35 protein-coding genes, 2 tRNA genes and 1 riboswitch are annotated in these 45,286 nt (G+C 44.2%); of the genes, 12 read left to right on the forward strand and 25 right to left on the reverse strand.

Annotated elements, in window-relative coordinates; translation table 11 throughout:
• Positions 1-184 precede the first annotated feature (184 nt).
• From AB4589_RS12195 to AB4589_RS12210, 4 genes are all read right to left on the reverse strand, one after another.
• Positions 185-1,471, reverse strand: coding sequence for a tyrosine-type recombinase/integrase (locus AB4589_RS12195; protein WP_372044438.1), 1,287 nt, complete (start codon positions 1,469-1,471; stop codon positions 185-187).
• Between the two features lie 88 nt (positions 1,472-1,559).
• Positions 1,560-1,650, reverse strand: a tRNA-Ser gene (locus AB4589_RS12200).
• Between the two features lie 138 nt (positions 1,651-1,788).
• Positions 1,789-3,597: a DUF3413 domain-containing protein gene (locus tag AB4589_RS12205; protein WP_372100637.1), complete on the reverse strand. Its 1,809-nt coding sequence runs from the start codon at positions 3,595-3,597 to the stop codon at positions 1,789-1,791.
• Positions 3,598-3,625: 28 nt separating this feature from the next.
• Positions 3,626-3,853 (reverse strand): YejL family protein, encoded by a 228-nt coding sequence (locus AB4589_RS12210; RefSeq protein WP_004734063.1) that lies wholly within the window; start codon positions 3,851-3,853, stop codon positions 3,626-3,628.
• A gap of 84 nt (positions 3,854-3,937) precedes the next feature.
• Between AB4589_RS12210 and yejK the strand changes: the two genes are divergently transcribed.
• The 3 genes from yejK to AB4589_RS12225 all read left to right on the forward strand — a co-directional run bounded on the left by yejK (position 3,938) and on the right by AB4589_RS12225 (position 7,838).
• Positions 3,938-4,942, forward strand: coding sequence for a nucleoid-associated protein YejK (gene yejK / locus AB4589_RS12215; RefSeq protein WP_372100639.1), 1,005 nt, complete (start codon positions 3,938-3,940; stop codon positions 4,940-4,942).
• A 96-nt stretch (positions 4,943-5,038) separates the two neighbouring features.
• A complete protein-coding gene (locus AB4589_RS12220; RefSeq protein ID WP_372100641.1) occupies positions 5,039-6,583 on the forward strand; it encodes an Hpt domain-containing protein in 1,545 nt (514 codons plus the stop codon).
• 76 nt (positions 6,584-6,659) lie between these two features.
• On the forward strand, positions 6,660-7,838 hold the full coding sequence (locus AB4589_RS12225; RefSeq protein WP_372100643.1) for a chemotaxis protein: 1,179 nt from the start codon (positions 6,660-6,662) through the stop codon (positions 7,836-7,838).
• A 112-nt stretch (positions 7,839-7,950) separates the two neighbouring features.
• Here the strand turns inward: AB4589_RS12225 and nhaC are convergent, their stop codons facing one another.
• Positions 7,951-9,387, reverse strand: a complete 1,437-nt coding sequence (gene nhaC, locus AB4589_RS12230) for a Na+/H+ antiporter NhaC (protein WP_012603519.1) — start codon at positions 9,385-9,387, stop codon at positions 7,951-7,953.
• A gap of 500 nt (positions 9,388-9,887) precedes the next feature.
• On the opposite strand from nhaC, the gene asd reads away from it, so the two are divergent.
• Entirely contained in the window at positions 9,888-11,006 is a 1,119-nt protein-coding gene (gene asd, locus AB4589_RS12235) for an aspartate-semialdehyde dehydrogenase (RefSeq protein ID WP_372100645.1), read from the forward strand.
• A 138-nt stretch (positions 11,007-11,144) separates the two neighbouring features.
• Here asd and AB4589_RS12240 read toward each other — a convergent pair whose 3' ends face one another.
• Both AB4589_RS12240 and AB4589_RS12245 read right to left on the reverse strand, forming a co-directional pair.
• The gene (locus AB4589_RS12240; protein WP_032498918.1) at positions 11,145-11,987 is read right to left on the reverse strand and encodes an ion transporter; all 843 of its coding nucleotides are present in this window, start codon (positions 11,985-11,987) and stop codon (positions 11,145-11,147) included.
• 149 nt (positions 11,988-12,136) lie between these two features.
• Positions 12,137-12,775: a YchE family NAAT transporter gene (locus AB4589_RS12245; protein ID WP_004734056.1), complete on the reverse strand. Its 639-nt coding sequence runs from the start codon at positions 12,773-12,775 to the stop codon at positions 12,137-12,139.
• Positions 12,776-13,415: 640 nt separating this feature from the next.
• Between AB4589_RS12245 and adhE the strand changes: the two genes are divergently transcribed.
• Positions 13,416-16,124: a bifunctional acetaldehyde-CoA/alcohol dehydrogenase gene (adhE, locus tag AB4589_RS12250; RefSeq protein ID WP_017099472.1), complete on the forward strand. Its 2,709-nt coding sequence runs from the start codon at positions 13,416-13,418 to the stop codon at positions 16,122-16,124.
• Between the two features lie 185 nt (positions 16,125-16,309).
• Here the strand turns inward: adhE and AB4589_RS12255 are convergent, their stop codons facing one another.
• The 3 genes from AB4589_RS12255 to sodB form a co-directional block, all read right to left on the reverse strand.
• Positions 16,310-16,993 (reverse strand): SDR family oxidoreductase, encoded by a 684-nt coding sequence (locus AB4589_RS12255; RefSeq protein ID WP_017099967.1) that lies wholly within the window; start codon positions 16,991-16,993, stop codon positions 16,310-16,312.
• Between the two features lie 278 nt (positions 16,994-17,271).
• Complete coding sequence (locus AB4589_RS12260; RefSeq protein ID WP_277814439.1) at positions 17,272-17,775, reverse strand: VC2046/SO_2500 family protein; 504 nt, start codon at positions 17,773-17,775, stop codon at positions 17,272-17,274.
• 247 nt (positions 17,776-18,022) lie between these two features.
• A complete protein-coding gene (gene sodB, locus AB4589_RS12265) occupies positions 18,023-18,607 on the reverse strand; it encodes a superoxide dismutase [Fe] (protein ID WP_004734050.1) in 585 nt (194 codons plus the stop codon).
• Positions 18,608-18,876: 269 nt separating this feature from the next.
• Between sodB and AB4589_RS12270 the strand changes: the two genes are divergently transcribed.
• The gene (locus AB4589_RS12270; RefSeq protein ID WP_009848715.1) at positions 18,877-19,215 is read left to right on the forward strand and encodes a Grx4 family monothiol glutaredoxin; all 339 of its coding nucleotides are present in this window, start codon (positions 18,877-18,879) and stop codon (positions 19,213-19,215) included.
• Positions 19,216-19,314: 99 nt separating this feature from the next.
• Positions 19,315-19,944, forward strand: a complete 630-nt coding sequence (locus AB4589_RS12275) for a DsbA family protein (RefSeq protein ID WP_017099964.1) — start codon at positions 19,315-19,317, stop codon at positions 19,942-19,944.
• Positions 19,945-19,986: 42 nt separating this feature from the next.
• Here the strand turns inward: AB4589_RS12275 and AB4589_RS12280 are convergent, their stop codons facing one another.
• The 4 genes from AB4589_RS12280 to rnt all read right to left on the reverse strand — a co-directional run bounded on the left by AB4589_RS12280 (position 19,987) and on the right by rnt (position 28,075).
• Positions 19,987-24,375 (reverse strand): transporter substrate-binding domain-containing protein, encoded by a 4,389-nt coding sequence (locus tag AB4589_RS12280; RefSeq protein ID WP_372100649.1) that lies wholly within the window; start codon positions 24,373-24,375, stop codon positions 19,987-19,989.
• Between the two features lie 46 nt (positions 24,376-24,421).
• The gene (locus AB4589_RS12285) at positions 24,422-25,765 is read right to left on the reverse strand and encodes a response regulator (RefSeq protein WP_231847883.1); all 1,344 of its coding nucleotides are present in this window, start codon (positions 25,763-25,765) and stop codon (positions 24,422-24,424) included.
• A 274-nt stretch (positions 25,766-26,039) separates the two neighbouring features.
• Positions 26,040-27,365 carry a Na+/H+ antiporter family protein gene (locus AB4589_RS12290; protein ID WP_012603527.1) on the reverse strand — a complete coding sequence of 442 codons (1,326 nt, stop codon included), beginning with the start codon at positions 27,363-27,365 and terminating at the stop codon, positions 26,040-26,042.
• 65 nt (positions 27,366-27,430) lie between these two features.
• Positions 27,431-28,075, reverse strand: a complete 645-nt coding sequence (gene rnt / locus AB4589_RS12295; protein ID WP_029222960.1) for a ribonuclease T — start codon at positions 28,073-28,075, stop codon at positions 27,431-27,433.
• 188 nt (positions 28,076-28,263) lie between these two features.
• On the opposite strand from rnt, the gene motY reads away from it, so the two are divergent.
• A complete protein-coding gene (motY, locus tag AB4589_RS12300; protein ID WP_065677932.1) occupies positions 28,264-29,145 on the forward strand; it encodes a flagellar protein MotY in 882 nt (293 codons plus the stop codon).
• A 98-nt stretch (positions 29,146-29,243) separates the two neighbouring features.
• Here motY and AB4589_RS12305 read toward each other — a convergent pair whose 3' ends face one another.
• The 10 genes from AB4589_RS12305 to AB4589_RS12350 all read right to left on the reverse strand — a co-directional run bounded on the left by AB4589_RS12305 (position 29,244) and on the right by AB4589_RS12350 (position 38,209).
• On the reverse strand, positions 29,244-29,678 hold the full coding sequence (locus tag AB4589_RS12305) for a DUF2753 domain-containing protein (protein WP_012603530.1): 435 nt from the start codon (positions 29,676-29,678) through the stop codon (positions 29,244-29,246).
• 189 nt (positions 29,679-29,867) lie between these two features.
• Positions 29,868-30,284 carry a lactoylglutathione lyase gene (gloA, locus tag AB4589_RS12310; protein WP_004734046.1) on the reverse strand — a complete coding sequence of 139 codons (417 nt, stop codon included), beginning with the start codon at positions 30,282-30,284 and terminating at the stop codon, positions 29,868-29,870.
• Between the two features lie 171 nt (positions 30,285-30,455).
• On the reverse strand, positions 30,456-31,091 hold the full coding sequence (gene nth / locus AB4589_RS12315) for an endonuclease III (protein WP_010437137.1): 636 nt from the start codon (positions 31,089-31,091) through the stop codon (positions 30,456-30,458).
• Positions 31,092-31,254: 163 nt separating this feature from the next.
• Positions 31,255-31,947 (reverse strand): electron transport complex subunit E, encoded by a 693-nt coding sequence (locus tag AB4589_RS12320; protein ID WP_372100651.1) that lies wholly within the window; start codon positions 31,945-31,947, stop codon positions 31,255-31,257.
• Entirely contained in the window at positions 31,947-32,576 is a 630-nt protein-coding gene (gene rsxG, locus AB4589_RS12325) for an electron transport complex subunit RsxG (RefSeq protein ID WP_372100653.1), read from the reverse strand. The genes AB4589_RS12320 and rsxG overlap by 1 nt, the downstream gene beginning before the upstream one ends.
• A 14-nt stretch (positions 32,577-32,590) precedes the next feature.
• Positions 32,591-33,637 (reverse strand): electron transport complex subunit RsxD, encoded by a 1,047-nt coding sequence (gene rsxD / locus AB4589_RS12330; protein WP_372100655.1) that lies wholly within the window; start codon positions 33,635-33,637, stop codon positions 32,591-32,593.
• Complete coding sequence (gene rsxC, locus AB4589_RS12335; RefSeq protein WP_372100657.1) at positions 33,637-36,441, reverse strand: electron transport complex subunit RsxC; 2,805 nt, start codon at positions 36,439-36,441, stop codon at positions 33,637-33,639. The genes rsxD and rsxC overlap by 1 nt, the downstream gene beginning before the upstream one ends.
• A gap of 7 nt (positions 36,442-36,448) precedes the next feature.
• Positions 36,449-37,042 (reverse strand): electron transport complex subunit RsxB, encoded by a 594-nt coding sequence (gene rsxB / locus AB4589_RS12340; RefSeq protein WP_372100659.1) that lies wholly within the window; start codon positions 37,040-37,042, stop codon positions 36,449-36,451.
• A gap of 2 nt (positions 37,043-37,044) precedes the next feature.
• Positions 37,045-37,623, reverse strand: a complete 579-nt coding sequence (rsxA, locus tag AB4589_RS12345; RefSeq protein ID WP_004734039.1) for an electron transport complex subunit RsxA — start codon at positions 37,621-37,623, stop codon at positions 37,045-37,047.
• Positions 37,624-38,133: 510 nt separating this feature from the next.
• Positions 38,134-38,209 (reverse strand) — tRNA-Asn (locus AB4589_RS12350).
• A gap of 509 nt (positions 38,210-38,718) precedes the next feature.
• Between AB4589_RS12350 and uvrB the strand changes: the two genes are divergently transcribed.
• The 3 genes from uvrB (at position 38,719) to luxU (ending at position 42,809) form a co-directional block, all read left to right on the forward strand.
• The gene (gene uvrB, locus AB4589_RS12355) at positions 38,719-40,749 is read left to right on the forward strand and encodes an excinuclease ABC subunit UvrB (protein ID WP_372100661.1); all 2,031 of its coding nucleotides are present in this window, start codon (positions 38,719-38,721) and stop codon (positions 40,747-40,749) included.
• A 302-nt stretch (positions 40,750-41,051) separates the two neighbouring features.
• Entirely contained in the window at positions 41,052-42,440 is a 1,389-nt protein-coding gene (luxO, locus tag AB4589_RS12360; protein ID WP_004734031.1) for a quorum-sensing sigma-54 dependent transcriptional regulator LuxO, read from the forward strand.
• 24 nt (positions 42,441-42,464) lie between these two features.
• A complete protein-coding gene (gene luxU / locus AB4589_RS12365) occupies positions 42,465-42,809 on the forward strand; it encodes a quorum-sensing phosphorelay protein LuxU (protein ID WP_017063462.1) in 345 nt (114 codons plus the stop codon).
• 90 nt (positions 42,810-42,899) lie between these two features.
• Here the strand turns inward: luxU and AB4589_RS12370 are convergent, their stop codons facing one another.
• Positions 42,900-43,787 (reverse strand): YvcK family protein, encoded by an 888-nt coding sequence (locus AB4589_RS12370; protein WP_372100662.1) that lies wholly within the window; start codon positions 43,785-43,787, stop codon positions 42,900-42,902.
• A 194-nt stretch (positions 43,788-43,981) separates the two neighbouring features.
• Positions 43,982-44,134: riboswitch (molybdenum cofactor riboswitch) on the forward strand.
• Here AB4589_RS12370 and moaA point away from each other — a divergent pair.
• A complete protein-coding gene (gene moaA, locus AB4589_RS12375; protein ID WP_026012219.1) occupies positions 44,123-45,112 on the forward strand; it encodes a GTP 3',8-cyclase MoaA in 990 nt (329 codons plus the stop codon). It overlaps the preceding riboswitch by 12 nt.
• The last annotated feature ends 174 nt before the right edge of the window (positions 45,113-45,286 follow it).

Genomic DNA, 45,286 nt, shown 5'->3' on the forward strand with positions numbered 1-45,286 from the left:
TTACGGGAGGCACGTGCCGAGGAATCAATTATCGAATAGAAACTAATCTGCAATAGTGGACTACTATGAATAAAGCAACGACAGAATCCTTCGGTATTTAGACCGTCAACCTCCCTCGGTAATCACACAACTGGTAAGGATTTGTTACTAGTTGCCAGCGACTTGCGGGATTAATGTTTTAACTTTAGTCTCCTATTGGCTCATAGCTGATCCCATTAATAACTTCTGCTAACTGGCTCAGTGGCAACCGCTTTCCATACCGCCCGTAAGTCATACTATTATTTCCATGCCCAACGAGCTGAGCGGTGATGTGCTCAGGAACACCTTGTTGCTTCAATTCGTCTATGAAAGTGTGTCGGAACCCGTAAGCGGTAGGTCTCTGGCGGGGTTTCATACCTATCAACGTTTGGTATTTACCGATCTTTATGCAATATGATTTAGACCAATCATCAAACTGATTTCCTGGGCTATAGCTAAATAACTGTCTTCTACCCGCAGCCTTCACCTTAGCAACATAGTCTAGAATGCCCATATTGATCAGGTGATTGTGAATGGGAACCTCACGGATACTGTTAGCGTTTTTTACATATTTACCGTCCTCACTTTCTGTAATTGAGAAGTAGTAAATACCGTTTTCTTGCTTGATATCAGCAACTCGCAATTGGCAAGCTTCCGATGGACGCATACCAGATAGAGGTAGGATTTTCGAAATCCACTGAAACTCTTCATCTTTTTCTTTAAATAGGCGTGTGCCGAAAAACTTCTTCATATCCTTCAATAGCCAGCGTTCCCGTTGTTCATCTTGGCGCTTAGTTGCCTTCTTCTGGATTTTAACGTCCTCAAAAGCATTGAACCCTGTGTGGTTCATCAGTTTGCAGTATTTAAAGAACTGAAAACAAGCTGCAAGGTATTCTTTATCCGTTTTAGCGCTTCGACCTTTTTTCAACAAATGGTCTCGGTACAGTAAGGCATGAGCCGTTGTTATATTGGCAACTCTATCTACTGGCGCAAATTGAATGAAATCGTTAATACGTGATTCTAGCTGATGGATTGTAAGCGGTCGGATTGATTGGAGCTTTTTAGAGTCGATAAATTTTACCAGTGTACATTTCAAGGAAGCAAGTGATGTAGCTTGTCGTGTTAAGGGCACTGGTTGTATCTGTATCGAAGTATTGCGTACTGGTATTGGTTTAGTCACGAAAGTACTGTCATTATCGTCAAAGTCGCTTCTAAGCTCATTGATAAGCTTATTTGCAGCAATATTGAAGTCTGCAGGGTGAGTCTGAATTGTAATGCTGTCAATAAGCTGTTTGAGCTCGATGGCAACGTTTAAGTTACGTAGTGAGGCAATTCGACGATTTTTGGTTAACAGTGATACTTTTAGGTCAAAAGGGAACCCACGATCACGACAACTTTTAGGTAGGCAAATACGAGTGTAGTAGTTATGGCTAGCAGTTTTTAAAAGGTACATTGTCTCAGTCAATCCTTGCGGTTGAACTTAGTACCCTTCAGATATGAAAAAAGCCGTTGATAATCAACGGCTTTTTCCATTTTTAAAGTGGTGGAGGGATAGGGATTTGAACCCTAGAACCGCTATTAACGGTTGCCGGTTTTCAAGACCGGTGCTTTCGACCACTCAGCCATCCCTCCAGTGGCGTGAATAATATAAGGGGTGGAGGATCTTGTAAACCCTTAATTTTCATAATTTTGTTTTGTTGCTTGTTTTCTAATCATTCACGGCAATAAAAAAGGGAAGCCATTGGCTTCCCTTTTCTGTTTGCTGATTATTTAGTCATTTTTTGTGTAGAAACGCTGTAGCTCAGTCAGGCCTTGCATCAACACAGGTGAGCGAGGGCTTACGTTTTTCAGGCGCTTGTAATTCTGGTCGTACAATTTGTAGTTACCGAATTTATCTAACACCGTTGTTTGCTGATTAGTAACAAGCGCAAGTTCACGTGAGTCTCCTGCAAGAATCCACTTTCTGTTACGTTCATTAAACAGGCTGCGACCACTACTGAAATCTGTAGGGTTCGAAGATACACCCAATAGCTCTTGCATCAGTGTTACTGACACGTCTAGATGACTAGAACGGTGAGTGTATTCAGAAGCAGACTTACCAGGCCAGCTGATAAACAGTGGTACTTGTAACTGATAACGACTGTAGTTGGAGTTTGCACCCCAGCTGTTGGTTTTGGTTTCGTTAAACTCAGTACCGTGGTTAGAGGTAATGATAACCACTGTGTTGTCGGTGAGCTCTAAGCGTTCCAGTTCAGCGTAGATAGTTGCTAACTGATCGTCGGCCGCTGTCGCAGACTTTTGATAGTCTGCTGCAAAACGCTCTGCTGTCGTTAACGTTGAGTCCGACTCTGAACTTGAATCGTAGCTGGCGAAGTTATCAAGCGTAGTCAATTCAATAAAGTTAAACCAAGGACGTATAGCTTGCGGTGATTGAATCCAGTCAGACCAAGTTTTTATCGCGCTTTGGTCATCATAAGTTGCTTGCTCTGGCATCACATCACGGCCTCGGAAGATGATATCCGAGTACAGTGCATCGCTAAAGTTGTCGCCACTAAAAGCAGCAAACTTGTAATCGTGATTCTCTAAAACATCGAGCAATACTGCGCTTGACCCTTGAGCTTCAATGCTGCTTGCGTAGCTGCTCGGTAGGCCGTAGAACAAGCCGAAAATACCAAACATGTCGTTACTTGAACTGTAGTGGTTGGTGAAGTTGATCGACTGTTGTGCGTAGGCATAGCTGTTTGGCATCGCTGTCGCATTAAGTGCGTCAGAGCGAAGGTTGTTCACACTCACCATCAGGATATTAAGATCATCACTGCGGCGGTTGTATTGAATTTTTTCTAGCGGGTAGCTAACTAGGTTTACGTTCTCTTTGTTCGCTTCTAAACGCTCAAGGTACTCTTCACGGTCTAATAGGCCATGTTTTTCCATAAAGCTTTTCGCTGTCATTGGGTAAGACAGTGGGAAGTTCGCTTTCTGGCTAGTAATTGGGTTATAGAAATACGCATCAGCCCACATGTAGGTCAAGTGGCTGCTGATGAAACACAGGAAGAAGACGGCAGTAATCGGACGGCCAATGTGTTTATGAGACAGTTTACGCTGCTTACGCCAAACCCACTCAGACAGACCAAGCTGTAGTAAGAAGATAAATGGCATAACAATGAAGAGGTGCTGCAAATCAGACGTGAATGCAGATTCCTCTCCACTGAATAAAACCTCCCACACGACAGGCGTCAGGTGGAGGTTTATATTTTGATACGTTTGGGTATCAATCAACAGGACAGTTAAACCTATGGTCGCGAAGATAACGGCAACCAAACGTAATAACTTCCTCGACGGAAGAACAAAAGTGAGCGGGAACAGCACTAATAGATAGAGCGCGAACACTAAAAAGCCAAAATGACCAACCCACGATGCAGCCAAATAGAATTGACCTAGCAAGGTTTCTGGCCAAGCAGATTGAGTAATATAACGAGTACCAATCAACATCGCAGCAATGATGTTGAAAAATGCAAACCAGTGACCCCAACCAACCAGTCGAGATACACGATCGCTATATGAGTTTGCGCTGTCTACCATTTATAATTCTTTTATCCGTCAATCAAATTTAGTGAGACTTTTTATCTTCAAGAGAAGAAATTAAAGCCTCGGCAAATTTTTCAGCAATTCCTTTGCGTTGTGAAGCAGCAACATTCTGATTTAAGACATTGGTTGCGATATTTCCAGCGATCATCAGTGAAAGTTCTGGCGAAGCTTTGTGCTTAGTTAGTACAGCACCTACTTCAGCTAGGATTTTTTCAACTTGATCATCTGTGTATTTAGATATAATCGGCATAAGGACTCTAATAATGATAGTAAAAGCGGCTTATGATAACCTACTATGCACGACAACTGAAACCTGAACGGTAATATTTTCACTATGAGCCTTCACCTTTCCAACGTAATTTTACACCAGCTAAGCAAGAACGATCAGGAAGAGCTGATTGTTAACTATCGTGCTGAATCTCTAGAAAACGATACTGCATCTGAAAACCTAGTCGCGGAACTTCACCGAGTTTTTAATTCAAAAGCAGGTAAAGGATTTGGTTCTTTCAAATCCGACAGCGAATTCCAGCAGTCGTTGCATGAATTTCGATCTGGAGAACAAAGTTTTTATGATTTCTCTCAAAAAAGTGCGCTACGTCTAAAAGATGAGCTTTCAAAGTATCCTTTTGCTGATGAAGGCACTTTGGTACTGGCTGAATATCAATCACTTGCGACAGACTACCTTTTCATCGGACTACTGCCTTCTAACCAAAGTTTGAAAGTGACCGAAGGGCTAGATATTAGTGCGACGGATTACCTGGATATCTCGAAGATGGATATTGTTGCGCGCCTTGATCTTTCAACATACGACACAGACAAAGAGTCAAACCGTTACCTTACTTATATTAAAGGGCGCGTTGGTCGTAAAGTCGCTGACTTCTTCTTAGACTTCCTTCAAGCAGAAGTAGGCTTGGATGCTAAGCAGCAAAACCAAGTATTGATGCAAGCGGTAGAAGACTTTGTTTCTGACTCTAAGTTAGAGAAAGAGGAAGCGATCAGCTATAAAAAACAAGTTGCGGATTACTGTAACGAACAGCTTAAAGCGGGTGATGAAGTTCAAGTTCGTGAACTTTCTGGAGAATTGCCAGCAAGCACAGATGGTACAAGCTTCTTTGACTATACTAGTGAGCAAGGCTACGAGTTAGAAGACAGCTTCCCAGCAGACCGCGCAACTATGCGTAAACTAACAAAATTTGTTGGTGCTGGTGGCGGTTTGAATGTTAGTTTTGATAGTCTGCTTTTAGGTGAGCGTATCTTCTACGATCCAGAGACAGACACGCTAACCATTAAAGGGACGCCACCGAACTTACGTGATCAACTGACTCGCAATAAGTCATAGTCCGAAGTTATTAGGTAGCAAGCGACAGCAGGTTGTTGTCGCTTGTTTATGTTTAGCAACATAATGGTTTAGAGTTCGCATGAACAAGGAATATCGATGGAACAATCAGTAGCAAAGCCCAATCGCTTTAAAAGACCCGCAACTTTTTTGGTTGCACTCTTGGCTCTGTGGCTACTTCCTTCACTGGCTCTCCTTAATCTAAGCCGTTCTTACTCTCACTCGCTCGCTCAAATTGAAGAACTCGGTATTCGCGTTAATGAATTGAGGCAATCGCTTTATTTCTCTGAGCCGCTGCGAGTCTCTCGCATTAATGATTTAGCACTCGATGCTCAATTGGTTTATTCGATCCGACTGCAGATAGAATCTGATTTCCAACACGCCTTGTTTCGTCCTGATGTGAACCAACTGCTTTACGTTGCCGATCAATTTTTAGAAAAATTTGATGAATTCATTCCGATAGAAAGTCAGGTGCAAGATATCGTCGATAACATCAAAGTGTTACGCACAGATACTGAGCTTTCCCCTAAGTTAAAGCCGCTACTCAACGAATTTGGTGTCGTCGTTTTTGAAGCGATGTATTCCGATAACCAAAGTTCATCAGCAACTTATCGCGCCTTTGATTCTATACTTGAAAAATCTTATTCATTAAAATCCGAAGAGCAAGATGCACTCCAACAATTACTGGCTGATGCTTCAGCATTGCTGAGTGATTACGCTCAGCTCAATTATTTAGTCGATAAAATTAAGAAGAATTCAGTAAACGAACAGATCATTAAACTTGAAGCTGAGTTCCATGATCGTCAATACAACCTATTATTGATCATGCTAGGTTTAAGCTTAGTGGCAATGATTGCGTTACTGTTGTGGAGCGTTAGGTCCCAAAAATCGAAGAAAGAAGTAGACCAAGCACTCAAACAGGAACCAGTCATCGATTCAAGTCAGGACGATGCTCTCTCTACTTCCAACAAAGATACGTCTTCTCGTAATGATACTGCTTCTCGCAATAATATTGTTTCTCATAGTGATACTGTTTCTCACAGCGATACTGTTTCTTCCGCGGTGACGCCACCAAGTAATCCCCCATCAGTATTAGATATTACGCCAGCGAGTCAACATTCTGATATCCAACCACAGCAGAGTGTTTGTACGACAAGCCCGCAAGCTATTTCACAAGAACCGATTTTGCAAGAACCTATTCCACAAGTTCCGGTTCAGCAAAACTCTATTCAGCAACCCCCAACTCAGCGAACACCAGAACAAGTGCAAGAGCCAGAGAAGCACATTGCCAGTGTGACGGATTCAAAGCCAGCGATTGATATTGAAGAGATGCTAGAGACTCTTGATGGCGATACCGAGTCTGTTGAATTGTTGCTAGGGGTCTTTGTCGAAGATCACGCAGATGACTATACCAGATTCAAATCTCTGCTCACCAAGGATGAAACCTCTGCTGCTCGCATTGTGCACAGCTTAAAAGGTGTGGCTGGCAGCATCAAAGCGTCTCGGTTAGCGATCATTGCAGCGACTATTGAAATGACAATGAAGCAGTCCAGAGCCATCAGCGAGCACGATTTAGCCGAACTAGAGCTAGCGATAAAAGCCTCTGTAGATTCTGCTCATGACTATTTAAATACCCAACGTTAACTTTTACAGGTTTTTTGACAATACTCTGACGAAGCGCTCATACAATCCGCGCCCTTAGTCTTTGTCAGAGGTTTATATGTCACGAGTTTCGAGTCGAAATTGGATCGTGTTAGTGCTTAGCATTGTGCTAAGTGGTTGTTCTCTTTTGGAAGTTAAGCTAGATAGTCAAACGACGCCTCTTACTCAGCAAGAGTTACAGGCTCGGATCATGACGCGTGAATACGCCAAGATGTTTTTTACACGAGTAGAAGACTCGGCCGATCTCATTGCGCAATCTTACCCTGCTGATGACACCTTACATCAATCTTATGTGTTGCTTTGGAAGATCCATGCTGAGCAGGGCTTACAACAAGCAGCGTACCAAACCTCCCCAATGTCAGCATTAATTGACTCATGGGTTTTCACAGCCCAAATGAATCAGTTTTATAGCCAAGGCGATGGTGCGGATCTGTTCGTGACGGATAATGCGGTAGAGACTGCTCGTTCTCTTGACCAAGAAGCTGAGAAGCTAGCAAAGGGTGTATTGAGCTCAAGTGATTTCAAAAAGAGCAAAGCATTCGTCGCAGAGTTCGCCGCGAGCAATCCTTTTAAAGATCTTACCTTCAGAAGCACACCCGCTTACCGTGAATGGCTAAGTTACCTTGGTAAAGACGAATCTCAAATCGTTCAAAGCCTAGGTACCATGCCGGAGGCGATGGGCGATGCATCAGACCGCTTAAGCCTAATGGCTGACCAAACACCGAAATTGATGACGTGGAAAGCTGAGTTGGTGGCGATGAATAGCTCGCTAACGGGTGAGGACCTATCGATGACGCTGGAAAGCCTTCGCCAAACATCAGCAAGCATGCAAGACTTCATTGAGAACAACCCTGAATACATGCAAACACTGGCTTCTATTATGTCGACAGAAATGCAGCCTTTACTCAACGACCTAAGTGATAAGACAGATCAAAAATTGGCGATGCTCACTGAAGAACGTGTAGCGTTAGAAAAAATGGTGACACGAGAGAGAGAAGCTCTGGTCGCGATGATTGCGAAAGAGCGTATTGAAATTGCAGGCATTGTGACTTCTGAAAGGGAACTGTTTACACAAGATCTTGATCGCGTCTCTCAAGAGGTGGTGGTACTCGCGATTGATAAACTGATGGACTTAATCAAAGGTGTGATTATCTACTTCATCCTGTTTATCTTGGTGGTGTTCTTTGCACCGTTAGGCATCGGTTATTGGTTGGGTAAACGAACCGCTAGCAAATAAATTAAGTAATTAAGTAGATCAAAAAAGAGCGCTCTAGAGCGCTCTTTTGGCATTTATATCATCAACATTTTTGTGCTTACGCACTAAAGCATTAAAGTATCAAAACATTAGCTTAAGCTTGTTGCTTGCTCAGTTCAGTGGCTTCTTCAGTTTCAAGCGCTGGTGCTGTTGGTTCACATTTATCAACGAACCAACCCATGTAAGACGTTACGATAGTCACGAGGATACAGATGAAGCTCAACCACATGAACGGAGCGTAAGAGAGCGTTGCGACACCAAGAATACTCGCCATGTAGATGCCGTTGTCACTCCAAGGAACCATGCCTGAAGTTAACGTGCCACCGAACTCAGCGTTACGAGATAGATTTTTACGTTGGTAACCTAAACGGTCGTAGTTTTTCGCACAGATTTTTGGCGTTAGGATTAACGATACGTACATTGCAGAACCGAATACGTTACCCATGAAGGCCGTGCCGATCGTGCTTGTTGCTAGAGAACCAGCGCTATTTACTCGGCGCTCGAACACCTTAGCAATCGTCTCTAATACGCCCACTTTATCCAGTAAGCCACCAAAACCTAAACCAAACACAATCACCGCTACCGAACCAAGCATTGAAGACATGCCGCCACGGTTAAGAATCGAGTCAATAAACTCTACGCCAGAGGAGATAGAGAACGGTGCCCAAGCAGTATTGAATGCCGTTAGGAAATCGATATCTTGGATCATGACTGCCCAGATAATACCTAGCAGAGAACCGAAGCTGATTACCGGGAATGAAGGCATGCGGAAAGCCAACAGACCAAGCACGATCAGTACTGGGACAAATGAGTAAGGCGTGATGTAGAACTGAACTTCCATTGCTTTAATGACAGAATCTACTTGGCTCATGTCAACGTTACCTGCGTAGTGAAAACCAAACGCAGTAAACATGATGCCAGTAATCACGTAGCTGATTAACGCAACTGGCAGCATGCCCTTGATGTGCTCAACCACTTCAACACCAGACATTGAAGAAGCCAGAATCACTGAATCAGAAAGTGGAGACATCTTGTCGCCGAAGTAACAACCTGACAGCACTGCACCTGCAGTAATCGGTGCTGGAACACCTAGGCCTTGGCCAATACCCATCATCGCGATACCTGCTGTACCCGCGGCGCCCCAAGAAGTACCAGTTGCCAATGCGGTTAGAGAACAGATAATCATGGTCGCTAAAAGGAAGATAGAAGGGTGGATTGCTTTCAGACCATAGTAAATGATAGTAGGTACGATCCCGCCTGAGATCCAAGTACCAACAAGAGCGCCAACGGCTAAAAGTATTAAAACCGCGCCTAAGCCATTGGATATTCCTTTGAGTGCCGCTTTTTCTAAGTCTTTGTATTCGTGGCCAAGGCGAATACCGAGAACCATGATAATGAACCAGCCAATATACAAGGCAAGTTGAATTGGAAGGTCAAGCTTTGCAGTAAAGGAAAAAGCAAGGGATAGAAATAATCCTAACGCGATGAATACCTGCAATAGGTTCGGTAGGCGAGTTTTACTCTGCTTCATAAAAGCCTCTTGTGATTTCGAGCATTTATAGTGCTTCGTTATGGTGTGTGGTGCAAAACGGACACTACAGTAATTAGTTTATTATATCGAAAAAATACGTCCAATTTGTGATATTTGACTGCTAATACAGTTAATCATGGTTTCATTATCTGAAATGTTGTTAAATTCATGGTTGTTACATGTTGAAACTTGTCGCACGTTGTTTTCGTTTTGTGAAGTATTATTCTGGATAGTATTGATTAAAAAGAGGGATTTACTGTTTGTGACGCGAGTGGGATTAAGCTGCTTTGGCGATGCAAATGTTTGAATTTGAGGGTAATGGGCGTTTTATCAATGAGGTGGATACTAAATGTCGATACAGGGATAACTGCACGATTCATTGCGTTCACTTAAAAGAAACGAAAAAGTTACACTTTTTGACAAAAAGCACTTGAGTTCTGTTTCTGAAAAACTTATAGATGGGGGAGAGCAATTTTTAATTTATACATGGAGAGTGAGCGATGAGAGTAGGTCTAGTTGGTTGGCGCGGTATGGTTGGTTCTGTATTGATGCAACGTATGGTTGAAGAGAAAGATTTCGACTTGATTGAACCTGTTTATTACAGTACGTCTCAGATTGGTATTCCTGCCCCTGTTTTGGGTGGTAAAGATGCGGGTCTACTTCAAGACGCTTTTGATATTGATAGCCTAAAACAGCTTGATGCGGTGATTACCTGTCAAGGCGGAGACTACACCTCAAAAGTATACCCAGCACTGCGTCAAGCAGGTTGGAAAGGCTACTGGATTGATGCGGCTTCTACCTTACGTTTGGACGCGGATTCAATCATCACTCTTGATCCTGTTAACTTGGCTCAAATCCAACAAGGCATCCACGGCGGGACTAACACTTTCGTAGGCGGTAACTGTACTGTGAGCTTAATGCTTATGGCTTTGGGTGGTCTATACGAGAAAGGCATGGTTGAGTGGATGAGTGCCATGACTTACCAAGCCGCTTCAGGTGCGGGCGCTAAGAACATGCGTGAACTGATCTCACAAATGGGTGTGATCAACGACAGCGTAAGTTCTGAGTTAGCGAACCCTTCAAGTTCAATTCTAGATATCGATAAGAAAGTCGCTGATACCATTCGTTCATCTTCATTTCCAACCGATCAGTTCGGTGCTCCGCTTGCGGGCTCACTGATTCCTTGGATCGATGTGAAGCGTGAAAACGGTCAAAGCAAAGAAGAGTGGAAAGCCGGCGTTGAAGCGAACAAGATTCTTGGCCTAGATGGTCAGCCAATTCCTATCGATGGTACTTGTGTTCGAATCGGTGCAATGCGTTGTCACGCTCAAGCACTAACGATTAAGCTTAAGCAAGATGTGCCTATGGACGAGATCGAAGAGATCATCGCGACGCACAATGATTGGGTTAAAGTGATTCCTAATGACCGAGACATCACTGCGCAGGAGCTAACACCAGCGAAAGTAACAGGCACAATGTCTGTACCAGTCGGTCGTCTGCGTAAGATGTCGATGGGTAACGATTTCCTGAATGCGTTCACGGTAGGTGACCAATTACTTTGGGGTGCTGCAGAACCACTACGTCGTACTTTGCGCATTATCCTTGCTGAGAAAGCGTAATCGGCAAGATTGCTTAAATTCTATTAGCTGATAAACCGAAAGGGTTGACGATAAACGTCAACCCTTTTTAGTTTATTGATATCTCGTTATTCGGCCCTCGAAACTGCCCTTAAACCTCTTCGCATCTCGAGTCTGCTTTTATTTCTCTTCTGTAACGACACGCTTGTCGGGGTCTGCCAATTCACTCGCACAGTGTTTACAATACATAGCATCCGAATCATGGCCGGCGCGGTTACAGTTCGGACACTTTACCAACTCTTTGTGCGAGTTCATCTCATTGCTGAGCTCTGCAGTAATAATCCCTGTCGGTACCGCTAAAATAGAGTAACCCAATAGCATGGTCAGAGAAGCGATCGCTTTCCCTAACGCGGTTTGAGGGATCATGTCACCGTAGCCAACCGTCGTAATGGTTACGATTGCCCAATAAATACTGTGGGGAATACTTGTAAAGCCATTTTCTGGCCCTTCAATAACAAAGATAAGCGCGCCGAAGATAACAACTAAGATGCCAACTGTGCTGAAAAAGATCAGTATCTTTCGTCTTGCCATTAAAAGTGAACGTAACAGAATGTTTGAATCTTGCAGGTAGCGAACCAGTTTTAGGATTCGGAAGATACGCATCACACGCAGCAGCCTTACCACACCCATAAATGAAGCGCCTGGGAAGATGATCGCTAAGTAGGTCGGAAGAATCGCCAATAGGTCCACGACACCATAAAAGCTGGTGGCATAAGATTTTGGTTTCGGAGAACAATAGAGCCTCAACAAATACTCAAGAGTGAAGAGAGCAGTAAAAGTGTATTCAATATAACGCAGCTGCTGTGACCATTCGCTCATGACATTAGGGATGGATTCTAAGATCAGAACCAATAGCGAAGCCAAGATTGCAACGATCAGAGAAATATCAAATGCACGTCCGGCTGGCGTGTGAGTACCAAAGATAATGACGTACAAATGATGCTTGAGTGGCTTGCGTGACATAAGGAGAGATTCATCTTTTGTTAAATGCATTAACAGTCATTATACAAGCTTCATAATAACGAGGCGAGTGAAAGCCCAATTGCTTTACTCGCCTCATCTATATTGCAATATTGTTGCCCTTTATAGAGCAACCGGATTACCGTTAAACGTTATGCCAAACCTGGGAACAAATTACGTAGGCCATTGGCGATGAACTCGATGCCCAATGCGCCAAGAATCAAGCCCATGATACGCGTGATCACATTGATACCCGTTTGACCTAAAAAGCGAACGATAACCGGCGCTGAACGGAACAGAAGCCAAGAGCAGGTTGCAAACGCGATGATGCTAATGCCAATTCCCACAGTATCAATGGCTGCAGGGTAACGAGATCCGTAAACAATGGTCGAGCTGATTGCCCCGGGGCCCGCCATTAATGGCATCGCAAGAGGAACAACACCGATTTGCTCTTTGCTGATGTATTCAGATTTCTCTTGTTTATTCTGCTTATCTTCACCGAGCTTACCGCTCATCATCGAAAATGCGATGCTCAATAATAGCAAACCACCTGCAACACGAAATGAATCCAGGGAGATGCTAAACATATCAAGCAGCATTTGCCCCGCGACAAGCGACACAATCAGGATAACGGCAACGGCAATATTTGCTTGTAAGGCTGTCCTGTTCCTCTCTTCTGGCGGCATATGTGCAGTAAGGGAAACAAAAACAGGCATGATGCCGATTGGGTTTACGGCAGCAACAAGCCCAAGGAAGAATTGCATAAAAATTGCGAGTTCTAAGCCTTGCATGAGAGCGATCTCCAGTTAGCGAATTTTAAGGTTGAAGGTTTGATTCGGTGAATAGTCTGAGCGCGTAATGTAAGGGACAAATCGGATTTGCACGAATGAAAAAAACTAACCTGAAATAGGGGATTATTTTTAGAAAAACTAATTGAATATCACTTTTGTATTGGCGGTGTTGCGAGTTGGTTGTTAGTGTTTCATTTTGTAATTTATTATCGAGTAACTGTTAACTGCCGCACGAATTTAATAAAAATTATGTCAAAATCTAGCCCGTGCAACGGTATGGATATACTCTCAGTAGCACGAATATGGCTGTATACATGTAATTTAACTGACTAAAAATGAAACTTTTTTACAGTTTATGACTCTATGTAGAAAAAGTTTGTCTGTTTGCTTGTTTTTTGAACTAACGAAAAATGTGATTTTAATCTATATAAATCATCATATTAAGCATGTTTTTGCGATTGCCTTACTACTTTTTGGTTAATTCTTTTTGGGTAACTGATCTGGGTCAATTTTTTTCACACTGTGAAATAATATACTCAGTCCTGAAAGCAATTTACTAAGAACGTTGTTGTTTGAGGTTAAAAGCAAGCAGCGAAATTAATAAAAAGTTTTTAATATTTATTATTTTAGGAGATCCACCATGCCTGTAACTAACTTAGCGGAACTTGATGCTCTAGTAGCACGCGTTAAAGCAGCACAAGAAGAGTTTGCAACATTCTCTCAAGAGAAAGTAGACGCAATCTTCCGCGCAGCTTCTCTTGCTGCTAACCACGCTCGTATCCCACTTGCACAACAAGCAGTTGCTGAATCTGGAATGGGTATTGTTGAAGATAAGGTTATCAAAAACCACTTTGCATCTGAATTTATCTACAACAAATACAAAGACGAAAAAACATGTGGCATTCTTGATGAAGATGAAAGCCTAGGCACAATGACTATCGCTGAGCCTGTAGGTATCATCTGTGGTATCGTTCCAACAACGAACCCAACTTCTACAGCAATCTTCAAATCTCTAATCTCTCTTAAAACACGTAACGGCATCATCTTCTCGCCACACCCACGTGCAAAGAACTCAACTAATGACGCAGCGAAGCTTGTTCTAGACGCAGCTGTAGCAGCGGGTGCACCAAAAGACATCATCGGTTGGATCGACCAACCATCTGTAGAGCTTTCTAACGCGCTGATGAAGCACGACGGTATCGCACTTATCCTTGCTACTGGTGGTCCAGGCATGGTTAAAGCAGCATACTCTTCTGGTAAGCCTGCTATCGGTGTTGGTGCTGGTAACGTTCCTGTAGTTATCGATGAAACAGCTGACATCAAACGTGCAGTAGCATCTATCCTTATGTCTAAAACATTCGATAACGGTGTTGTATGTGCTTCTGAGCAAGCTGCAATCGTAGTTAGCGAAGTATATGACGAAGTTAAAGAGCGTTTTGCTTCTCACAAAGCTCACGTTTTATCTAAAGCTGACGCAGATAAAGTACGTAAAGTTCTTCTTATCGACGGCAACCTAAACGCTAAAATCGTAGGTCAACCTGCTCCAGCAATCGCTGAAATGGCGGGTGTTAAAGTTCCTGCTGATACAAAAGTACTTGTAGGTGAAGGCCTTGGTAAAGTTTCTTACGATGACGAATTTGCTCACGAGAAACTGTCTCCAACTCTAGGTCTATTCCGCGCAGACGATTTCGAAGACGCTGTTGCTCAAGCAGTAACTATGGTTGAAATCGGTGGTATCGGTCACACATCTGGTCTTTACACTAACCAAGACGTAAACGCAGATCGCATCCGTTACTTCGGTGACAAGATGAAGACGGCTCGTATCCTAATCAACATCCCGACTACTCACGGTGGTATCGGTGACCTGTACAACTTTAACGTTGCACCTTCTCTAACTCTTGGTTGTGGTTCATGGGGTGGTAACTCTATCTCTGAGAACGTAGGTCCTAAGCACCTTATCAACAAGAAAACTGTAGCGAAGCGAGCTGAAAATATGTTGTGGCACAAACTACCTAAGTCTATCTACTTCCGTCGTGGCAGCCTTCCAATCGCTATGAGCGACCTAGAAGGTAAGAAACGCGCATTCCTAGTAACGGACCGTTTCCTATTCAACAACGGTTACGCAGACGATGTAGTTAGCCTGCTTAAAGCGCAAGGTATTGAAGTTCAAGTATTCTTCGATGTAGAAGCGGATCCAACACTGTCTGTTGTTGAGAAAGGCGCTGAAGCAATGAAGAGCTTCCAACCTGACGTAATCCTTGCTCTAGGTGGCGGTTCTCCAATGGATGCTGCTAAGATCATGTGGGTTATGTACGAGCACCCAGAAACTCACTTCGAAGAACTAGCAATGCGCTTTATGGATATCCGTAAACGTATCTACAAGTTCCCTAAAATGGGTAAAAAAGCTGAGCTAGTATGTATCACTACTACTTCAGGTACGGGTTCAGAAGTTACGCCATTCGCGGTTGTTACTGACGACAAAACAGGTGCTAAGTACCCGCTAGCGGATTACGAAATCACGCCAAACATGGCTGTTGTTGATGCTAACCTAGTAATGAATATGCCTAAGTCTCTAACAGCGTTCGGTGGTTACGATGCAGTAACTCACGCTCTTGAAGCTTACGTATCAGTTCTTGCGAACGAATACTCAGATGGTCAAGCTCTACAAGCTCTTAAGATGCTTAAAGAATACCTACCATCAAGCTACAAAAACGGTTCAGCAGACCCAATCGCTCGTGAGAAAGTACACAACGCTGCAACGATTGCTGGTATTGCCTTTGCGAACGCATTCCTAGGTGTATGTCACTCAATGGCTCACAAAATTGGTGCTGAGTTCCACCTACCACACGGTCTTGCAAACGCACTACTTATCTCAAACGTTGTACGTTACAACGCGAACGATAACCCAACTAAGCAGACTGCATTCTCTCAGTACGACCGCCCACAAGCACGTCGTCGTTATGCTGAAGTTGCTGACCACCTAGGCCTAAGCCAAGCTGGTGACCGTACTGCTCAGAAGATTGAACGTCTACTGACTTGGTTAGAAGAGCTTAAAGTTGACCTAGACATCCCACTGTCTATCCAGGCTGCGGGTGTTAACGAGTCTGACTTCATCGCTAAACTAGACGAGCTAGCTGTTGAAGCGTTCGATGACCAGTGTACAGGTGCTAACCCACGTTACCCTCTAATCACTGAGCTTAAAGAAGTTCTAACAACGTCTTACTTCGGTAAAGCATACGTTGAAGGTGAAACTTTTGAAGGTACGACTGTAATTTTGAAGAAAGCTGACCAAAAGCCAGCTGAAGAAAAAGCAGCACCAAAAGCTAAAAAAGAAAAAGCTAACGCATAATAAGTAAGCATTAGTTTGAGATAGGTTTTCGCTAGCACGATACTTATCTATCGGGAAAAGATGAAAGCCCCAGTCGAGAGACTGGGGCTTTTTTTATGTTTGGTTAGTTTGTAAAACGGATTGAAAGGCAATAGCTCTGCTACTTAATATGAGCTGAGCCAGTCATGTTCAATTGGAATAGGGAGTTAAACCTCAGCTGCGACAACTCGCCCACTGAAGTAGTCATTCGAGACAATGTATTCCGTTGTTCTGGTCAGTTCGTCTTGCAGTTGTGCCCAGTGACACCCATTGAGCTTGCCTTCGGAGTTATGAACGGCAGGGACAACGCCACCGACTCGAATACCAAATGGCGTCAGTTCTTTCGCCCAGCTATGGGTAAAGCCGGTAATCATGGAGTTTGCGCTCTCTAAGCCTGACACATCATGAAAGTCATCGTGAGATATCACATTCACAATTACGCCTTCTTTGTCTTGCTCTCGTAACCTCTCTGCACTGATTTGCCCAAATGCGAAAAGGGTCGACGCCATAGCAGACAGATCATTGATAAAGCTACTGACAGGCTGATCGCCAATTAGACTAGGCATTGGGGAACTTATCCAATTGTTGACCAGAACATCGGGTGTAGTGTTAAAGGTGGCTTGAATAAAATCAAATACGCTGAGGATAGCTTGGCTGTCATTCCCTTCGAGCGTGTAATGGTAAACAGAGTCGGAGAAGCGGGCACATTGTAAATAAGTCGCCTGAAGTGCTTTTGCGTCTTTATCACAAAGGATGACAGTGGCTCCAAGGTTAACAAAGTGATTCGCAATCGTTCCTCCCAATCGCGAGCCGGCAGATGTTACCAATATAATTGAGCTTTTTATTTCCATCCCAGTACCTAAGCAAATCGTCCATGTTGGATAATGATGGGTTAAATTTCATACAGCGGGTGTGAATTGGCTCAAACTAAGGTGTACCCATTGATAACTTTTTATGAACTTTGTGGCAGGTCACATTTTGCAGTAACTTCAAGTGTTAACCGACATCTCCGGTTTTTATGATGACCAAAGGTGATGGTTCATATTGCCTACATCAATCATTCAAAAAGCGAGATCGAACAAAGAATAGTCGTGAATATTGAGTGAGAAAGAGGACGGCTAGGCAGCGGCTATACTTGCGCCTGAATCTGATACTGACGTTGAGCTGTCGACAGCTCGTTGTAGAGCGTCGCATTTGGTAAATCAGGTAACTGTTTACTTGCCAGTTTACGCCTGTCATGACCAGAAAGGTTTTGGTAAATCTCTTCGGGGAAGTCGGCTGTATCTTCTGGCATGAAAGCAAGTGCTTCAGGCTTCAAGTAGTGGCTTAGCTTGGCGCTGGCAAGGCTAGCTTGATGAAAGTGATTCGATTGTTGTGCTGAAATTTCATACGACGATTGGTTTGAACGCAGTTGTTGCGGTTCTGCTACGCCAAATTGCTTACGTAAGCGATCTTCAGTCGTTTCAGTGACGTCAATAGTGTCGATGGGAGTACAGTCGCGAACATCATTAGAAAACATAGATAGCAGCAACGCAAAATCTGCACGGCGACCTTGCTCAACCGCTTGGCTGATCCCGATGCCGAACTTCAGTTCGTTGATGATTCCTGCTTTGTCTAAAGTATGTATTTGCATGCTGCCTCTCATTGGATACACCTTTAACGGCACGGAGTTGGTAAACTTTAGAGTTTAATTACAGGCAAATAACGAATTTATGTAGGGCGATTGAGAAAGGTAAGAATAGGTTGAAAAGTCGGCTCGATCTGCTAGTTCGTTTCGCAATGTTCGCATTGATTAGAATACGACAGATACAAAAAAGCTCACGCCGAGGCATGAGCTTTCAATAGATAACTCGCTATAAATAGCGCAGCGTAAGTAATAATTACTTAGCTAGGTTCTCTTCTACGAAAGACCAGTTTACTAGGTTCCAGAATGCAGCCATGTAGTCAGGGCGAACATTGCGGAAATCGATGTAGTAAGCGTGTTCCCATAGGTCAACAGTTAGAAGTGGAGTAACACCTTCTTCTGTTAGAGGAGTCGCAGCGTTAGAAGTGTTAACGATGTCTAGAGAACCGTCAGCTTTCTTAACTAACCAAGTCCAAGAAGAACCGAAGTTGTTGATTGCTGAATCTGTGAATTTCGCTTTGAATTCTTCGAAAGAACCGAATGCAGCGTTGATCGCTTCTGCAACCGCGCCTGTTGGTTCGCCGCCTGCTTTAGGAGCAAGACAGTGCCAGTAGAACGTGTGGTTCCAGATTTGAGCAGCGTTATTGAAAACACCACCAGTAGAAGTCTTAACGATTTCTTCTAGTGTTTTGCCTTCAAACTCAGTACCTGGGATAAGACCGTTTAGCTTAACAACGTAAGTGTTGTGGTGCTTACCGTGGTGGAAATCTAGCGTTTCTGCTGAGATGTGTGGTTCTAGCGCGTCTTTCGCGTAAGGAAGAGCCGGTAGTTCAAATGCCATTGCTCAATTCTCCATTGATATGAAAGAGTTAACTCTTTCGATTGCTTCCAGTGATATTATTATTCATGGCTCGCTATATTGCCAACCACGGTCAATTTGCTGACTTGCGATATAGTTTAGCAAGTTTTTACTTTATTAAAAGCTTAATTCATCACTTTTGTGTGAATTGTTAGCTTAACTGGTTAACCTCTTTTTTTATATGGTTTTTATTCTTTTGGTTTGGGGTAGAATAAAGGCAATGAAAGCCGTAATCCATTAACGAGGAAGCAATGGAAACTATCGATAAAATCAAACAGCAAATTGAAGAAAACACTATTCTACTGTACATGAAAGGTTCTCCTAAGCTACCTAGCTGTGGTTTCTCTTCTCAAGCGTCTCAAGCGCTAATGGCATGTGGTGAAAAATTTGCTTACGTAGATATCCTACAAAACCCTGATATCCGTGCAGAGCTTCCAGCTTACGCACAATGGCCAACGTTCCCACAACTTTGGGTTGAAGGTGAGCTAATCGGTGGTTGTGATATCATTCTTGAGATGTTCCAAAAGGGTGAGCTTCAGCCAATCGTTAAAGAAGCCGCTGCTAAAGTAGCTGGCGACGACGCTGAGTAAGCTTTAGGCCTTGGTGCTTAAATATTGAATGGAAGGGGCCTTAATTAGGCTCCTTTTTTCGTTTGAATGGTTCAACAAAGACTCGATAAGGAATGAACAATGAACGTAAAACTTCATTATGTGCATGATCCAATGTGCAGCTGGTGTTGGGGCTACAAGCCAACGCTTGAGTTATTAAAACAACAATTGCCAGCGAGCATTGAGTTTAGCTATGTAGTCGGTGGTTTGGCTCCGGATTCTGAAGAGCCGATGTCAGAAGAGATGAAAGGCAAGCTTCAAGCGATTTGGAAGCAGATTGGAGCTAAGCTGGGTACGGAATTTAATCATGAGTTTTGGACGGAATGCCAACCAGTTCGCAGCACTTACCCAGCGTGTCGTGCAGTGATCGCTGCTGGTTTTCAAGATCACTACGAAGCAATGCTTGAAGCGATCCAACACGCTTACTACCTTCGTGCGATGCTGCCTCATAGCCAAGAAACGCATTTGCAGTTAGCTCAAGAGCTAGGGATGAATGTACAACAGTTTGAAAATGACCTTTCTAGTAAGCTATTGGAAAGCGAGTTAGATGATCAGTTAGGTTTCAAAGAAGCGATGGGTGTGCATTCTTACCCAACCTTAATGCTTGAGGTAAACGGTATCTTTAGCGAAGTTGAATTGGATTACCATTCAACTGAAGCGACGCTCAAGTCTATTCGCGAAATTCTAGTGAATAACGCTCCCGCTGTATAATCCAGCGAGAGCTGTCTGTATTGACGCAATAACCTCTAAGGCTTACTCATAAGAGTAAGCCTTTTCTTTTGTCTGACGTAGTTGGTTTATCTCCTCTGTAAACCGTTCGAATGTGTTAGTTGCTTCCGAGATTGATGCTTCAATTTCTGATTCGACTTGATCTAAGTCTGTGGCTTCGGTTACTAGGCCGTTTGCTTGTGCTTCAATGATTGCGAGCGGAGAAGCAATCGCGTCACATGCCACCATTTTAGCGGCACCTTTGAGTCGGTGTGATGTGGTTTTTAGTCCCTTATATTCCTTATTAGCCCACTGCGCTTTTATCTGTTCATTATCTGCAATAAAACTTGCGGCAAACTCGTCGAGTAAGGTCATCACCACATCGTGATCTTCAAATAGATCGTAGAGTGCGGTGTAGTCGATGATGGGGCTATTGGTCTCGTTGGGTGAATCTTGAGGGACTGTGGGGTCAACATCTTCGATTGTCTCTGAGTTGTTATTTTCTGCCGATTCCGCAAAGCTCTGTTCAATGCCTTGGAACAGCATTGAAAACTCATTGGTTTCTTGAGTTGCAGGTAAAGCGTTTGACGAAGAGCTTGTGTCCTGATTTTGCGAGTCTGGCTTTTCTGCATCAGAAATATCGGTTTCAAGCGTCGGATCTAAATCGTGGACTGCGGGTAGCCATTTTTCAATGGTCAGCTTCATTTGCTTAATGGAAACGGGTTTAACTAGGAAATCATCCATGCCGTGTGCATAACAGTTGGCATCTTCACCCTGAACCGCATTCGCCGTCAACGCGACGATAGGCAACTTTTGAGTTTCTTGATTTAGTTCTTCATTGCGTTGTTCTATCTGACGAATGCTTGAGGCAAGCGTGTAACCGTCCATCTCCGGCATATGACAATCGGTGAGAAGCAAACCATAACGTTTATTTTTTAAAGCATTCAGCGCTAGCACTCCGTTATCGAAAATATCAGCGTGGACACCAATACTCTCAAGCTGCTTGGCGATGACTTGCTGATTGATCGGGTGGTCTTCCGCAACAAGAATCAGTCGGCCATTACGCTCGGCTTGTTCGCGAGTCTCGATGGCGATAGGCGCTTTGGTTTCGTTGTCTAATGATGAGAGTAGATTGTTGTGACTGACGGGTTTCGTTAAAACATGAACAAGGTTATCGGGCAGCAGCGGATTTACCGACAAGCACCAAGAGTTACCTAAAGGCTCTGGTGAGAGCATTGGGTTTTGGTTGATTACGGTGAAGCGTGTTGAACCCGTATGCTGCTGAATCCAAGCATCGCTAATCGCCAGTTGTTGCCAAACCGACATCGCGACAAAGATGTGTTTGGGCTGATGTTTGACGATCATCTCTTTGAGTAGGTGCTTTTGATTAATGTGCAGAACTTTTGGTTCAAGATCGAAGTGTTTCAAATATCGACACAGCTCTTCTTGTTGCAGAACGTAGCCAACAACGTATACCTCGCTTGAGTGATTACCGACATCTAGCTCAATAGAATTCTCACCCTCTGAAGGAAAAATCAGCGTTTGTCGTAGAGCCAAAGCGTTGCTTACTGCATGTTCAGGAGTACAAGTTGGGAGGGTAACGGTTACCGTAAAGTGGCTGCCTTTTCCTTCTTCACTCGACAGTTCTATGTTGCCATCCATCTGTTCTATCAATTTCAAAGCGATAGACAGTCCAAGCCCTGTGCCACCAAAACGGCGACTAGTGGTTTTGTCGACTTGTTCAAAAGGTTGGAATAAGCTTTGTTGTCTGTCTTTCGGGATGCCGATGCCCGTATCGGAAACCGTGAGGCTAACTTTCTGCTGATGTTCGTTTTGTTCAATTACATCAACATGCAATGAAATAGTGCCATGTTCGGTGAACTTAATCGCATTGTTAAGGAAATTGTTTAGAATCTGATGGAGTCGTATATCGTCTGTAAACAACCACTGAGCGAGGTTTGGGTCTTGCCAATAGTGGAAGGCTAAGCCTTTTTGCTGTGCATGAATGGATTGCGGTTGCACGATACGGGCGAGTACTTTTCCAAGCTCAATTTCGGTCGGGTTAAGATCCAATTTTCCGGCTTCAATCTTGGAGTAATCGAGTACGTCATTAACGATGTGCAGTAAGTTCCGAGCCGACTGATTCAATCCACCGTGTAAGTTCAGTAACTCTTCACTCAGCTGATGTTCCTGCATTAATTCCAACAGCCCTAAGATCCCACTAATCGGGGTGCGAACCTCGTGGCTAATGGTCGCTAAGAATTGCGACTTTGCAGCCGTTGCACTTTCTGCTTTTTGGCGTGCGTTGTCTAAAGCTTGCTGTTGTTTTTTTAGTAGGGTGATGTCTGTTATCACCGTATTCCACTCAATGGTTTTGCTGTTCGATACTTGGCTATTAAATTTCACCCATTTAGTTTGACCTGATTCTAACTGCATTCGCTGTTCATTTTCCCAATGCCCGGTTTCAATAGCTTCGAGCATACTGGTTTCAAACAGGGGCAAGTCATCCTCTGCGATCAGATCAAACAGACGTTGAGGGTGCTCTTTTACGTTATCCACGGATAAGCCGAACATATCGCTTACACCTGCACTGACAAAGCTAAACCGGATATCTAAAGGCTGTCGAGGGTGCGTTTGAATATGTTTAAGCACGACCCCATCAATGTTGTCGGCCAGCGTTTGCAAGTGGGCTTCTGCTGCTTTTGCTCTCTGCTCGGCGATCTTTCGCTGCTCGATTTCAGCCGCCATTTTTCGGTTCCAAAATACGATCACGAAAATGACCACAAAGATCCCAAGCCCGATGATCACCGACCATTTAGCGACTTCGCGTGGTGATAAGCCTTCTTGGTATTCATAGGTTAACCATTTGTTTTCCAAGCGCGCTAATTCATTGGCAGGCAGTGCTCCAATGGTTTTGTTGAGAATACTCAACAGCATGGGATGGCGGAAGTTCACTGCGAGAGCTAGTGGTGCGCTGTTTTGCTCATTAATGGTGCCAGTGATTTTGAATTGCCCTACATAGTCTTGATGCAATAAAGGTGCAGCATGATGAAGTGAAGCAAGCGCGAAACTGATGTCGTCTTTCTGTAATGCTTGGAAAGCGCTGACGTGATTGATGTAAGGGACGGCTAGGCAAGTAAGGCAGAGAGAAGGCAGAACTGTTGAGCCTCCAGAATTTTCAATCACACCAACAGCTTCGGTGCCACTTGGCGCAAAGTTGCCTAAGCGATCAGAGCGACTCAATAACACCCAAGGTTCAAAACTGTAAGCTTGAGTGAAGTCCATGTATCGGGCTTTATCTGTGGTTGGTGTGATGTTGGTTAGCACCATTGTCTCACCATTATTGAACGCGACCTCGGCCGCTTCTGGTGTTAGGTAAGTGGTACTTTCGAATGACACGCCAAGCACATTACTTATTAGGTTTAAGATGTCAGCAGATAAGCCTGAGTGTTGCTGTTGCTCATTGGTAAAGTCGTAAGGGTACCAATTGGAGTGTGTGCCTACGGGGATGGAAGGGTTGCTGTCGAGCCAGTTCTTTTCATCTTGGGTTAAATTCAATGTTCCATAGTTCAGCAGCATCGAATGTTGCGACGGAGCAAGCCATTGATTATAAATAGATTGCAGTGAGCCTTCCTTAATGTCCTGTAAAGCGAAATTGATTCGGCTAAGCAATCTGTGCTTTCCTTTTTTGACCGCGAAGTGCAAGTGGTCAGCTGGAAGGTCAGGAAGAACTGATAGTGTGAGTGAGTCTCGAGGCTGTTCTCGTAATAACGCAGAAAGTGCAAGCGCATCGCCAATGTACGCATCCACGCTATCCTCCTGAATTGCCGTGAATGCCGCTTGCGTACTGTCTAATGTGGTAATTTGACTATCAGGAAGCAGGCTAGGAAGCAGATCATTGAGCGCAAACCCTTTCTCCAATGCTAGGTTGGCGGTTGCCAACGCACCTAAATCGTTTATTTTTCTATTTTGGGTCATCACCGCTCGTCTTATGGAAAACATCGGCTCACTAAAAGTCATGTAATTATGGCGCTCCTTGGTCGAAGAGACACCGACTAGCAGATCTAATTCACCTCTTTCGAATGCACTCAGTACATCACTAAATGTTGAATACAACTTAATCTGATATTGGAAACCTGCATTTACCGCTACCTGATCCAACATACTGATGAGTAGCCCTTCAGAAACAGTGTTGCCTGAGGGAGTCTTATGTTGATAGCTGTAGGGGACCATGTCGTAAGAAGGTAGGCCAACCCGCAATATGACTTGGTCACTCGATGAGTTCTCTGTTTTGTTTGCTAAGGAGCTAGCGGGTGATGTGTTCCCTGGTGGGGTGTTTTCGGCAAAGGTGAGCAGTGGCCACATCAACAGTGAAAGACAACTCAATAAAAAGGCGACACACCACGTTTTCGTTTTTGAAGCGCTGTTTTGCATAAAGACATCCTGTCGTTTGCTTGCTGATTTTAGAGTATCGCCATGCTTAACTAACGGCAGCCAAAGGGGCTTTAGTTAGTGTGGGGAGTGAAAAATTATCAGCTTGCTGCAATGCCATACGTTGAAGTAGAGCAAGGTTCGTGTGATCCGCTTTTAAATGAACGTCAATTTGGCGCTTTATTTGAACGACTTTGTCTTGTAATCCTAAGGCTTGATAACACAGCGCCAACAAGAAGAACGCGTCGACATCATTGCCTGAAAACTCGTTTATCGAAATACTCTCAATGCACTCTGTCGCAACCTCATGTTGATCGAGTTGAATCAGTTGTAAGGTACGACAAAGCTTTAGAAGCGGCTTGCTCAATGCGTAAGACTTTTCAGAGTGAGAAAGCCTCTGCCAAGTCGCTTCAGGTTTCCAAAGTGTTAGTTCTTCGTGGGTGAGCGCCAAACTATCCGCCCATAAGATGAGTGCTCGCTTACCTGTAGAATCCCAAATTGAGTGAGGAATGAGTTGTGCGAGAGATTTGAGATGTTGGGTCGCTTGTGTGACATTTTTATCTAGCAACTGCAGCCAGACCATGGTGTTGGTTAACTCAATATTACTGCTGTTCACGGTGAGTACTTGGTCAATCAGTTCGCTCGCTGATTCGAAATCACTGGTATTGAGACAGATCTTGACCTTAAGTTGCTGAAGTTTGATATTGCGCGGGTTGCTTTCTATTAGGCCATCGATTTGACGGAGTGCGTCGTGATAGTGCTGCTTGAGGATATGTATTTCAATGAGCTTAACTTTAGCGGGCAGGTAATCATGGAGCTGCAATAGCCCATTCAACATGGCTTGTGCGTCATCGAGTTGTTGGTTTTTTATCAGAATATTCGCCATATAAATAATGGCATCTTTCAGTGTCGACGGATCAGGGGCTTTGCCAAAGAGTGGCTTTACCGCATTGAGGCCATTCTTTAAAAAGGCCTGCTCTAATGTCGAAAAGTATTGCTGCCGAGAGAGTGCGGATGTGACTCTTTTTATGATGTCATCTGCACGTATTGGCTTAATCAAATAACCATCAGGTTCTAAGTTAGCATAACCAAAGAAGGTATCTTGGCTGTCATTGCCTGTGACGATAAAGACGATCGTTTGTGGCCGGATTAATTCTTTTTGCTGCAAGAACTCAAGCAACTGCAAGCCATTGCTTCCTGAGCCTAAATCGTGGTCAATTAATAAGATGTCGAATCGATGTGCGCGACAAGCCTCAATCGCGTTTTGTGCATTGGATGCGCTAATCACATTGTTGTTAGGCACGCCTAACTTGATAAGTAGTGCGCGGGTAGCACTTTGAATGACGCTGCTGTCATCAACGATGAGGTAGCGCGATCGGGCGAGTATATCCATATAGTAGCCTTCTGACGTATTGAGCCTTGCCACTTTGTCGTCTATGAATTAGCGGCTTATTTATTAAACACTTAAGTGTAGGAGTGAATTCAATGAATAGCCACAAGTTGCACATCAATGCGTACGGAATAATGTATAGGGAGTGATGTTGGTTCAGAAGGTTAGCGTGTTTCTAAAGTTGGAAATAAAAGGGGAAAGAGACTAAATACAAAAAAGACCGCACGAGGCGGTCTTTATAAAAGTGAGCGTAGGATTCTTTAACTACAGAACCTAATTACAGAACCATGGCTGCAATCCAACCGAATACGATCAGTGGGATGTTGTAGTGTAGGAACGTCGGTACTACGGTTTCCCATACGTGCTCGTGTTGACCATCAGCATTAAGACCCGATGTTGGACCTAAGGTTGAGTCAGAAGCTGGAGAGCCAGCATCGCCAAGCGCTGCAGCTGTACCTACTAGAGCGATCGTTGCCATAGGTGAGAAACCAAATGCTGCTGCTAGTGGAACGTAGATAGTTGCAAGGATTGGAATCGTAGAGAACGAAGAACCAATACCCATAGTTACCAATAGACCAACAATTAGCATAAGCAGTGCCGCTAGAGGCTTGTTGTCACCGATGCTGGTTGAAAGCGCTTCAACCAAAGATTCAACGCCACCAGTTTGCTTCATTACCGCTGCAAAACCTGCCGCTGCAATCATGATGAAACCGATCATTGCCATCATGTGAACGCCCTTAGTGAAGACATCGTGTGTCTCTTTCCAAGCGATTACACCACCGAAGGTGAATACCATGAAACCAGCCAAAGCACCGATGATCATAGAACCTGTCGATAGTTGAACCGTTAGTGCAGCAACAATACCCGCAGCAGCCACTAGGATGTGCTTCTTGTTGATCTCTTTCACTTCGGTTGAAACAACAGTATGAGACGTTTCTTTGTATTGACGTGGCTTACGGTAAGTAAAGAATACTGCCGTAAGAAGACCAAAGATCATACCAGCTGCCGGTAACAACATCGCCATTGGTACTTGGCTTGCTACTACGTTTTCAAGACCGTTGTCGTGAAGGTTTTTAAGCAAGATGTTGTTTAGGAAGATGCCACCAAAACCGATAGGTAGAACCATATACGGAGTAATCAGGCCAAAAGTAAGTACACACGCAACCAGACGACGGTCTAGGTTCATTTTTGCGAATACGCCTAATAGAGGTGGGATTAAAATTGGGATGAAGGCGATATGCACAGGAATCACGTTTTGCGAAGACATGGTCACTAAGATCAAAGACGCAAGGATGCCATATTTTAGACCATTAGATGCCGCACTGTTCTCTTTGCCGTGAATGCGCTTAATGACGCTTTGAGCGAGTAGATCTGTGATACCAGAACGAGAGATAGCAACAGCAAAGGTACCAAGCATTGCGTAGCTAAGTGCGATAGTTGCACCGCCACCTAATCCACTTTCGAACGCTGCTACAGCATCGTTCACACTCATACCAGAGGCTACGCCACCGATAATTGCGCTGAACGTGAGAGCCACGACAACGTTTACGCGCATCAAAGCTAAAACAAGCATGATGCAAACTGAAATTACAACAGGATTCATATTATTCTCGGGATGTTGTGTTTTTTATGAAGGCAATACGAGTGAACGTTTACCGACTCTATTTGTTATTCTTCGTCAACAAGAGGCCAACCACCAAGGGCTTTCCATTTGTTTACTATGCCGCAAAATAACTCTGTGGTTTTTTGCGTATCATACAAAGCAGAGTGTGCTTCTTTGTTGTCAAATTCCATCCCCGCAGTGCGGCAAGCTTTAGCCAAAACGGTTTGACCGTAGGCAAGACCACTAAGGGCTGCAGTGTCAAAAGTTGCAAATGGATGGAAAGGGACGCGTTTAAGCTTACAACGCTCACTTGCTGCATTAACGAAGTTTAAATCGAACGTAGCATTGTGAGCGACCATGATTGCGCGACTGCAATCTGAAGCTTTTTGTTCTTTTCTCACAAGCTTGTAGATTTCTTTAAGGGCTTCTTGTTCCGACACAGCACCACGTAATGGGCTAAATGGGTCTTTAATTCCGTTAAAGTCTAATGCTGCCTGCTCTATATTTGCGCCTTCAAAAGGCTCAATGTGAAAATGAAGCGTTGATGCAGGGTGCAGATCTCCGTTCTCATCCATTCTTAGTGTAATGGCACAGATTTCTAATAATGCATCGGTTTCAGCGTTAAACCCTGCGGTTTCCACGTCGATGACCACTGGGAAATAGCCACGAAAGCGTTTTTTAAGGGTCAGAGCTTCGTTTTCTACAGTCATGTTAGCCCAAATATGTGTGATTAAGGCAGCATTATTGCAGATAATAGCAGTGATAAAAACTAGGGAAGGGCAATAAATCATAAATTAGCCGACCTATTTCGGCTTGATAATTGCATATTCAAACGTGATGGAAAAATGCGGCAATTGGCTGCATTGTTAAACGAATTGCTTAAGAGATACTCCACTTTATGAAGAAACAACTCATAACAGGTTCAATGCTATTTTCGCTACTTATGTCGTCATCGGTATTGGCACAAGCAAAGCGTTACGGAGCATCTCCTCTACAGTCGACGTGGGAGATGGTGGCTAACACGCCACTAGAATGTCGCTTGGTTCACCCTATCCCCAACTTCGGTGATGCTGAGTTTTCATCTCGCGCGAGTAAAAAAATCATTTTGGATTTTGAGCTTAAAATGCGTCGCCCAATGGGTGCGACACGCAATGTAAGCTTGATCTCTATGCCGCCAGCTTGGCGTCCGGGCGAAAGTGCTGACCGCATGACGACCATTAAGTTCTTCCAACAATTTGATGGCTATGTTGGTGGTCAAACCGCTTGGGGTATTTTGAGTGAGTTGGAGAAAGGGCGTTACCCGACATTCAGCTATCAAGAGTGGCAGAGCCGAGATCAGCGAATCGAAGTTGCACTATCATCGGTATTATTCCAAGAGAAGTACAATGTGTTCAGTGACTGTATCGCCAACTTATTGCCTTACAGCTTCGAAGATATCTCTTTTACTATCTTGCACTACGATCGTAACAGCGATCAGTTGAATAAGTCTTCACGTAAGAGACTCAGCCAGATTGCCGACTATGTTCGCTATAACCAAGACATCGACCTTGTGCTGGTGGCTACATACACCGATTCCGTCGATAGCAAAGGTATTAGCCAGAATCTTTCAGAGCGCAGAGCGGAATCATTAAGAGAGTACTTTAAATCTCTAGGCTTGCCAGAAGACCGTATTCAAGTACAAGGTTATGGTAAGCGTCGTCCAATTGCTGACAACAACTCGCCAATTGGTAAAGACAAAAACCGACGTGTTGTTATCTCTTTAGGTCGCACACAGGTGTAATCTGAACAATAGCTCGTTTTGAAATGACAAAGCCCGTCTTCACTGATGACGGGCTTTTTTATATTTTAAATTTGAGTCGTTGTTTAAACGTAATTTGTTTAGTTCAAGCGGAAGCGGGCGATCATTTCACAGTTGGTCGCGGTATCGATCTTTTCCACCATAGAAGCAATTTTAGGGTTGGGATGGCGTTTCATGAAATCGATAAGGGCTTTCTTACAGCAACCAATTGAGTCAATGAAGCTTGAACATTGCGTATTGGGACATTGCGGGATCAGTGTCAGTACTTTTTCTGAAGCCAATTGGAGATACTTGAGTTCATATTCAGTATCGCCGGCCCATCGCCAAAACTGAGCGAGGTTGTGACAAGAAATCACAGAGATAAGTAAGCGCTCGTCCGCTTGGATATCGGTACGTTCAGTAATTTTTTCGCTTAAACTCAATGCTTGCTGATAGTGAAGAATACTTTGTACAGGATCGTCGAGCTGCAATGCCGTATCGGCAAGTAACGTGTGTTTTTCCCATTCGCTAATCATTGTGTTACCTCACTAATCAATAGGGGACTTAATTTAAATGATAATTATTATCATGTAAAGTTTCATCAGTGAGAATGTTGTAATAATTAGTAAAGAATATCGATTATTAATAGAGCTACAAAAAAAGCGAGCTTTATGCTCGCTTATAGTGTTTATTCCATAGCCAAATATTGCAGAGGCTACGAAGGGTTAACCTTCTAGACCAGCACTTGCTTGTTTGTTCTGAATAAGCTCAATCATGTAGCCGTCAGGATCTTTAACGAATGCGATGTGAGTAGAGCCGCCTTTTACAGGGCCCGCTTCACGTGTCACATTACCGCCTGCTGCTTTAATCGCGTCACACGTTGTGTAGATGTCATCAACTCCGATAGCAACGTGACCAAAAGCTGAGCCAAGGTCATATTCAGTCGTGCCCCAGTTGTAAGTCAGCTCAATCACAGCGCCTTGAGATTCGTCACCAAAGCCAACGAAAGCCAGTGTGTATTCGTACTCTTTATTCTCGTTCTTACGTAACAGCTGCATGCCCATTACATTGGTGTAGAACTCGATAGACTTGTCTAGATCACCAACGCGTAGCATGGTGTGTAAAATACGGCCGTTTGACATGATTTGCTCCTAGCTTTAATTATGTATACGTTTTTGTAATTCTGTTTTATGCCGCTAGAAAAATGCGGCATTGTTTAGCTTCTTAGCTTCTTAGCTTCTTAGCTTCTTAGCTTCTTAGCTTCTTAGCTTCTTAGCTTCTTAGCTTCTTAGCTTCATTCGCTTAGAGCTAGCCTAGACGTCGGTTTTTTCCTTGAACTCACACAAGTCTTCAATGATACAGCTGCCACAGCGTGGTTTACGTGCGACACAGGTGTAACGTCCATGAAGAATGAGCCAATGGTGGACATCCAGTTTGAATTCTTTTGGGATAACTTTAAGTAGTTTTGCTTCGACATCGTCGACGGTTTTACCCATCGCTAGCTTAGTGCGGTTTGATACGCGATAGATGTGAGTATCAACGGCAATCGTTGGCCAACCGAAAGCGGTGTTTAACACTACGTTTGCTGTTTTACGACCGACACCTGGAAGAGCTTCTAATGCAGCGCGATCTTCCGGTACTTCACCATTATGTAGGTCAAGCAGCATACGACACGTTTTGATGGTGTTTTCTGCTTTTGAGTTAAATAGGCCGATGGTCTTGATGTACTCTTTTAAACCATCAACACCTAGGTCGAAAATAGCTTGTGGAGTATTGGCTACAGGGTACAGCTTATCCGTCGCCTTGTTCACGCTGACATCGGTTGCTTGTGCAGACAATAGAACGGCAATCAGTAGTTCGAATGGACTGTTCCAGTTAAGCTCAGTCTCTGGCTTTGGATTGTTTTCTCTTAAACGCTCAAGTATTTCTACTCGTTTTACATTGTTCATAGCGACATTACTTTCAAATAGTTAGGGCATGAAGCTTGGATTGCTTCTGCTTTATCATCGGTTACGCGCTCTTATGAGCGTCATTATTATATGTACTGTTTAGATCTGATTTTCCCGCTGAGTGATTGAGCCAACTCAGCGGGGTTTAAGCTAATTTAACTTATTAGGCATTGGTAACGCGAGCGCGTTCAATGACTGGTTTTTCTTGTTTTGGTTGTCTAGATTTTGCTTGGTTATCGATGATGTTTTTCAAAGCAATTAAGAAACCAACACCAATGAAGGCACCCGGTGGAAGCAGGGCTAACAAGAAGCTGTTATCAAATTGGAATATCTGGATTCGTAACACCGAAGCCCAGTCACCAAGCAGCAGGTCTGCGCCATCAAATAGAGTGCCGTTACCAATAATCTCACGCATCGCACCTAACACAACCAATACCGATGTCATGCCTAGACCCATCCAGAAACCATCTTGAGCCGCTGGTAGCACTTCATTCTTTGAAGCGAAGGCTTCCGCACGACCAATGATGATGCAGTTGGTTACGATCAGCGGGATGAAGATACCCAAAGAGAGGTAAAGCCCATAGGCGTAAGCGTTCATCAGTAATTGAACACACGTTACTAGCGAGGCAATGATCATTACGAATACTGGGATACGCACTTCTTTTGGTACGTGATTACGAACCAAAGAAACAGCAACGTTTGAGCCGACCAGTACAAGCAAGGTAGCAATGCCTAGGCCAAGTGCGTTAGTGACTGTTGACGATACAGCCAGCAGCGGACATAAGCCAAGGAGTTGCACTAGGGCAGGGTTGTTGGACCACATGCCATTTTTAATTAGTGTTTTATGATCACTCATTATTCACCACCACAATTTAGAGGTTGAGCAAGCAATGCTTGGTTGTTTTGGTTAACGTACTGCACCGCTTGCTTCACTAACTTAACGACAGCTCTTGGCGTAATGGTTGCGCCAGTGAACTGGTCAAAGTCACCACCATCTTTACGAACCTTCCAACGGTCAAGATTCGACTCGGTTACTTGCTTACCGGCAAATGAAAGAATCCAATCACTAACACGAAGATCAATCTTATCACCCAATCCCGGTGTTTCTTGGTGGGAAAGAACGCGAGTACCTAAAATGGTACCATCGATTTTCATTCCAACAATGACCTTAATCGCGCCGTTGTAACCATCGGGTGCAATCGCTTCGATCGCAATCGCGCTTGGCTCACCATTGAGTTTAGCAATGTAAGCTGGCATCGCTTGTTCAGTCCCCAACTCTTCTGCTTGAACCAGAGTACAGGCTGAAAACAGTTCATTATCGTGCAGATCGTGCGGGATCACTTGATTAAGCACGGACAGTAATTGAGCCTGTTCTTGCTGCTTAATCTGATCTTTGGTCAGGTAGTGAGTTACCGCGACCAAACCTGTTGAAGCACAAGCAAAAATCGCGAGTACAAGGCCATTTTTCTTAATTGCATTTAGCATGGTATCCGCTCCCTTTAGTGGCCGTATGTACGAGGTTTGGTGTAGTAGTCAATCAGTGGAACACACATGTTGGCTAACAATACAGCAAACGCCACGCCATCAGGGAAACCACCCCAACTGCGGATGATAAAGACTAAACCGCCGATCAGAGCACCAAACACCAAGCGACCTTTGACTGTCGTGGATGCTGAAACTGGGTCGGTCGCAATGAAAAATGCGCCGAGCATAGTCGCACCAGACAATAGATGAATGGTCGGTGATGCGGTCTCGCCAGGAGTGAACATCAAGAACACTAGGCTAAATAGGGTCAAGCTTCCCAGAAACGCTACTGGGATATGCCATTGAATCACGCGTTGCTTGATAAGCACTAAGCCACCAATAAGGTAAGCAAGGTTTACCCATTCCCAACCCACGCCAGCTAACCAACTAAATTGAAGTTGAGACAGAGCTTCAGAAGCCGTGTTACCTGCCGTTAGTGCGGTTTTGAAGGCATCGAGTGGCGTCGCCATAGTGGTGCCATCAATACCAAGGCGTGCTTGTTGTAAAGACAAGCCTTCATTATTGAAACCAGTAAAGATCATCAAGAAGGAGTCAACAAAGCTCGTAGCTTCAGCAGTTAAACTGGTCGGCGCATTCCAGCTGGTCATTTGAACTGGGAATGAGATCAGCAAAACAACGTAAGCCACCATCGCAGGGTTAAATGGGTTTTGCCCAAGGCCGCCATAAAGGTGTTTTGCGATGATGATAGCGAAGAACATACCTATGACTAGAATCCACCACGGAGAGTGTGGGGGAATAGCGACACTGAGCAGCCAAGCGGTCACAACCGCACTGTAATCACGCAATGCCATCACTGGCGGGCGTTTTCTTAGCAGCATTACAGCGGCTTCAAAGGTAACAGCAAGTGCAATAGCAAATACTAACTGGATGAGCGTACCCCATCCAAAGAAGTAGGTTTGAGCTAGTAGACCTGGCAATGCACAAATAGCGACCCATTTCATGAGATCGGGGGTGCTTCTACGATTGTGCGCGTGCGGTGAGCTGGCGATAAAGAAGGCCACTACTCTTTCTCCTCATTATTCTTTTTGTCTTGCTCTTGCTGCGTCTTTCTTGCTTTAGCACGAGCAATCGCTGCAGCAACCGCTGCTTTTTTAGGGTCGACTGGTTCTTGTTGAGTTTCAGCCTTTAATTCAACTACAGGTTCAACCACAGATTCAGGTGTTTCTGCTGATTCTTCCTGTTTCGCTTGTTGTGCCTTTCTTGCTTTAGCGCGAGCTATTGCAGCGGCAACAGCAGCTTTTTTAGGATCCACTGGTTCTGATTGAATTTCAGCTTCCACTTCTATTTCAGGAGCGATTGCTTCTGCTTCGACCTGCTTAGCTTGCTGTGCTTTCTTCGCTTTGGCGCGAGCAATAGCTGCAGCGACTGCATCTTTTTTTGCATCACCAGAGCTTTCAGCTGAAGCTTCGCTTTTTGTTTGAGTAGAAGATTCAGCTTGTTGTGCTTTCTTTGCTTTAGCGCGAGCAATAGCCGCAGCGACAGCATCTTTCTTAGCATCGCCAGAACTTTTAACCGGAGCTTCGCTTGCTGTTGGAGTAGAAGATTCAGCTTGTTGAGCCTTCTTGGCTTTAGCGCGAGCAATAGCCGCAGCGACAGCATCTTTCTTGGCATCGCCAGAGCTTTTAGCTGGAGCTTCACTTTCGGTTTGAGCAGCTGATTCTGCTTGTTGTGCTTTCTTCGCTTTAGCACGAGCGATAGCTGCAACAACAGCATCTTTCTTAGCATCGCCAGAACTTTTAACCGGAGCTTCGCTTGCTGTTGGAGTAGAAGATTCAGCTTGTTGAGCCTTCTTGGCTTTAGCACGAGCTATTGCAGCAGCGACAGCATCTTTCTTAGCGTCACCTGATTTTTCAACCGGAGCTTCAGAAGCTGATTCTGTTTGTTGTGCTTTCTTGGCTTTAGCGCGAGCAATAGCCGCAGCGACAGCATCTTTCTTAGCATCGCCAGTACTTGCAACTGGAGCCTCGCTTTCTGTTTGAGTAGAAGATTCCACTTGTAGAGCCTTCTTGGCTTTAGCGCGAGCAATAGCCGCAGCAACCGCGTCTTTCTTAGCGTCACCTGATTTTTCAGCAGGAGCATCAGTTGCTGCTTGTTGTGCCTTGCGCTCTCGAGCTTGTCGTTTACGTTCTTCACGCAGTTTCGACATTTCAGAATTGTCTGGTTCAGCGCTATCCGCTTTCTGAGCCGCAGCTTGTTTTGCTTTTGCCTTGGCAATCGCAGCAGCAACCGCAGGTTTCACCGCTGGTTCCGCAACAGGAGCTTGGTCTGCCGCGGCTTTTTGCGCTTTAACGCGAGCAATCGCAGCTGCAATCGCATCATCACCATCCGCAGATTTCATATCTTTACGACGGTTGTCAGCTGCTTTCTTAAAGCGGTTTTCACGTTCTGCTTTGTCACGCTCCATACGAGCGTTTTTCTCTTCGAAACGAATCTTGGCGCGCTCTGCTGCAGCGGCTTCATCTTTTCGAGTTTTGATCTCAGCTTTTGCTTGGCGGTAGTACTGAACAAGAGGAATTTCACTTGGGCAGACAAATGCACAAGCACCGCATTCAATACAGTCTTTAATATTCAGTTCTTCACACTTATCCAACTCGTTGGCTTTCGCATGCCATTGCAGTTGTTGAGGAAGAAGTGATGCGGGGCAAGCCTCGGCACACGCGCTACAACGAATACATTCCATCTCGTAAGTGCTTGGAGAGATCTCACGACGCGTTGGCGCTAAAATACAGTTCGACGTTTTAGTGATTGGCACATTGGCATGTGGCAAGGTGAAGCCCATCATAGGGCCACCCAAAATCAAACGCGGAAGCTTTTTATCGGCTTTGTAGCCAAACTCTTCAAGTAACTCATGTACTGGTGTGCCTAATAGCGCCCAAACATTACGAGGTTGCTTAAAGGTTTTACCGGTTAATGTCACAACGCGGTTAACCACAGGTTCGCCGTCAATTACCGCTCGCTTAATCGAGTAAAGAGAGCCGACGTTCTGAACCAAAACACCAATGTCTGCAGGGATGCCGCCAGCCGGAACCTCTTTATTAGTAAGGATCTTTATCAGCTGTTTCTCACCACCTGAAGGGTATTTAGTTGGGATAACACGAATGACGATATCTTTGTCTTTCGCTGCAATCTCAAGTGCTTTTATCGCGTCTGGTTTGTTGTCTTCAATGCCGATAACCGTCAGCTTTGGTTGAAGAATGTGTTCAACCACTTCGATGCCTTTTAATACTTCGTCGGCATGTTCTTGAAGCAACTTGTCATCAGAGGTGATGTAAGGTTCACATTCCGCAGCATTGACGATCAAAATGTCGGTACGACCTAAGCCTGATTGAAGCTTCTTAGCCGTAGGGAAGCCTGCGCCGCCCATGCCTGAAATACCAGCTTGGCGAATCACATCAAGCAGTTCGTCAGAGGTCTTTGTCGAGAAATCTTCAACTGGATTTTTTTCAATCCAAGCGTCTAAGCCATCAGGTTTAATAACCACGCACACGTCGCTCAAGCCAGAAGGGTGAGCGGTGGTTCGTGGTTCGATAGCGGTAATCACACCCGATGTTGGTGCATGTACTGGCAAAGTAAAACCAGTCTCTAAGGCCGTCAGTTGTTGACCTTTGAGTACGGCATCACCGACAGCAACCAATAAGTTACCAGGCTTACCGATGTGCTGTTTCACTGGAAGAACGATTTCTTCTGGGAGCCTTGCATGCACGATATCAGTAGTATTCGACTGTTTCTTGTTTTCAGCAGGGTGCACACCGCCCGGGAAGTTCCAAATTGAGCCCGTGCGAATTTGTTCAATTAAAGAGATCATACTAACCCTATGCCTTAGGCTCTGACGCGGTCGCATCAGTTGCTTGGTTAGTGATATCAGTAACAGGAATGATGTTCATCTGCCATTTCCAATTTTCAGTCGTTGTTGCCACTGGAATCATTTCGATACAGTCAGTAGGGCACGGTGCGACACATAGATCACAACCTGTACATTCATCTTTGATTACTGTGTGAAGTGCCTTGGTGCCACCAACAATGGCGTCGACAGGGCAAGCTTGAATGCATTTGGTACAGCCAATACACATATCTTCATGGATGAAGGCAACGGTTTTTACTTTGTTATCTAAGTCATGAACGGAGTCTTCAACTTCTACGCCCATTAAATCTGCTAGCTTTTCAATAGTTGCTTGGCCGCCAGGAGGACATTTGTTGATCTTGTCTCCGTTAGCGATCGCCTCTGCGTATGGGCGACAACCAGGGTAGCCACACTGGCCACATTGAGTTTGCGGTAAAATAGTGTCGATTTGATCGACGATCGGATCGGCTTCAACTTTAAAACGGATAGAAGCAAAGCCCAAAATAGCGCCAAAAACAGCGGCTAAAACGGCGAGTGCAATGATTGCAATTAAGATGGTACTCATTCTTACTTCACCAACCCAGTAAAGCCCATAAATGCCAGAGACATTAGGCCTGCTGTGATCATCGCAATCGACGCGCCTTTGAATGGCATTGGAACATCAGCAACCGCAATACGTTCACGCATCGCAGCAAATAGGATCAATACAAGAGAGAAACCAACCGCTGCGCCGAAACCATAGATGATCGACTGAATGAAGTTGTGGTTTTCATTGATGTTCAGAAGTGCCACACCTAATACCGCACAGTTGGTGGTGATAAGAGGCAGAAAGATACCCAATAGGCGATAAAGGGTAGGGCTAGTTTTGTGAACGACCATTTCCGTAAATTGAACAACCACCGCAATAACCAAGATGAAACTCATGGTACGCAGGTATTCAATACCCAGAGGGGTAAGGATGTAGGTTTCTACTAGGTATGCAGATACCGACGCTAACGTTAGAACGAAAGTCGTCGCGAGGCCCATGCCAATAGCAGTCTCCAACTTCTTGGAGACGCCCATAAATGGACATAGCCCTAAAAACTTCACTAGCACAAAGTTATTGACTAGCACTGTGCCGACCAACAACAAAAGGTATTCGGTCATAATGGATTAATTCTTGAGATTCCGATCCCGATATTATCCTGTTTTGCTCACCTAATAACAACCAAGGATCACTAGGGATTTAGACACTTGGTGAAAAAAACATCAGGTAATCGATTGATTACCAAAGCTGCAGTAAGTATAGACATAGATTTTGACGGTGTGAGCGTGCAGCGGTATATCACAATGATCTTTGTCTGATCATTTGAGTACTCAGTGATTTCACTTTTGTCTTCGGCCAAAAGGTCGAAATTGGTTGAAGTAAATAGCGAACTTTTGAGTCAATTGATTGTTGCTAACTCAAGGCTGTTGCTCGGTTGCTTAGAGGGCTTTTAGGAAAGTGAGTACGTTAAAACGCAAAAAGCCGCATCGAGTGATGCGGCTTCTTTAAATTTGGCCCCCTTGTCGAGACTTGAACGCGGGCGGCTAGGTTTGTGACATTAACTTGGAACAAGTTAGTCGCAGTTATATACGAAAAAAGCCCAATCTTTCGATTGAGCTTTTTTCTGAATTTGGCTCCCCTTGCAAGACTTGAACTTGCGACATACGGATTAACAGTCCGCCGTTCTACCAACTGAACTAAAGGGGAATTGCTTGTTAGCGACGCGAATTCTAATAAGACTCCTATTTTCTGTCAATAAAAAATAGCAGAAAAAAACAAGATAAAAAACTTTACTTTCTTGAACGCCTTATCAGATTTAGCTTTGCTTTAGTTATCCACCAAAATTGTGGATAAGTATGTGCGTGAAACTTTAACAACAATAATTGGGATAAATCTGAAAATGTTAAAATCTGCGGTAACGTGATGTATTTAAAAGTTTTATATCGAAACATTACGATTGTATAACTTTTTAAGATTATAAAATAAACAGTAAAACAAGTGCTATTTTTAGATTTTTTGGGGAAAAGTAGTGGATTAAAAATCGAGTAATTTAGCTGAAGAGATCTTGCAGGGGCACAGATAATACCAAGTTCCAAAAATAAAAGCTATAACTGATATCTAATCTTAAGATGCATTTCTCTAGATAATAGTTGCAACGACACTCCTCCTAGAGTGACAATGACCTGATTAAATAAACAGTATGGAAATGGCGACCTATGAGTAAACTCTTTGACTTGGTATCGGACTACAGTCCGTCCGGTGACCAGCCGACGGCAATTACCAAATTACTAGATGGACTAGATTCTGGTTTGGCGCATCAAACTCTATTAGGGGTAACGGGCTCGGGTAAAACCTTTACGCTTGCCAATGTCATTTCCCAATCACAAAGACCTGCCATTCTGTTAGCACCGAATAAGACGTTGGCTGCTCAACTTTATGGTGAGATGAAATCCTTCTTTCCAAATAATGCCGTTGAGTACTTCGTATCTTACTACGATTACTACCAGCCTGAAGCGTATGTACCAACCACGGATACGTTCATTGAGAAAGATGCGTCGGTGAATGCTCATATCGAGCAGATGAGACTTTCGGCGACCAAGGCCTTATTAGAGCGAAAAGACGCCATCATTGTGGCTTCTGTATCGGCTATCTATGGTCTTGGTGATCCTAAATCGTATTTGAAAATGATGCTTCACTTGAGTCGTGGTGAGGTCATGGATCAGCGTGATATTTTGCGCCGTTTGGCGGAGCTACAATATTCAAGAAACGACGTCGCATTTGAACGAGGTCAATTCCGCGTGCGTGGTGAAGTGATTGATATCTTCCCGGCTGAATCTGACCAAGATGCCGTGCGAATTGAAATGTTCGATGATGAAGTGGATTGCATCAGTATCTTTGACCCACTAACTGGTGCGGTTAAGCAAAGAGACCTGCCTCGCTTTACGGTTTATCCAAAAACGCACTATGTCACTCCACGAGAGAAAATCCTTGAAGCGATTGAGAAGATTAAGGATGAGTTGCGTGATAGAGCTCAATATTTAAAAGACAATAATAAGCTTCTAGAAGAACAGCGTATCTCTCAAAGAACTCAGTTTGATATCGAGATGATGACCGAGCTTGGCTTCTGTTCTGGTATCGAAAACTATTCACGATACTTGAGTGGCCGTGCTGAAGGGGAAGCGCCTCCGACGTTATTTGATTACTTGCCTGATGATGGTCTGTTGATTATCGATGAGTCACACGTGACCGTGCCGCAAATTGGCGCCATGTATAAAGGTGACCGTTCGCGTAAGGAAACTCTAGTTGAGTTTGGTTTCCGTCTGCCTTCGGCATTGGATAACCGTCCAATGAAGTTTGAAGAATTTGAGTCTATAGCCCCGCAAACGATTTTTGTGTCGGCCACGCCGGGTCATTATGAGATTGAGAAATCAGATGGTGAGATTGCTGATCAAGTGGTGCGTCCTACTGGCTTACTTGACCCGGTTATTGAAGTAAGGCCTGTCGCTACTCAAGTTGATGATTTACTGTCTGAGATAAGAATACGTTCTGTTAAGGAAGAGCGTGTGCTTGTCACGACGCTAACTAAACGAATGGCAGAAGACTTAACCGAATACCTTAGTGAGCATGGTGTTAAGGTTCGTTACTTGCATTCAGATATCGATACCGTTGAGCGTGTAGAGATCATTCGAGACCTACGTTTGGGCGAGTTCGACGTGTTAGTGGGCATTAACTTACTTCGTGAAGGTTTGGATATGCCTGAAGTGTCGCTGGTGGCGATTCTTGATGCTGATAAAGAGGGTTTCTTACGTTCTGAGCGTTCTCTGATTCAAACCATTGGTCGTGCAGCTCGTAACTTGGAAGGTCGAGCTATCTTGTATGGTGACTCGATTACCAAATCAATGAGAAAAGCGATTGATGAAACTGATCGTCGTCGTGAGAAACAGCAAGCCTATAACGAAGAGCAAGGTATCACGCCACAAGCGCTTAAACGTAATATCAAAGATATTATGGAGCTGGGTGATCTAACCAAGTCGAAGCAGCAGCGCCAATCGAAGCAAGTTCCTCTATCTAAGGTTGCAGAGCCTTCTGAAAGTTATGCAGTACTTACACCGCAACAGCTTGATAAAGAGATCAGCAAGCTAGAAGCTGCGATGTATCAGCATGCTCAGAACCTAGAATTTGAATTGGCAGCACAGAAGCGTGATGAAATTGAGCAACTAAGAAAGCAGTTTATTACCAACAGCTAATCTCACTTTTCACTTAAGAAGTTGATCCCCTCAAGACAAGAATTGAGAGTGTTTCAGGCAAAAAAACAGCCAGTAGTAAATGTTCTACTGGCTTACGTTTGTGAACACTCGGTCCACTAACAACGTCAGTTGGCTAGGTGACCCGAAGGTCATTTATACCGTTGCATCGTTCGTGCCAGATAGATAAAACATTGATTATTTGAAGTAAGTAAAAAAACACACTACAAATATTGTGGCTAATTTGCATAATGCAAAGCGGAATGCGACTATAATAAGAAATGCAAATTATAAATGGCTAGGATATGCAATCAAAAACGCTAGATAACAAATCGAAGTATTTGTTGATGGTCGAGGATACCGCTTCGGTAGCAGCTTTATATCGCTCGTATCTTACACCGCTCGAAATTGATATCAACATTGTCGGCACTGGCCGCGATGCAATCGAGAGTTTGAATCATCGAATCCCAGACCTTATTTTATTAGATCTACGTCTGCCTGACATGACGGGTATGGACGTGCTATTTGCTGTAAAACAAAAATACCCTGAAGTTCCGGTTATCTTCATGACGGCTCACGGTTCTATCGATACCGCCGTAGAAGCCATGCGTCATGGTTCTCAAGATTTCCTTATCAAGCCGTGTGAAGCCGACCGACTCCGTATTACGGTGAACAACGCGATCCGCAAAGCCACCAAACTTAAAAATAGCTCGGAACATCCGGGAAACCAAAATTACCAAGGCTTCATTGGTAGTAGCCAAACCATGCAGCAGGTTTACCGAACTATCGACTCTGCAGCATCGAGTAAAGCCAGTATTTTCATCACGGGTGAAAGTGGTACGGGTAAAGAGGTATGTGCAGAAGCTATTCATGCGGCGAGCAAGCGTGGTGACAAGCCTTTCATCGCGATTAACTGTGCGGCTATCCCTAAAGATCTAATTGAAAGTGAGCTATTTGGCCACGTTAAAGGCGCCTTTACCGGTGCTGCAACTGATCGTCAAGGTGCCGCTGAACTTGCTGATGGCGGAACACTATTCCTTGATGAATTGTGCGAAATGGACTTAGAGCTGCAAACCAAGCTGCTGCGCTTTATCCAAACCGGTACTTTTCAAAAAGTTGGCTCTTCGAAGATGAAGAGTGTCGATGTTCGTTTCGTATGTGCAACCAACCGTGACCCTTGGAAAGAAGTACAAGAAGGTCGCTTTAGAGAAGATTTATACTATCGTTTATACGTGATTCCATTGCACCTGCCGCCATTGCGCGAGCGCGGTGAAGATGTCATCGAGATTGCGTACTCGTTACTAGGTTACATGTCGGTTGAGGAAGGTAAGGCGTTTGTGCGTTTTGCTCAGGAAGTGCTTGATCGCTTTAATCAATATGAGTGGCCGGGTAACGTTCGTCAGCTACAAAACGTATTACGGAACGTGGTGGTATTGAATAACGGCAAAGAGATTACTCTCAACATGCTTCCACCACCATTGAACCAACCGATTGAAAACAGCTTGCGCTTGAAAGAGAAGCAGAACGAAGACATCACGGTAAAAGATATTTTCCCATTGTGGATCACTGAGAAGACGGCTATCGAACAGGCCATAAAAGCGTGTGACGGCAACATTCCCCGCGCGGCCGGTTTCTTAGATGTCAGTCCATCGACGATATACCGTAAGTTGCAAACGTGGAATGCGAAGCAGTAATCACCAAACAATAAGAAAATCATAATGACGAAAGTATTAAATCAGCAAAAAGTTGATGAGCTCGCCGGTGAAATAGGGCAAGAGAATGTACCAGTTTTGCTGGAAATCTTCTTAGGTGAGTTGAAAGGCTACTACGAACATCTAGAGATAAATAAAGCGTCGGATACATCTAAGTACCTGGCTGATATAAGCCACGCACTTAAAAGCAGTGCTGCGAGCTTTGGCGCAGACTCTTTGTGTAGTTTTGCGATTAGCTTAGACGCAAAAGTGAAGCAAGCATTGCCTGTAACCGAGATTGATTTCCAAGATATGCAAGAGCTCCTGTTATCAACGTACACTGAATATCAGCAGTTGATGACGGATCTCTAAAGCGGCTAGTTATTAAAGAGACTAAAAAAGGAGCATGATGCTCCTTTTTTGTTTTTACTGGTCTCTGTCGTCTAGCCTAAGCTATAAGCATTAAGCCAGTTGATCCCTAATCGCTTGTTGGAGTTTTAAACGGTCGTGTCGCCAATCTCGGTTAGGAGAGGCAAGATCAGTGGTCACACAATTCCATTGCCCTTCTAATTCAGGGTGTGGTTCATTGCCCAGTACAATGTCTATCTTTCTTGCCTTACAGGTACGTTCACACCACTCCAATTGTTCTTGAAGCGTCATTTTTCCTGCAGGGCCGTGCTCTGGCGAAAGGTTTTCAACGAAGATAACTTTTGCCTTGGTATTTTCCGCGATTGCTTTGCCAATTTCTGGCAGTAGCAGCGGGGGCATCACACTGGTTAAAAAGCTTCCTGGTCCAAGGGCAATGCAGTCTGCTTGCTCAACTGCAGCAACAGCTTCTTTGGTTGCAGGTACTTCTGGAGATAAGTCCATCATGCGCAGCTTTTCTGTCATGTCATCAACGTTAGTTTCGCCAGTTACCCAACGACCGTCCATTGATAAAGCCGTGAGATCGGAAGGGTGCTCAGTCATCGGGACGATATTGACATCGACCTTGAGCATATTTCGAATTAGGTTAATTGCTTCCAATGGGCGAACGGAAAGGTTGTCTAGTGCCGTTAGCATTAGGTTACCTAAGTTGTGACCATCGAGTTCACCTTGACCGCGAAAGCGATATTCAAACATCATCGAACTGATCGAAGGTTCTGTGATTAATTGGTTGATACAGTTACGAGTATCTCCCCAAGCAATACCACCTTGGCAGTCTCGAATTCTTCCGGTGGAACCACCGTTATCTGTTGTTGCAACAATGCCAGTCGCATTGCTACCAAAGTCTTTTAATGCAGCTAGCATACGACCTAAGCCATGGCCTCCACCGATTGCTACGACTTTCTTTGAAGAGTAAATATTCATTTTTTGTTCTTGTTAGATTATTACCAACTATAATTTAGGTTAAATGCTTCTCGTCAGATACTCAACAAGAGTTATTTTGAGGGTTTGATACGTTTTTTTTGCCGATGTGACCCGTTTTTTGTCATCAGAGCTAGATTCACGTACAAATATTAAGTATTTTATTACTCAGCTACTGTGCGTGTGAATATAACGTGCAGTTGCCATAACTCCGAGCTCTCGCATGCTAAGTCGCACAGTGGTATTTGCTGTACCGATACGCATCAAGAGCCAGTGACATGTTGTCACAAGGGCTTAATTGGAAATGATTATGCCTCCCGTGTTTGGAAAGGTGTTCCGTGGCGCAACAATTCGAAGATAGATTCCATCGCAAGTTTTATTACTTGCGCTTGTCGGTTACAGACGTCTGTAACTTTAAATGTACTTACTGCTTGCCAGATGGTTATAAACCGTCAGGGCAAAAAAACTCGTCTTTTTTAAGTGTTCCCGAGATCAAACGTATTGTGAAAGCGTTTGCAGATTGTGGCACCTCTAAGATCCGCATTACTGGCGGAGAGCCGAGCCTGCGTAAAGACTTTCCTGAAATCATACATACTGTTGCTTCTACTCCAGGCATCGAAAAAGTAGCCACGACAACGAATGGCTACCGCATGGAGAAACAAGTAGGGCAATGGCGTGATGCTGGTTTAACCCATATAAACGTGAGCGTGGATAGCTTAGATTCGCGCATGTTCCATCAGATCACTGGTGAGAATAAGTTTACAGAGGTTATGCGAGGCATTGATAAAGCGTTTGAGGTTGGCTTTGAACAAGTCAAAGTCAACGTCGTATTGATGAAAGACCTCAATAGTCAGGAATTACCAGCCTTCCTTAATTGGATCAAAGACAAACCTATTCAATTACGTTTTATCGAGCTGATGAAAACCGGCGAGATGGACGAGTTGTTCGATAAACACCATGTGTCTGGCGTTGCGATCCGCAACCAGCTTATTGCTAATGGTTGGCTGTTAAAAGTCAAAGCCGTTAATGATGGCCCCGCGCAAGTGTTTGTCCACCCAGACTACAAGGGTGAAATCGGTTTGATCATGCCTTACGAGAAAGACTTTTGTGAGAGTTGTAACCGACTGCGTGTTTCTGCGACCGGTAAACTTCACTTATGTCTGTTTGGCGACCATGGTGTTGAACTGAGAGATCTGATTCAAGAGGATCAACAAGAGCAAGAGCTCATTGATCGAATTCAGGCTCAGCTTCAAACCAAGTCCGTTAGCCACTTCTTACACGATGGCAACAGTGGCATGACTCCAAACTTGGCGTCAATCGGCGGTTAACCCGCTATATACTCTAAAGCATTTTATCGCTCAGCTTCTTTAAGCTGGGCGAATCAGTCTAGGGCGTGTTGCTCTTTCGAGCTGATTTTTGCAGCGAGTTGCTGGGTATTTATATAAGGCAGAGGCTTTGATGTGTAGCTAGCCTACATGAGAAGCCGATAACGTAGTAGAAAT

This window comes from Vibrio sp. 10N.222.49.A3, assembly GCF_041475145.1.
Taxonomy (GTDB): Bacteria; Pseudomonadota; Gammaproteobacteria; order Enterobacterales; family Vibrionaceae; genus Vibrio; species Vibrio tasmaniensis_A.

Excerpts from the sequence above, each read along its gene's own strand:
- AB4589_RS12195 (WP_372044438.1), bottom strand. The coding sequence starts at position 1,471 with ATGTACCTTTTAAAAACTGCTAGCCATAACTACTACACTCGTATTTGC.
- AB4589_RS12205 (WP_372100637.1), bottom strand. The coding sequence starts at position 3,597 with ATGGTAGACAGCGCAAACTCATATAGCGATCGTGTATCTCGACTGGTT.
- AB4589_RS12210 (WP_004734063.1), bottom strand. The coding sequence starts at position 3,853 with ATGCCGATTATATCTAAATACACAGATGATCAAGTTGAAAAAATCCTA.
- yejK (WP_372100639.1), top strand. The coding sequence starts at position 3,938 with ATGAGCCTTCACCTTTCCAACGTAATTTTACACCAGCTAAGCAAGAAC.
- AB4589_RS12220 (WP_372100641.1), top strand. The coding sequence starts at position 5,039 with ATGGAACAATCAGTAGCAAAGCCCAATCGCTTTAAAAGACCCGCAACT.
- AB4589_RS12225 (WP_372100643.1), top strand. The coding sequence starts at position 6,660 with ATGTCACGAGTTTCGAGTCGAAATTGGATCGTGTTAGTGCTTAGCATT.
- nhaC (WP_012603519.1), bottom strand. The coding sequence starts at position 9,387 with ATGAAGCAGAGTAAAACTCGCCTACCGAACCTATTGCAGGTATTCATC.
- asd (WP_372100645.1), top strand. The coding sequence starts at position 9,888 with ATGAGAGTAGGTCTAGTTGGTTGGCGCGGTATGGTTGGTTCTGTATTG.
- AB4589_RS12240 (WP_032498918.1), bottom strand. The coding sequence starts at position 11,987 with ATGTCACGCAAGCCACTCAAGCATCATTTGTACGTCATTATCTTTGGT.
- AB4589_RS12245 (WP_004734056.1), bottom strand. The coding sequence starts at position 12,775 with ATGCAAGGCTTAGAACTCGCAATTTTTATGCAATTCTTCCTTGGGCTT.
- adhE (WP_017099472.1), top strand. The coding sequence starts at position 13,416 with ATGCCTGTAACTAACTTAGCGGAACTTGATGCTCTAGTAGCACGCGTT.
- AB4589_RS12255 (WP_017099967.1), bottom strand. The coding sequence starts at position 16,993 with ATGGAAATAAAAAGCTCAATTATATTGGTAACATCTGCCGGCTCGCGA.
- AB4589_RS12260 (WP_277814439.1), bottom strand. The coding sequence starts at position 17,775 with ATGCAAATACATACTTTAGACAAAGCAGGAATCATCAACGAACTGAAG.
- sodB (WP_004734050.1), bottom strand. The coding sequence starts at position 18,607 with ATGGCATTTGAACTACCGGCTCTTCCTTACGCGAAAGACGCGCTAGAA.
- AB4589_RS12270 (WP_009848715.1), top strand. The coding sequence starts at position 18,877 with ATGGAAACTATCGATAAAATCAAACAGCAAATTGAAGAAAACACTATT.
- AB4589_RS12275 (WP_017099964.1), top strand. The coding sequence starts at position 19,315 with ATGAACGTAAAACTTCATTATGTGCATGATCCAATGTGCAGCTGGTGT.
- AB4589_RS12280 (WP_372100649.1), bottom strand. The coding sequence starts at position 24,375 with ATGCAAAACAGCGCTTCAAAAACGAAAACGTGGTGTGTCGCCTTTTTA.
- AB4589_RS12285 (WP_231847883.1), bottom strand. The coding sequence starts at position 25,765 with ATGGATATACTCGCCCGATCGCGCTACCTCATCGTTGATGACAGCAGC.
- AB4589_RS12290 (WP_012603527.1), bottom strand. The coding sequence starts at position 27,365 with ATGAATCCTGTTGTAATTTCAGTTTGCATCATGCTTGTTTTAGCTTTG.
- rnt (WP_029222960.1), bottom strand. The coding sequence starts at position 28,075 with ATGACTGTAGAAAACGAAGCTCTGACCCTTAAAAAACGCTTTCGTGGC.
- motY (WP_065677932.1), top strand. The coding sequence starts at position 28,264 with ATGAAGAAACAACTCATAACAGGTTCAATGCTATTTTCGCTACTTATG.
- AB4589_RS12305 (WP_012603530.1), bottom strand. The coding sequence starts at position 29,678 with ATGATTAGCGAATGGGAAAAACACACGTTACTTGCCGATACGGCATTG.
- gloA (WP_004734046.1), bottom strand. The coding sequence starts at position 30,284 with ATGTCAAACGGCCGTATTTTACACACCATGCTACGCGTTGGTGATCTA.
- nth (WP_010437137.1), bottom strand. The coding sequence starts at position 31,091 with ATGAACAATGTAAAACGAGTAGAAATACTTGAGCGTTTAAGAGAAAAC.
- AB4589_RS12320 (WP_372100651.1), bottom strand. The coding sequence starts at position 31,947 with ATGAGTGATCATAAAACACTAATTAAAAATGGCATGTGGTCCAACAAC.
- rsxG (WP_372100653.1), bottom strand. The coding sequence starts at position 32,576 with ATGCTAAATGCAATTAAGAAAAATGGCCTTGTACTCGCGATTTTTGCT.
- rsxC (WP_372100657.1), bottom strand. The coding sequence starts at position 36,441 with ATGATCTCTTTAATTGAACAAATTCGCACGGGCTCAATTTGGAACTTC.
- rsxB (WP_372100659.1), bottom strand. The coding sequence starts at position 37,042 with ATGAGTACCATCTTAATTGCAATCATTGCACTCGCCGTTTTAGCCGCT.
- rsxA (WP_004734039.1), bottom strand. The coding sequence starts at position 37,623 with ATGACCGAATACCTTTTGTTGTTGGTCGGCACAGTGCTAGTCAATAAC.
- uvrB (WP_372100661.1), top strand. The coding sequence starts at position 38,719 with ATGAGTAAACTCTTTGACTTGGTATCGGACTACAGTCCGTCCGGTGAC.
- luxO (WP_004734031.1), top strand. The coding sequence starts at position 41,052 with ATGCAATCAAAAACGCTAGATAACAAATCGAAGTATTTGTTGATGGTC.
- luxU (WP_017063462.1), top strand. The coding sequence starts at position 42,465 with ATGACGAAAGTATTAAATCAGCAAAAAGTTGATGAGCTCGCCGGTGAA.
- AB4589_RS12370 (WP_372100662.1), bottom strand. The coding sequence starts at position 43,787 with ATGAATATTTACTCTTCAAAGAAAGTCGTAGCAATCGGTGGAGGCCAT.